Below are 52989 nucleotides of genomic sequence, written 5' to 3'. Positions count from 1 at the left end.
TACCCCCCCCCCTCCCCCCCCCCTCCCCCCCCCCCCCCCCCCCCCCCCCCCCCCCCCCCCCTCCGCCGGTGCTCCCCCCCCCCGGTGCACGGGGCCCTGCTCTACCCTGCCGCCATGGTGACGTTCGACGAGTTCCGCGCGATGGCCCTGGCCCTGCCGGAGGCCGCCCAGGAACCGACCTGGGGCATCCAGACCCTGCGGGTCCGCGGCAAGGTCTTCGCGATGGGCGACCCCGACGGCGACAGCGTCACCGTCAAGGCCACCCGCGAGGACCAGGCCGAACTGATCGCCGCCGAGCCCGAGGTGTTCTCCTTCGCACGCTACGTCGGACGGCACGGCTGGGTGAGCGTCCGGCTGGACCTGGTCGACCCGGAGGAACTGCGCGACGTGGTCACCGAGGCCTGGCGGCGGACGGCCCCCAAGCGGGTGGTCACCGAATACGACGCCCAGCAGCCTTAGCACCGCCGGAACAACCACACAAGGACGTCGGGAGGACACTCCCGGTTCATGTGATCCATCCCACAGTTTGGGCGTGTCCGTCACCCTCCTGTGACCTCTACGCTTTCCCAGGGAAGTCAGCAAGTCCATTTCGCACCCTCCGGGCACCGCCCGAGAAACGGTGACGGGCCCCAAGGGAGTTGGTGCGGTGCGCAACCGTCGACGCTGGAAGCGGGTACTGATCGGGGCGTTCGCGGGTTGTGCCGTGCTCGCCGACGCGGGTGCCTCGGCAGCCGCGGCCGCGGTCTCCTCGGAGCAGCTGGCGATCTCCACGCCTCCGGCCGGCAGCGCCGCCTGGATCCAGGACCACTCCTTCGGCCGCATCCTGCCCGACCCGGCCACCACCAGCCCGGCCGACGCAGCCGCCTTCTTCGCCTCGCTCGCCCCCACCGAGCTGGACCGGCTGATCAAGGACTACCCGCTGGTCGTCGGCAACTACGACGGCGCCCCGCTGGACCTGCGCTACCGCGCCAACCGGATCGCCCTGGCGAACGAGCGCGACGCCGCCCGGGCCCGCGCCGCCGACAGGAAGCTGGACTCCGACACCCGCGCGCTGGCCGTCTCCCGCGCCAACGACGTCGAGCACCTGCTCGCCCCCGGCCGCCAGGTCCTCGCCTTCGACCCGCGCGGCCGCGGCCTGGTCACCGAGGTCTGGGGCGACCTCGCCGACGCCGAGCACGTCTCCGTCATCGTCCCCGGCTCCGACGCCGACCTCGGCCACTTCGACCAGGCGGCCGAGCCGCTGCGCTCCCCGGCCGGCATGGCCCGCGCCCTGTACGCCGAGGAGCAGCGCCAGGCCCCGGGCACCCGCACCGCCGTGATCGCCTGGACGGGGTACGTCACCCCCTCGGGCCTCGGCCCGGACGCGGCCACCTCCCGGCTCGCCGACGTCGCCGCGCCCCGGCTGGAGCGACTGCTGGCCGGCCTCCGGGAGACCACCCGCCCGGACGCGCCCCCCGCGCTGCTCTGCCACTCGTACGGCTCGGTGGTCTGCGGCACCGCCGCCCCGAGGATCCCGCGGGCGGCCGCCTCGCCGTCCGACACCTCCGGCATCACCGACATGATGGTGTTCGGCAGCCCGGGCATGGGCGTGCAGTCGGCCGACGCGCTGGGCGCCGGCGTCCACGTGTGGGCCACCCGCAACCCCAACGACTGGATCGGCAACGTCCCGTTCCTGGAGGTCGGCAAGCTCGGCCACGGCGCCGACCCGACCGGCAGCGGCTTCGGCGCCGAGCAGATCTCCTCCGCCCGCGCGTCCGGCCACAACGGCTACTTCACCGACGGCACCGACAGCCTGCACAACTTCGCGGCGATCTCGCTCGGCGACTACCGCGACGTCGTCCGGCCCACCAACTCCTAGCCCCTGCAGGGGCGTTACTGCTCCTGGTACAGCCGCAGGGCCTCCGCCGCCGCCCGCGCCAGCTCGCGCCGGGCGGCCGGCGGGCCCAGCACCTCGACCTCGGCGCCGAAGGCCAGCAGCGCGCGGACGGCCGCCGCGGCCGGGAAGGCCATCGCCAGCTCGACCCACTCCTCGGTCGCCCCGCCGCCCGTCTCCGGCGGCACGGCCGTGACCCGGCCGCCGTGGATGCGCAGGAACATGTCCAGCCGCCCGCGCCGGACCCGCACCCGGACCGGCACGTCCTTCGGCAGCCGCTCCACCTGCTCGCGCAGCGCCGCCCACACCTCGCCGAGCGTCACCCCGGCCCGGCGGCGCACCGCCTCCTCGGCGGTCTCGGCGGCGAGCACCCGGTCGGCCCGGAACAGCCGCGGCTCGCCGTGCAGATCGGCCACCAGGTACCAGACCGCGGCCTTGTTCACCAGGCCGTACGGGTCGACGGTGTACTCCACCGGCGCGGGCGTGCCGCTGTGCCGGTAGCGCAGCCGCAGCCGCCGGTCGGCGAACACCGCGTACTGGAGCTCGCCCAGGTCCGGCGGACTGCCGGTGCCCGCCTGCGGGTTCTGCATCCAGCGCGCCGGGTCGACCAGGATGCGCTCGCTGACCCGCTCGGCGGCCGGGCGGTGCGGGGCGGGCAGCGCGGCCATCACCTTGCGCAGCGCCGAGCCGAGCGCGCCGTCCAGCCCGAGGTCGCTGTGGGCGCCCTGGGCGGAGAGCACGAACAGGGCCCGCGCCTCGTCGGCGGTCAGCCCGGTGACGTCGGTGCGGTAGCCGGGCAGCAGGTTGATGCCGCCGTGCCGGCCGCGTTCGGTGAACACCGGCACCCCGGCGGCGGAGAGCGACTCGACGTCCCGGTAGATGGTGCGGACGGACACCTCCAGCCGTTCGGCCAGTTCGGTGGCGGGCACCCGGCCCCGGGTCTGGAGCAGCAGCAGGATCGAGAGCAGGCGGTCGGCCTTCATGGCTCCAGAATCCCAAGAATCCTGACGGCACTTGTCAGGTTTTACTGGGAGATTGCGTTCCGAGCCCGAGCGACCACCAGAGCAAGGGCCGTACCGTGCAGAGGAGCCGACCGCAGATGAACGCCGTCCAGGACGCCCGCCCGCAGTACCTCGCCGCCCTCGACCAGCTGGCGCGGCTGGTCGGCGCCGTCGCCCCCGCCGACCTCGACCGGCCCACCCCCTGCGAGGAGTACACGCTGCGTCAGCTGCTGAACCACGTGGTCGGCGGCGTCCACCGGTTCGCGTACATGGGTGAGGGCGGTCACGCCCAGGACGTCGTGGCCGCCGTCGAGGACCCGTCGGACGACGGCTGGGCGGCCGCGCTGGACCGGGCCCGCACCCGGGTGACCGCCGCCTGGTCCGACGACGCCAAGCTGGGCCGCCCGACCTTCGCGCCCTGGGGCGAGGTGCCCGGGGCGATCGCGGTCGGCGGCTACGTGATGGAGCTGGTCACCCACTCCTGGGACATCGCCACCGCCCTCGACAACGGCTTCGCGCTGGACGACGACCTGGCCCGCACCGCGCTGGCCGTCGCCGAGCTCGTCCTGCCGCCGGAGAGCCGGGTCGCGGGCACCCCGTTCGGCCCCGTGCAGCCGGTCGCCGACGACGCCGACGTGCACGCCCGGCTGGCCGCCTGGATGGGCCGCAAGGCCTGAGGCCCCCGTTCCGTGACCCCGTGGCGTGAACCCCGGGGGCGTGACTCCGGGGCCCGCGCCCCGGAACGGCCGTACGGGCCCGGAGGTCACCGACCCCCGGGCCCGTACGGCCGCTCTCCCGGTCCCGGCTACTCGCGCCCGACCGAGGTGTTGCTCATGTCCGCGTAGCGCTCGCCCGCCACCCGCCCGGCCAGCGGCTCCAGCAGCGCCAGCTCCTCCGCGCTCAGCCGCAGGGCGACCGCGCCGGTGTTCTCGACGAGCCGGCTGCGCTTGCGGGTGCCGGGGATCGGCACCACGGTCAGCCCGTGCACCTGGGCCCGCTGCTGGACCCAGGCCAGCGCGACCTGGGCGAGCGTCGCGTCGTGGGCCGCGGCGATCTCCCGCAGCGGGGTGAGCAGTTCGCCGTTGGCGAAGGCGTTCTCACCGGTGTAGCGCGGGCTGCTGCGGCGGAAGTCGTCCGCCGTGAGGGCCGCGGCGTCCTGGAAGGCGCCGGTCAGGAAGCCGCGCCCGAGCGGCGAGTACGGCACGAAGGCGACACCCAGCTCGGCCGCGGCCGGCACCGCGGAACGCTCGACGTCCCGGGCGAACACCGACCACTCGGACTGCACCGCGGCGATCGGGTGGACGGCGTACGCCTCGCGCAGCTCGGCCCCGGTCACCTCGGACAGCCCCAGCTGCCGCACCTTGCCGGCCTTCACCAGCTCGGCCATCGCGCCGACCGATTCGGACAGCGGCACGGCCGGGTCACGGCGGTGCATGTAGTACAGGTCGATGGTCTCCACGCCGAGGCGGCGCAGCGAGCCCTCCACCGCGGTGCGGATGTACTCCGGGTCGTTGCGGACGGCCCGGCGGCTCGGGTCCTCCTCGCTGCGGTCGATGGCGAACTTGGTGGCGATGACCACCCGGTCGCGGTTGGCGCGGACGAAGGGGGCGAGGAACTCCTCGTTGCGGCCGTGGCCGTACATGTCCGCGGTGTCGAACAGGGTGACGCCGACCTCCAGCGCGGCGTCCAGGGTGGCGCGCGCCTCGTCGGTGTCGGTCGGGCCGTAGAACTCGCTCATGCCCATGCAGCCGAGGCCCTGGACGCCCACCAGCGGGCCGTCGGTGCCGAGGGGGGCGGTGGGGAGGACGGGGTGAGTCATGCGCTCTGCTCTTCCTCTACTGCTCGGTGGTACTGGCATCGGACGGGGGCGCCGGCACTGTCGGCGATCCTCCCGGCATAGAGATCGATCTTGTGGTCGAGGACGGCCAGGGTGGCCTGGAGGTCGACGATCCGCTGCCGGACCTCCTCGCGCTGGGTCTCCAGCAGCTCCCGGCGCTCGACGTAGGTCTCGTCGCCGCGGCGGGTCATGTCGACGTACTTGAGCATGTCCGCCACCGACATCCCGGTCAGCCGCAGCCGGCCCAGGAAGGCCAGCCGGTGCAGGTCGCCGTCGCAGTAGCGGCGCTGGCCGCCGGCCGCGCGGTCGACCGGGTCGAGCAGGCCGATCCGCTCGTACCAGCGGAGCGTGTGGGCGGTCAGGCCGCTGACCGCGGCGACCTCGCTGATGGTGTGCCGCGGGGTCCGGTCCGGCTCGCCGGCCGGGCCGTTGAAGACCTCGGCGCAGCTGCGCAGACCGGCCCGGGCCCGTACGGGTGTGGCCATGATCGATTCCCCCTGTCCTGTGACGACGACGCTACCGAGTTGGAGTGCACTCCAAGCAAGCCACCCACCCGGGTGCCCCCGCCACCCGGCTGGACCGCACATTAGAGTCGACCGCATGGAGAGCTTGCGGATGATCGACAACTGGCCCGTGCCCCACGCCGCCGCCGCGGTGGTCCGGGGGTCGGACGGCGCGGTGCTGGGCGCCCACGGCCCGCAGCAGCACCTCTTCCCGCTGGCCTCGGTGACCAAGCTGCTGACCTCCTACGCGGCCCTGGTCGCCCTGGAGGAGGGCGTGTTCGAGCTGGACGACCCGGCCGGCCCGCCCGGCTCCACCGTCCGCCACCTGCTCGCCCACACCTCGGGCCTCGGCTTCGACGAGGACCGGCTGTTCGCCGAGCCCGGCAAGCGCCGGCTCTACTCCAACGCCGGTTTCGACGCGCTGGCCGCCACCCTGGCCGAGGCCGCCGGGATCGCCTTCCACCGGTACGTCGCCGAGGCGGTGTTCGAGCCGCTGGGCATGCACGACACCCTGATCAACACCGCGAGCAAGTCCCCGGCCGGCGCCGGCGGCCTGTCCACGGTGGCCGACCTGGCCCGGTTCGCCGCCGAGCTGCAGTCCCCGAAGCTGCTGGACCCGTCCACCGTCCACCGGGCCACCCGCGAGGTCGCCTTCCCCGGCACCAGCGGCGTGCTGCCCGGCTACGGCCACCGCCGCCCGAACGACTGGGGCCTCGGCTTCGAGATCCGCGACGGCAAGAGCCCGCACTGGACCGGCACCGCCAACTCCCCGGAGACCTTCGGCCACTTCGGCCAGTCCGGCACCTTCCTCTGGGTCGACCCGCAGGCCGGCGCGGCCTGCATCGCGCTCACCGACCGGGACTTCGGCCCCTGGGCCGTGGAGGCCTGGCCGCCGCTGTCCGACGCCGTCCTCGGCGAACTGAGGGGCTGACCCTCAGCCGTACGAGACCGGCGAGTGCATCTCCCAGAGCAGGAGTTCGGCGCCGGTCTCCCCGGCCGACGGGTCGGCGAAGGCCTCGCCGGTGATCCGCACGCTGTCGCCGGGCACCATCGACCGCCCGGCGCCCTTGGGCCCGGGCACGGTCCGGTAGCCCAGCGAGCCGGCCGTCAGGTGGGCGTACCGCCAGGGCGCGGCGGGCAGTTCGGGCAGCGGCCGCCAGGGGCCGGCGGTGGCCAGCCAGAGCGCGGCGTCACGGCGGCGCAGCCGCAGGGCGTCCGTCCCGGCGTCGCGCTCCAGGCCGGAGGCCAGCAGCGTCAACCCGCCGTCCGCCGGCTCCACCTTGCGCAGCCCGTACGCCGGGGCGGCGTCGAACTCGTCCGGCTGCAGCCACATCTGGACGAAGCGCACCGGCCCGGTGGCGCCGCCGACGTTGCGCTCGGTGTGGGTGACCCCGGAGCCGGCGCTGAGGTGCTGAACCATGCCCGGGCGCACCACCCCGTGGTGGCCGTGCGAGTCCCGGTGGGCGAGAGCGCCTTCCAGCACCCAGGTGAGGATCTCGGTGTCCCGGTGCTTGTGCTCCTCGAACCCGGCGCCGGGCGCCAGGAGTTCCTCGTTGCACGCGAGCAACGCGCCGAAGTGGGTGTTCTTCGGGTCGTAGTGGCCGGAGAAGGAGAACGCGTGTCGGGTCTCGATGCCCTCGGCGGGGGTGGAGCGGTAGCGCTCGGCGGTGCGGCGCTGGTCGGCACGGGGGCGGGCGGCGGCATCGGTCACGCCCCTCACCGTACTGCTCCGGACGGCGCGCGCCCGGGCGCGGACGCGCCCCGAGCCCCGGGGGTGTGAGCGGCACCACCGTGCCGCTGCGCCGGGGGGTGTGCACGAGCAGTCACTCGCGTGAGGCAGTCTTGTCCTTGTGCCAGCCGCTTCCGCGAACTCCAAGAGCGAACCCAGTCCCGCCGCCGAACCCACCGGCAAGAGCCCGGCTCCCCGGACCTCCCGCGACCGCCCCGGCCGCCCCGCCCCCCGTCTGACCGCCCAGGAGCGCCGGAACGCCGCCGAGCGGGCCGAGCGCCGGGCCGCGACGCTCAAGCGGCTGGAGAAGTCCTCGGGGAAGCTGGCCACCGCCGCGATCTCGCGGATGGACGACCAGCTCGGCTGGTACCGGCGGATGCCACCGGAGCACCGCTCCTGGATCGGCCTGGTCGCCCAGGCCGGCATCGCCGCCTTCACCGAGTGGTACCGCCACCCGGAGGCCGCCCGGGCGATCTCCACCGACGTCTTCGGCACCGCCCCGCGCGAGCTGACCAGGGCGATCACGCTGCGCCAGACCGTGGAGCTGATCCGCACCACGATCGAGGTGATGGAGGAGGCCATCGAGGAGGTGGCCGCCCCCGGCGACGAGGCGGACATGCGCGAGTCCGTGCTGGTCTACGCCCGGGAGATCGCCTTCGCCACCGCCCAGGTGTACGCCCAGGCGGCCGAGGCGCGCGGCGCCTGGGACGCCCGGCTGGAGGCGCTGGTGGTGAACTCCCTGCTGTCCGGCGACGCCGACGAGGGCGTGCTCTCCCGGGCGGCCGCCCTGGGCTGGGGCCAGCCCAGCCAGGTCCGGGTGGTGATGGGCAGCGCCCCGGACGGCGACAGCGAGCTGGTGGTCGAGGCGATCCGCCGGGCCGCCCGGTACGCCAAGCTGAACGTGCTGACCGGGGTGCTGGGCAAGCGCCTGGTGGTGGTGGTCGGCGGCGACAAGGAGCCGGTGCACGCCGCCCGGGCGCTGATCGGCCAGTTCGCGCCGGGCCCGGTGGTGATCGGCCCGACCGTACCGGACCTGCTCTCGGCGACCCGCTCGGCGCACGCCGCCGCGGCCGGCCTGCGCGCCTGCGCCGCCTGGCCGGACGCCCCGCGCCCGGTGCTCGCCGACGACCTGCTGCCCGAACGGGCACTCGCCGGGGACCAGGCCGCCCGCCGCCAGTTGGTGGAGGAGATCTACACACCGCTGGACGAGGCCGGCTCCGCCCTGCTGGAGACGCTGAGCGTCTACCTGGAGCAGGCGTCCTCCCTGGAGGGCGCGGCCCGAATGCTCTTCGTGCACCCCAACACGGTGCGCTACCGGCTACGACGTGTGACCGACGTCACGGGGTACGCCCCCTCCGACGTACGTTCGGCGTTCACCCTGCGGATCGCACTGGCCCTCGGCCGGCTCACCGCCGCCGGGGAGCCCGGCTGAGCCGGGGTGTAGGGACCATACAATCCCGGATGGTTTTCTTCGTTACCGTCGCCTACCCGCCCCCGGGCGCCTGGCGAGAGAGGGTTGAACCGTGCTCGTAATCGTCGCCCCTGGACAGGGTGCCCAGTCCCCCGGTTTCCTCAGCCCCTGGCTCGAGCTGGACGGTGTCGCCGACCGCCTGCGCCGTTGGTCGGAGCCCGCCGGGCTCGACCTGGTGCACGCCGGGACCGAGGCCTCCGCCGAGGAGATCAAGGACACGGCCGTCGCCCAGCCGCTGCTGGTCGCGGCCGGTCTGGTGACCGCCCGCGCGCTGTTCCCGGACGAGGAAGCCGCCCGCAAGCTGACCGGCGCCGTCGCCGGCCACAGCGTCGGTGAGATCACCGCCGCCGCCCTCGCCGGGGTGTTCGGCGCCGCCGAGGCGCTGACCTTCGTCCGCGAGCGCGGCCTGGCCATGGCCGAGGCCGCCACCGTCACCGAGACCGGCATGACCGCCGTGCTCGGCGGCGACCCGGAGGTCGTGGCGGCGAAGCTGGCCGAGCACGGCCTGACCGCGGCCAACAACAACGGCGGCGGCCAGATCGTCGCGGCCGGCACGCTGGTCCAGTTGGAGGCCCTCAAGGCGGACCCGCCGGCCGGCGCCAAGCTGATCGCGCTCAAGGTGGCCGGTGCCTTCCACACCGAGCACATGAACCCCGGCGTCGAGCGGCTCGCCGCGCTGGCCCCGAGCCTGGCCGTGGCCGACCCGCAGGTCACCTACGTGTCCAACAAGGACGGCGGGGTCGTCGACTCCGGCGCCGAGGTGCTGGCCCGCCTGGTGTCGCAGGTCTCCAACCCGGTCCGCTGGGACCTCTGCACGGAGACCCTCGGCCGACTGGGCGCGACCGCCGTGATCGAGCTGTCCCCCGCGGGCACGCTCACCGGGCTGCTCAAGCGCAACCTCAAGGGCGTGGCCACGCTCGCCCTGAAGACCCCCGCCGACCTGGACAAGGCGCGTGCGCTCATCGCGGAGCACAGCGGCCAGGGGCAGCCGGACCAGCAGCACCAGGAGGACCTGGCATGACCAAGCCGCAGATCCGCCCCGCCACCGGCGCGCAGTACTCCCGGATCCACGGGGTCGGCGGCTACCGCCCGGTCCGGGTCATCCCCAACTCCGAGGTCCTGGAGTGGATCGACTCCTCGGACGAGTGGATCCGCACCCGCAGCGGGATCGCCGAGCGCCGCTGGGCGGGCCCGGAGGAGAGCGTCGCCGAGATGTCGCTGCAGGCCGCCGGCAAGGCCGTCGCGCAGGCCGGCATCTCCCCCGAGCAGATCGGCGGCGTGATCGTCGCGACCGTCTCGCACCTCAAGCAGACCCCCGCGATCGCCACCGAGATCGCCGAGCGGCTCGGCTGCGGCACCGCCCCGGCCTTCGACATCTCGGCCGCCTGCGCCGGCTTCGGCTACGGCCTGGGCCTGGCCGACGGCATGATCCGCGGCGGCAACGCCGAGTACGTGCTGGTGATCGGTGTCGAGCGGCTCAGCGACCTGACCGACAAGTCGGACCGCTCGACCGCCTTCATCTTCGGCGACGGCGCCGGTGCCGCGATCGTCGGCCCGTCCGACACGCCGGGCATCGGCAAGCTGATCTGGGGCTCGGACGGCTCGCAGTCCGACGTCATCAGCCAGACGCAGGCCTGGGACACCGCCTTCGCCAAGCCCGACGCCATCAACGGCCCGGGCGAGGAGCAGGACCACAAGTGGCCGGCCCTGCGGATGGACGGCCAGCCGGTGTTCCGCTGGGCGGTCTGGGAGATGGCCAAGGTGGCCCAGCAGGCGCTGGACGCCGCCGGGATCACCGCCGACCAGCTCGGTGCCTTCATCCCGCACCAGGCCAACATGCGGATCACCGACGCCATGATCAAGGCGCTCAAGCTGCCCGCGTCGGTGCCGGTCGCCCGCGACATCGCGGAGACCGGCAACACCTCCGCGGCCTCCATCCCGCTGGCGATGGAGCGCATGCTGGAGTGCGGCGAGGCCCACAGCGGCGACCTCGCGCTGATCATCGGGTTCGGGGCGGGTCTCGTCTACGCCGCGGCAGTCGTTACGCTCCCCTAGGCGCGTTTCGCCCCACCCATCCACAAGCCCGTGTTCGGCCGACGGTCGGACGCGTTCAACACCGAAGAGGAGCAGCCAGTATGGCTACGCAGAACGAGGTCCTGGAGGGTCTCGCCGAGATCGTCAACGAGATCGCCGGCATCCCGGCCGAGGACGTTGCGCTCGACAAGTCCTTCACCGACGACCTGGACGTCGACTCGCTGTCCATGGTCGAGGTCGTGGTGGCCGCCGAGGAGCGCTTCGACGTCAAGATCCCGGACGACGAGGTCAAGAACCTGAAGACCGTCGGCGACGCGGTGAACTACATCCTCACCAACGCCGCCTGAGCGATCGACTCGTACGAGTCGCCCAGTCCGTCCCGCGTGACGCACGCCCAGGACGGCTGACCCCGTCGGCCCGGCTCCGAGAGCCAGGCCGACCCGCCGGCCGGGACGCCCCACCGGGCGCCCGGCCGGGCCCTTCCTCGGCTCGCCGCCGACCCCGCACGAAACGTGAAAGAAGAGAGACCAGTGACCGCTGAGAACCGAACCGTGGTCGTCACGGGTATCGGCGCCTTCACGCCGCTGGGCGGCGACGCCGCCACCACCTGGGAGAACCTGATCGCCGGGCGCTCCGGAGTGGCGGCGCTGACCGAGGAGTGGGCCCAGGACCTGCCGGTCAAGATCGCCGCGCGCACCGCGGTCGAGCCGGGCGAGATCCTGCCCCGACCGCTGGCCCGGAAGCTGGACCGCTCCGCCCAGTTCGCGCTGATCGCCGCCCGCGAGGCCTGGGCCGACGCCGGCTTCGAGACCCCGGCCACCGACGAGTCCTCCAAGCTCGCCCCCGAGCGCCTGGGCGCCGTGATCGCCTCCGGCATCGGCGGCGTGACCACCCTGCTCGACCAGTACGACGTGCTGCGGGAGAAGGGCGCCCGCAAGGTCTCCCCGCACACCGTCCCGATGCTGATGCCCAACTCCCCGGCGGCCAACGTCGGCCTGGAGGTCGGCGCCCGCGCGGGTGTGCACACCCCCGTCTCCGCCTGCGCCTCCGGCGCCGAGGCGATCGGCTACGCGATCGAGATGATCCGCAGCGGCCGCGCCGACGTCGTGGTGGCCGGCGGCACCGAGGCGGCGATCCACCCGCTGCCGATCGCCGCGTTCGCCAACATGATGGCGATGTCCAAGAACAACGACGAGCCCGAGCGCGCCTCGCGCCCGTACGACAAGGCCCGGGACGGCTTCGTGCTGGGCGAGGGCGCCGGCGTGGTCGTGCTGGAGTCGCTGGAGCACGCCGAGGCCCGCAACGCCCGGATCTACTGCGAGGCCGTCGGCCAGGGCCTGTCCTCGGACGCCCACCACATCGCCCAGCCCGAGCCGACCGGCGCCGGGGTGGCCCGCGCGCTGGCCGACCTGTTCGACCGCAACGACCTGGACAAGGCCGAGATCGTGCACGTCAACGCGCACGCCACCTCGACCCCGCAGGGCGACACCGCCGAGCTCAAGGCGCTCCGCAAGGAGCTGGGCGACGACCTCGACCACATCCTGGTCTCCGCCACCAAGTCGATGACCGGCCACCTGCTGGGCGGCGCCGGCGGCATCGAGACCGTCGCCACCGTGCAGGCGCTGTACCACCGGATCGCCCCGCCGACCATCAACGTCGAGGAGCTGGACGACGAGGTGGACGCGAAGGTCGTGACCGAGGCGACCCCGCTGCCCGAGGGCCGGATCGCCGCGCTGAACAACTCGTTCGGCTTCGGCGGCCACAACGTGGTGCTGGCCTTCCGCACCCGCTGACACCCATGACGGAGGGGCCGGCGCCGTTACGGCACCGGCCCCTCCGTCGTGTCGTCCCGCGGGCTCAGACCACCTGGTGCAACCAGCGCACCGGCGCGCCCTCGCCCGCGTAGCGGAACGGCTCCAGCTCGTCGTCCCAGGGCTTGCCCAGCAGCCGGGAGATCTCGGCCTCCAGGTCGGCCCCCTCGCTGCGGGCCCGCAGCAGGACGGCCCGCAGCCGGTCCTCGGGGATCAGGATGTCGCCGTGGATGCCCGTGACGGCGTGGAAGATGCCGAGCGCGGGCGTGCTGCTGTACCGCTCCCCCTCCGCCGTGGCGCAGGGCTCGCTGGTCACCTCGTACCGCATCAGCTGCCAGCCGCGCAGCGCGGAGGCGAGCTTCGAGGCGGTGCCGGGCTCCCCCTGCCAGGAGAGCTCGGCGCGCCAGTGTCCGGGTGCGGCCGGCTGGCGGATCCAGTCCAGGCTCACCCGCACACCGAGCACCCCCGCGACGGCCCACTCGACGTGCGGGCACAGCGCGCGGGGCGCGGAGTGGATGTAGAGAACTCCACGTGTCGTCACCGGGACCTCCAGGCTGTGGACGAGGGTCGCCTTCCCCAGCTGCCTCGTGCCTGCAGTTGATCCACAGTTACCCACGTTAGCCGACATTAAGCTACTAAATTGAGCAAAACGGACAGGCTTTCGCTCAATGCTAGTCGAATCCTCAACGAGGTCTACCCCTCGGCCGGATCTCTCCCCCGAACGGCCCCATCGCCAGGCGGGACCACCGTACCGCGCGGCGCGGGGCGATGGATGACGCACTTTCGGATCCGGCCGGAATGCGGTAGTGCGGCCGGATCCCCTGCGCCGTGCACGCGAACCGCCCCGCACGCCCGGTCGGGGCGGCGGGGCGGGTTCGACTCCGGATCGAGGACCTGACGGAGGGTCAGCCGTCCAGGCGCACGACCATCTTGCCGGTGTTGACGCCGCGGAGCAGGTCGAGGAAGGCCTCGACGGCGTTCTCGAAGCCGTCCGCCACGGTCTCCTCCGAGCGCAGCTCGCCGGAGCGCAGCCAGCCGCTCATCTCGGCCACGAACTGCGGCTGCAGGGCGGCGTGGTCGGCGACCAGCATGCCCTCCAGGCGCAGCCGCTTGCCGATCGCCAGCGCCAGGTTGCGCGGGGCGGCGGGCGGGGTGGTGTCGTTGTACTGGGCGATCGCGCCGCAGAGCACCGCGCGGCCGTGCACGCCGAGGGCGCCGATCGCGGCCTCCAGGTGCTCCCCGCCGACGTTGTCGAAGTAGAGGTCGATACCCTCCGGGGCGGCCTTCGCGAGCTGCTCGGCGACCGGCCCGTCCTTGTAGTTGAAGGCCGCGTCGAAGCCGTACTCGTCCACCAGCTTGGCGACCTTCTCCGCCGAGCCGGCCGAGCCGACCACCAGCGAGGCGCCCTTGAGCCGGGCGATCTGGCCGACCAGCGAGCCGACGGCGCCGGCCGCGCCGGAGACGAAGACCTTGTCGCCCTCCTTGAGGCCGCCGACCGCGAGCAGTCCGGCGTAGGCGGTCAGGCCGGGCATGCCGAGCACGCCGAGGTAGGCGGAGAGCGGGGCGGCGGCCGGGTCGACCTTGACCGCGCGCTTCGCGTCCACGGTGGCGTACTCGCGCCAGCCGAGCCCGTGCAGCACGGCGTCGCCGGGGGCGAAGCCCTCGGCCTCGGAGGCGACCACGTAGCCGACCGCGCCGCCGTCCATCGCCTGGCCGAGCTGGAACGGGGGCACGTAGGACTTGACGTCGTTCATCCGGCCGCGCATGTACGGGTCGACCGAGAGGTGGGTGTTGCGGACCAGGATCTCGCCCGGGCCCGGGGTCCGGACCGGGGCCTCGACCAGGGCGAAGTCGGCGGGCACGGGCCAGCCCTGGGGGCGGGCGGCGAGGTGCCATTCACGGGCGGTGGCGGGGGTGGCCTGCTCTGCCATGGAGGTGCTCCTTGGGGGGGTTTGGCAGGTAAAAGGTTGAGCAACTGAAGTAACGATGGACGTGAAAGGTTCACGTTGTCAACTTTTCAGGTAGACTCTGAGGCATGGACACCCAGCAGACCGAGGTCGCCACGCCGCAGTCCGACGAGATCACCCGCGAGGTCGTCGACCTGATGGCCAACCTGGTCGCCCTGTTCCACCGCGAGTACGAGGAGGCCGCCGCCGCCCGCTCGCTCACCGGCGCCCAGGCCAAGGTGCTCGCGCTGCTGCGGCGCGGCCCGCTGCCGATGCGCCACATCGCCCAGACGCTCAGTTGCGAGCCCTCCAACATCACCGGCATCGTCGACCGGCTGGAGGCCCGCGGCTTCGTCACCCGGCAGGCCGACCAGCAGGACCGCCGGGTCAAGCTGGTCGCCGCCACCGAGACCGGCTCGGCCGCCTCCGAGGAGCTGCGCGAGTCGCTCAACTTCGCCCGCGAGCCGCTCGCCGCGCTCGGCCCGCAGGAGCGCACCGTCCTGCGGGACCTGCTCCGGCGGATGCTCACCGGCGCCTCCGGCCCCGGCGCGTGACCAGCATCACAGCCCCGCCGCCCGATTCGCCCGCCCCCAGGGGGTAACCGAACAGCCTTCCGGAACGTCTAACGTTCGAACATCGAACGCGAGAGACCTGAGGACGGGGGGCACGGGGATGAGCAGCAGCACGCGCCGGCGCCGCTACCTGCGGACCGCCATCGGCCTGGCCGCCGTTCTGGTGCTGTCGGTCGTGGGGGCGGGGGCCTGGTTCTACCACCGGCTGGACAACAACATCACCACCTTCGACGCGGGCGGCGTCGCCACCGAGCGCCCGCCGGCCCCCGTGCCGGCCAGCCCCGGCGCCCAGGTGCCGGTCAACATCCTGCTGCTCGGCTCGGACACCCGCGACGACGGGAACAACTCGCTGGGCGGCGGCGACGAGGGCGTCGGCAACTCGGACACCGCGATCCTGGTGCACGTCTACGCCGACCACAAGCACGCCGTCGGGGTCTCGATCCCCCGCGACACCCTGGTCACCATCCCGTCCTGCAAGCTGGCGGACGGCACCTGGACCAAGCCCCGCAACGACCAGATGTTCAACTCGGCGTTCAGCCTCGGCGAACTCGCCAAGGGCAACCCCGCCTGCACCCAGAACACCGTGGAGAAGCTCACCGGGCTGCGGGTCGACCACACCATCGTGGTCGACTTCAAGGGCGCCGCCGCGATGACCGACGCCATCGGCGGCGTGGACGCCTGCGTGCCCAACGACGTCAACGAGTACGGCATCCAGCTCAAGAAGGGGATGCAGAAGCTCTCCGGGAAGTCCGCGGTCGACTACCTGCGGGCCCGGCACGGCATCGGCGACAACTCCGACATAGGCCGGATGAAGCGCCAGCAGGCCTTCCTCTCCTCGATGATCAAGAAGGTCCAGTCCCAGGGCTTCTCGCTGCCCACGCTGCTGCCGCTGGCCGACGCCGCCACCAGGTCGCTCACCGTGGACGAGGGCCTCGGCACCGCGATGAAGCTGGTGGACTTCGCCCGCTCGATGGAGGACATCAAGCTCTCCGACGTCACCTTCGTCACCGCCCCCTGGCGCTTCGCCGGGGACCGGGTGCGGCTGGTCCAGCCGGACGCCGACGCGCTGTGGAAGCTGCTGCGCGAGGACCGCACCCTGGACGGGCAGAGCACCGGCGGCACCGGTGCGGCCACCGCCGCGGCCTCCGCTTCCGCCGCCGCCTCCGCCTCGCCGAGTGCGGGCTCCGGGACGAACGCGCCGCTCACCGCCGAACAGGCCGCCGCCCCGGTCACCGTGGTCAACGGCGTCGGCACCCCCGGCCTGGCCGGCTCCGGCGCCGAGACCCTCAAGGGACGCGGCTTCCAGAACGTCACCCTCGGCGCCAACAACCCCGGCAAGCAGCACACCGAGGTCTCCTACGACCCGACGCTCAAGGCCGCCGCCGACCAGGTCGTCGCGCTCTTCCCCGGCGCCGGCGCCGTCGAGGAGCCCGGCTCGGGCGCGATCACCGTCACCCTCGGCGCGGACTACCGGGCGGCCGGCACCCAGCTGAACTCGGTGACCGCACCCTCGCCCACGGCCACCGCGCCCAGCGGGATCCCGACCGGCATAGCGGAGAACACCCGCGGCGCCGACACCGACCCCTGCGCCGACCTGACCTTCGGGTCGTAGGACCCGCCTTACTCCGGGCCCTGGGCCCCAGCTACTCCGGGTCCGGCAGGCCGGTGACCACGGCCGTCAGGCGGGTGCCGGGGACGAAGGCACCCGCCGCGGCCAGGTCGGCCAGCGCGGCGAGCAGCTTGGCGACGTACCGGCGTTCCACCGGGACGCCGTGGCGGCGTTCGAACTCCGCGGCGAAGGCGGCGAGTTCGGCCGGGACCTTGCCGTAGCCGCCGCCGTGGTGGGCATGGTCGATCCGCCAGTTGGCGAACTCCCGCCCGAACCCGGCCCGGTGCAGCCGGGCGACCTCCGCCTCCAGGTAGCCCTCGCCGCCGCGCAGCACGGCCACCCCGAGCGCCCTTGCGCCCGGCGGCAGGCCCGCCGCGATCCCGGCCAGGGTGCCGCCGGTGCCCACCGGGCAGCAGACCACGTCACGCCCGTCCAGGTCCGGCAGTTCGGCCGGGATCGTGGCCGCGCCGATCGCGGCCAGGGCGTTGGAGCCGCCCTCCGGGAGCACCAGGCAGCGGCCCCAGCGGCGCTGGAACTCCGTACCGTCACCGGTGCCGGCCCGGCCGGTGACCTCGCGGTAGGCGGCCCGGGTGAGGAACTCCAGCCGCATCCCGGAGCGTTCGGCGGCCCGCAGCGACCAGTTGCGCGGCCGGTCGGCCAGCTCCTCGCCGCGCACCAGCCCGACGCTCTCCAGGCCGAGCGCGTCGGCGGCGGCCGCGACCGCCCGCAGGTGGGTCGAGTAGGCGCCGCCGAAGGTCAGCAGCCGGGTGTGCCCGTGCTCGACGGCGGCGGCCAGGTTCGGGGCCAGCTTGCGCCACTTGTTGCCGGGGACGGTCGGGTGCAGCAGGTCGTCCCGCTTGAGCCGCAGCTCCACCCCGGCCCGGGCGAACACCCCGTCGGTGCAGTCCACCAGCGGGGTCGGCAGCAGGGCGGGTTCGAGCATCCGGCCAGCTTACGGGCCCCCGTCCAGGCCGGCCGGCGGCGCCCAGGAGGGTCAGCCCGCCCCGCCGTCCGCGTACTTCGCGTTGACGGCCCGGCGCAGGGCGCGCGGGACCGGGCCGGCCGCGGGGGCCAGCTTGTCGATCCGGGCCCGGAACTCGCGCCGCCGGCGCCAGGTCAGGGCCGGGCTCAGCCGGGCCGCGTCGACCAGGGCGACCAGCGCCGCGTCCGCCGGGTCGACCCGGCTGAACGGGCCGCTCAGCGCCGACGTGACGCTCGCCGCCAGCGCCTTGCGCACCCGGGGCTCCGTCAGGGTCACCCGGGCGACCGGGAAGATCCCGAGCACCCGGTGCTCCTCGACCCGGATCCGCCCGGCGGCCGCGAGCCCGTCGCGGACCACCCGCGCCGACCTCCCCGGGCGCCCGATCCAGCTCCACCAGGTGCGCCGCCGCCCCTGGCGGATCTGCTCCAGCAGCGCGGCGGAGAGCGGATCGAGCCCGTCGGTCGGGCCGTCGACGGGGGCCGGGTGCCGGCCGTCGTCACGGAGCAGCCCGCGGCGGAGGAGCTCGGTGAGCGCCGCCGCCCGCAGGGCCAGGTCCAGGTCGGTGGTGCGGGTGAGCCGCCCGCGCTCGGGGTCGTAGGCGAGCAGGTAGAGCTTCTCGGGCAGATTGACGGGAAGGTCCATCTCGGTCTCCGAAGGATCTGGGACGATCTGCGGAGCACCCGGCCGCCGCGGTCAGTCCTCGGGCCTGTCTGACAATTCGCGCCCGGCGGGAATCGCCAGACACGCCCTAGGCGGGACCGCCGTCCTCCGGGCTCTCCTTGGGCGGTCGGCCGCGCCGGGGAAGCCGGGCCGCGCCGCTGGGCATCCGGCCGGCCTCACCGAGGGCGCGGCGGAGCACGAACTCGATCTGGGCGTTGGTGCTACGCAGTTCGTCCGCGGCCCACCGCGCCAGTGCGTCGTGAACCGAAGGATCCAGTCGCAGCAGGAGCTTCTTCCGTTCCGTCGCCAACGCCGCGCCCTTACTGGTAGAGGGAGCCCGTGTTCACGACGGGCTGGGTGCCCCGGTCGCCGCAGAGCACCACCAGGAGGTTGCTCACCATGGCGGCCTTGCGCTCCTCGTCCAACTCCACCACGTCCCGCTCGGCGAGCCGGTCCAAGGCCTCCTCGACCATACCGACGGCGCCCTCGACGATCAGCCGCCGGGCGGCCACCACGGCCCCGGCCTGCTGCCGCTGGAGCATCACCTGGGCGACCTCGGGCGCGTAGGCGAGCCGGGTGATCCGGGACTCGACGACCCGCACACCGGCCGAGGCGACCCGGGCGGCGATCTCCGCGGACAGCTTGCGGGCAATCTCGTCCGCGCCGTCGCGCAGCGACAACTGCCCCTCGTGGTGGGCGTCGTACGGGTAGCTGGTGGCGATGTGCCGGACGGCCGTCTCGGTCTGGATCGCGACGAAGTCGGTGTAGTCATCCACCTCGAACACCGCCATCGCGGAGTCCTCGACCTGCCAGACCACCACGGCGGCGATCTCGATCGGGTTGCCGTCCGCGTCGTTGACCTTGGCGGTCTCGGTCTCGTGGTTGCGGATCCGCAGCGAGATGTGCCGGCGGCTGGTGAACGGGTTCAGCCAGCTGATCCCCTCGGCGCGGACCGTCCCCCGGTAGGTGCCGAGCAGCTGGACCACCCGGGCCGAGCCGGGCGAGACCACCGTCAGCCCGCAGAGCAGGATCAGCGAGCCGAGCAGCAGCAGCGGCCCCAGGACCACCAGCGGAACGCCCAACCCCTTGTCACCACCGGCGAGTTGGACCCCGCCGGTGATCAGGCCGGCAAGCCCGGCGAGCCCGCCCAGCAGGGCGCCGCCGAGCACCGGCAGCCCCGGCGCGCCGGTGATCACCCGCTCGGTGACCTTCGGGGCCGGGAGGTCGAGGACGGGGCCGTCCTCGACGGAGACGTGCGGTGCGGTCATGGGACCGACTCCCCCCTTGTGCGCTGTGCGCCGCGCGGACGTCCGCTGCAGCTGTCAAAGTGATATCACTTTTTTCGCACAGCACGCCAGGGCCGGGACGGAAGCGGTGCGGAGGAAGGCAGGCGCGGGGTTCGGCGCGAACGTGTCAGGGAGCGCCGGGGCGATGCCCACGGCCGGGTGAATTCCGGCGCGCCACCGACCGGAAGAGGGGGGCCGCGCTCTAGACTCTCCGTCGTCACGGGCGGTGAAGGCGCCAGTTCAGGCGCCCCGCCGACGGACGGTAAATACGACACTCGTCACGCGTCGCAGAGGTGGGGCGGGTGGGACTCGAACCCACGACCAAGGGATTATGAGTCCCCTGCTCTAACCGGCTGAGCTACCGCCCCGGTTCGCCGCGCGCGCCGGTCGTCGGCCACGGCAGCAGCAGACGGCCCCGCGAGGCCGTCCCGGGCAGCATAGCCGGTCGATCACCCGTGGTGCGCGCCGGGGGCGCAGCTGGGTGCGGGAGGGCGCGGGCCGGTCCCGGCGGCGGGCTCCGGGTGGCGGTGGAGGGCCCGGACAGGGCAGCCTGGGCTGATGACGATGCGTGGGACGGGAGCGGCGGCCGGGGTGCTGGTGCTGGCCTTCGCGCTGGCGGGGTGCACCACCGCGGCGCGGCCCGGCACCGTCGCCCCGACGGTCACCTCGGCACCGCCGAGCGCCGCCGCGAACGCCCACGGCTGGAACAAGCAGCGCTTCAAGGGGGCGACCGGCAAGCACACCGGGGTCACCCGTACCGCCAAGCCCACGGTGCTCAACGGCCTGGTCGGCGCGGTGTTCACGCGCAACGCGGACGGCGACCACTTCTGCACCGCCAGCGTGGTCGACAGCGCCGGGCTCAACCTGATCGTCACCGCCGCCCACTGCGTCTGGGACCCGAAGATCGGCCAGCGCAGCGACCTGGTCTTCGTCCCCGGCTACCGCAACGGCGACACCCCGAGCGGGGTCTGGCCGCTGCTGGCGGTCAGCGTGGACGACGGCTGGAAGGACCACGCCGACCCGGACATGGACGTCGCCTTCGCCGTCGTCCAGGCGCAGAACGGGCAGCAGGTGCAGCAGGTGCTCGGCGCCAACAAACTGGGCGTCAACCGCGGGTACCAGCTCCCGGTGCGGGTGACCGGCTACCCGGGCAGCAGCGACGTCCCGATCACCTGTTCCAACACCACCGCCGAACAGAGCGCCACCCAGCTGCGGATCGACTGCCCCGACTACACCGGCGGCACCAGCGGCAGCCCCTGGGTCACCGACTTCGACCCGTCCACCAGGACCGGCACCGTGGTCGGCGTGATCGGCGGCTACCAGGAGGGCGGGAACAGCCCGGACACCTCGTACAGCAGCTACTTCGGCGACCGGGTCCAGGCGCTCTACGACCGGGCCACCGGCTGACCGGGCCGAACCCGCGCCGGACCCGGGCCGGACCCGGGCCGATTCGAACACCCGGCAGTGGCGCCGCCGGGCACGGACTGGTAGATCTTCCTCTCGAACGGCGGAACGCACGGCCCGGATGCCCGCCCCGAGGAACGAGACGGAGCCCCGATGGCCCCCCGCCCGGTGCCGCCCGCGCGCGCGGCCGGAGCGACCGCGCTGGCCGCCCTGCTGCTGACCGCCGGCACCGCGTGCGGCAGCGGGCCGGACAAGGCGCCGAACGCCGAGGTCGCCCAGCAGAGCGCGGCCCGCGACCGGATCGGCACGCTGTCTGTCCACAGCGCCCAGGGGCCCCGGTCCTGCACGGCGAGCGTGGTGCGCAGCCCCGCGCGCAACCTGCTGGTCACCGCCGCGCACTGCGTGCAGAACCAGCGGGTCGGCCTGCTGGACGGCCTGGTGTTCACCCCCGGCTACCGCAACGGGTACTCCCCGTACGGGAGTTGGCAGGTGCAGTCGATCACGGTCGATCCCCGCTGGGCCTCCGACGACGATCCGGACTACGACGTGGCCTTCGTCACCGTCCGCCCGGCCGACGGCCGGCAGGTCGAGGACGCGGTCGGCGGCAACCCGCTCGGCACCGGCCGGGGCGTCGGACTGGCGGTCTCGGTGACCGGCTACCCGAACGAGAGCGACGAACCGATCACCTGCGCGGTCCGGACCAGCTCGCAGAGCGCCACCCAGGAGCGCTTCGACTGCGGCGGCTACACCGACGGCACCAGCGGCAGCCCGTGGGTGACCGGCGACGGCGCGGTGGTCGGCGTGATCGGCGGCCTCGAGGAGGGCGGGGACACCCCGGGCACCTCGTACAGCGTGGCCTTCGACCAGCGGGTCGCCGACCTCTACCGGAGGGCGACCACCTGACCCCCGCCGTGCCCACCCCGCCCGCGCCCTCGGCGCCGGGGCAGGCCAGGGCGGGCCGGGGACCGGGGCGGCCGGGTGACGCACGCGACACCGGGCCGGACAACACGAAGGCCCCCCGGTCGTCCGAGGGGCCTTCGCTCTGAGCAGTCACCGGGCAAACCCGGCGCAGCTCCCCCAATTGGACTCGAACCAATAACCTGCCGATTAACAGTCGGCTGCTCTGCCAATTGAGCTATGGGGGATCGCTGTGCTGAACTTCCTTACCTGCCACGGGAGTCGGGCTCCTAGGAGCACTCGTCCCGAGCTCCCCCAATTGGACTCGAACCAATAACCTGCCGATTAACAGTCGGCTGCTCTGCCAATTGAGCTATGGGGGATCGGCTTCCGCTTCGGCTCCCGTGACCCGGGCTCCTCGGCGCTCGCTGCGGGACATACATTAGCGCACTCGGGGGGGTGGTCCGCCAATCGTTTCCCCGGCCGCCCCGGACCACCGGCCCGGCGTGCCCCGCGCGCGCCGCCGACGGCTCCCGGGGATGCTGGGGGCGCGGACGGTTCGCCGTCCCGGGCAACGGGTAGGGCAATGCGGCAGAAGGCCGCCAGGAGAGGGTGGGTCCGATCATGTGGAAGCTGTCGTTGGCCGCGGGTTTCGCGGCCGGCTACGTCCTCGGCTCGCGGGCCGGGCGCCGGCGCTACGAACAGATCACCGAGGTCACCCGGCGGATCGCGCGGAACCCCACCGTGCAGGGGGCCGCCGACCGGGCGCGCCAGCAGGCCGGCGCGGTGGCCGGGAAGGCGGCCGGGGCCGTCGCGGACCGGGTCGGGGACAAGCTGCCGAACGCCGTCACCGACCGGGTGCCGTACTTCACCCGCTCCCGGGCGGAGGACGACGGCTGGGGCACCGTCCGCCCGTGACCGGGCGGTAGCCCGCGCTCCCGACGGGGCGGTGATCCCACGGCAAAGGCGATCCCAACGCCCGGTCCCGAACCGGCAACGGCTCACCCGGCCCGGACGCGTACCGGGCCGGGCTGAGGCATGATCTCGACATGGCCATCGTCGCGGGGATAGACAGCTCGACCAGCCGCACCCGGATCGTCGCGTGCGACGCCGACACCGGCACCGTCCTGCGCTCCGGCAAGGCGCCCCACCCCGTCCCCGAGGACCAGGACCTGCGCCCCGGCGAGGCCGACCCGCAGGTCTGGCTGCACTCCCTCGGCGACGCCGCGGCCGGCGGCCTGCTGGAGGGCGTCCGGGCGATCGGCGTCAGCGCCCAGCAGCACGGCATGATCGGCCTGGACGCGGGCGGGGTGCAGGTGCGGCCCGCGATCCTGTGGAACGACCCGCGCTCCAGCGGCGCCGCCGCCAAGCTGCTGGACGCCCTCGGCGGCCCGGCCGCGTGGACCGCCGCGATCGGCGCCGTCCCCGGCCCCACGTACACCATCGCCAAGCTGCGCTGGCTGGCCGAGTTCGAACCGGCCAACGCCCGCCGGGTCGCCGAGGTGCTGCTGCCGCACGACTGGCTGGTCTGGCAGCTGCTCGGCCACCCCAAGCGCCGCACCACCGACCGCGGCGACGCCTCCGGCACCGGCTACTGGTCGCCGATCACCGGCGAGTACCGGCAGGACCTGGTCGAGCTGGCGCTCGGCCACGAACTCCGGCTGCCCGAGGTGCTCGGCCCCGCCGAACCCGCCGGGCACACCCCCGAGGGCCTGCTGATCTCGGCCGGCACCGGCGACAACATGGCCGCCGCCCTGGGCCTCGGCCTCGGCCCGGGCGACGCGGTGGTCTCGCTCGGCAGCGCCGGAACGATCTTCGCGGTGCACGAGGAGGCCGTGGTGGACGCCACCGGCCTGGTCTCCTCCTTCGCCGACGCGAGCGGCCGCCACCTGCCGATGGTCGCCACCCTCAACGCCGCCCAGGTGCTGCGCTCCACCGCCGCCATGCTCGGCCGGGACCTGGAGGGGCTGAGCGACCTCGCCCTGCACTCCTCCCCCGGCGCCTACGGGCTGGTGCTGCTGCCCTACCTGGACGGCGAGCGCACCCCCGCGCTGCCGCACGCCGCCGGCACCCTGACCGGCCTGCGGGCCGAGGCGATGACCCCCCAGCACCTGGCCCGGGCCGCCGTCGAGGGCATGCTGTGCAACACCGCCGACGCCCTGGACGTGCTGCGCGCCCAGGGGGTCGGGATCAAGCGGGTGTTCCTGCTCGGCGCGGCCGGCCGGCTGCCCGCGGTCCGGCACATCGCCCCGATGCTGTTCGGCGTCCCGGTCGTGGTGCCCCCGCCGGGCGCGCACGCCGCCCGCGGCGCCGCCCGGCAGGCCGCCTGGGCGCTGGCCGGCACCCCCGAGCCGCCGGAGTGGGCGCTGCCGGACGCCGAGACGGTCGAGCCCGAGGGCGAACAGGACCTGGCGATCGGGTCGGCGGTGCGCCGGCAGTACCGCGCCGCCCGGGACCAGATCCACCCGGAGGCCGCCGCCGGCCCGTCCGCCTGAACGCTGCCGCCGGGGGTGATCCCGATCGGCCGGAGTCCGCAGTGCCGGAGTCCGCAGTGAAGATGCGTCACCCGCCACCCGGTGGGAGCGTGGGTCGGGACACGGCCACCGAGGCGAAGGGCGACAGGCACCCATGGCCCTGCACAAGGGGACCGGCGACGACCGCCGGCTGAGCGTCAGTCCGTTCCTCGGCATCACCGACCCGCTGGGCGCGATGGAAGTCGCCCCGCCGGTGCACCGGCTCGGCGAGGGGGCGGTCGCGGCCGACACCGCGTACCAGCTGGTCCACGACGAGCTGATGCTGGACGGCAGCGCCAAGCTCAACCTGGCGACCTTCGTCACCACCTCGATGGAGGTGCAGGCCACCCGGCTGATGACCGAGTGCCTGGACAAGAACATGATCGACAAGGACGAGTACCCGCAGACCGCCGAACTGGAGCGGCGCTGCGTGGCCATCCTCGCCGACCTCTGGCACGCCCCCGACCCGGACGCCGCGGTCGGCTGCTCCACCACCGGCTCCAGCGAGGCCTGCATGCTGGCCGGCATGGCGCTCAAGCGCCGCTGGATGCGCCGCAACCCCGAGCGCTACGCGGCCGGGGCCCGGCCCAACCTCGTGATGGGCGTCAACGTCCAGGTGTGCTGGGAGAAGTTCTGCAACTTCTGGGAGATCGAGGCCCGCACCGCGCCGATGGAGGGCGAGCGCTTCCACCTCGGCCCCGAGCAGGCCGTCGCGCTGTGCGACGAGAACACCATCGGCGTGGTCGGTGTCCTCGGCTCGACCTTCGACGGCTCGTACGAGCCGATCGCGGAGATCTGCGCGGCGCTGGACGAGCTCCAGGAGCGCACCGGCCTGGACGTCCCGGTGCACGTGGACGGCGCCTCCGGCGGCATGGTGGCGCCCTTCCTCGACCCGGAGCTGGTCTGGGACTTCCGGCTCCCCCGGGTGCAGTCGATCAACACCTCCGGCCACAAGTACGGCCTGGTCTACCCCGGCGTCGGCTGGGCGCTGTGGCGGGACCAGGAGGCCCTGCCCGAGGAGCTGGTCTTCCGGGTCAACTACCTGGGCGGCGAGATGCCGACCTTCGCGCTCAACTTCTCCCGGCCCGGCGCGCAGGTCGTGGCGCAGTACTACGTCTTCCTGCGGCTCGGCCGGGCCGGTTTCCGGGCGGTCCAGGGCGCCTGCCGGGAGGTCGCCGGCTACCTGGCCGGGGAGATCGGGAAGCTCGACTGCTTCCGGCTGCTGACCCGCGGCGACCAGGTCCCGGTGTTCGCCTTCACCACCACCGAGGACGTCTCCTTCGACGTCTTCGACGTCTCACGGCGGCTGCGCGAGCGCGGCTGGCAGGTCCCCGCGTACACCTTCCCGGCGAACCGGCAGGACCTGTCGGTGCTCCGGGTGGTCTGTCGCAACGGCCTCTCCCGGGACCTCGCCGACCTGCTGCTGGCCGACCTCAACCGGCTGCTGCCGGAGCTGCGCCGCCAGCCCGTCCCGCTGCAGGAACTGGGCGTGCCGGTCCGCGAGGGCTTCCACCACTGAAGGCCGGGCTCGGCGCCCCGGGAAACGCCGCGGTGGGAGGGCACAGGGAAGCGCCCTCCCACCGGGTGGTCCCGGTCGGTCGGGGGAGCCTCCCCCCGTGAGGCTGCCACGACCGGTGGGGGATCCGGGACTCCGTATCGGGCCGACCACGACCGACCGGCCGGGGCCCGAACGAAACGGCCGGGCGGTCGAACGCACCGGCAGGGAGAACTCTGCACGACGAACACATGACTGTTCGAGGGTTCCCGGGGGTTGTGAGACACTTCCGTCCGTCTCAACGCCATGACCTGGAGTTTGGGACACCGGGCCGCTGAGGTTGGAGAACGAGGAGACGCCGAACGGCCGGACCGGGCGCGCACCTCCCGCCCCGTCCCACCGTCGTCACGTCCCGCGACTCATGGAGGACCGCGTTGGCTTCCGCCTGGAAGGACCTGCCCGAGGAGCTGTCCGAGCCCGCTCGCCTACTGGCCGAGGAGCTCCGGAAGCTCAAGGACACCGCCGGACTGTCACTGTCCGAGCTCGCCACCCGGACCCACTACAGCCGGGCCTCCTGGGAGCGCTGGCTGAACGGCAAGCGGGTGGTCACCGAGCAGGCGCTGGAGGCGCTGATCGGGGCGGTCGACTGCGACGCGGTGGTGCTGCGCCGGCTCCGGCAGCGGGCGGCCGAACCCGTGGCCCAGGAGACCGTGGCCCAGGAGCCCGCTGACCGGGCCTGGGAGCCTACGGACCGGAGTGCGGAGCCGACGCCGATCGCCGGACCCACCGACGACCCGGCCGACGACCCGGCCGCCGGACCGGCCGAGGAAGCCGCCGACGGGCCCGCTGCCGAACCCGCCGTCGCCTGGTGGCGCCGTCCGGCGGCCCTGGTCGCCGGTGCGGCCGTGCTGGCGCTGCTGCTGGTGCTGGCCGGGCTGCACCTCAGCCGGCGCGACGACCAGGCCTCGGCCGCCGACGGGCCGGCCCCGAGCAGCTCGGCCACCGGCAGGCCCGCCCCGACCACCGCGGGCGCCCCCGACTGCCGGGCCCTCGGCTGCGCCCACAAGGACCCCAAGACCACCGGCTGCGGCAAGGACGCCCGCACCCTGCAGACCACGGTCATCGGCAAGGTCGTCGTCTACCTCCGCTACAGCCAGACCTGCCAGGCCGCCTGGGCGGCGATCACCGAGGGCGAGCCCAAGGACTACGCGGTGATCACCGACAGCACCGGAGACAGCGAGACCGCGATGATCCACTGGGGCTACGACAACTACTCGCAGATGCTGAACGCGGCCAACCCCTCGGTCGGCTTCCAGGTCTGCGGTTTCCAGCCCGCCGGGCACGACTGCACCGGGACCGTCACCGACCTGGCCACGGTGGTGGCCTCCACCCCGATCCCGATCGGCCCCGCCTCGCCGCCTCCGGGCGCCAAATCCGCGGCGGCCACGCCGAGCGACCCGGCCTCCGCTTCGGCTTCGGCACCGGCTCCGGCGCCGGCATCGGCATCGGCATCGGCATCGGCCGAACCGGCGCAGGGCGCGACCCAGGCACCGCCGGCCGAGCAGGTCTCGCCGAGCCCGTCCGCCGCCCCGCCCGGTCAGTCGAGGTAGCCGCGCAGCTGCTCGGCGTAGGCGTGGTCGCGGAGCTTGACCAGCGTCTTGGACTCGATCTGCCGGATCCGCTCCCGCGTCACGCCGAACACCGCGCCGATCTCCTCCAGCGTGCGCGGGCGGCCGTCGTCCAGGCCGTAGCGGAGCTGGACGACCTGGCGCTCCCGTTCGCCCAGGGTCGCCAGCACGGCGTCCAGGTGCTGGCGCAGCAGCAGGAAGGTCGCCGACTCGGCGGGTGAGGCGGCGTCGGCGTCCTCGATCAGGTCGCCGAGCGCGACGTCGTCCTCCTCCCCTACCGGGGTGTGCAGCGAGATCGGCTCCTGGGCCAGCCGGAGCAGCTCGCGGACCCGCGCCTCGGTGAGCTCCAGGGCGGTACCGATGTCGGCCGGGCTCGGCTCCACTCCGCGCTCCTGCAGCAGCGCGCGCTGCACCCGGACCACCCGGTTGATCAGCTCCACCACGTGCACCGGCACCCTGATCGTCCGGGCCTGGTCGGCCAGCGCCCGGCTCATCGCCTGCCGGATCCACCAGGTCGCGTATGTCGAGAACTTGTAGCCGCGGGCGTAGTCGAACTTCTCCACCGCCCGGATCAGGCCCAGATTGCCCTCCTGGACCAGGTCCAGCAGGGTCAGCCCGCGGCCGACGTAGCGCTTGGCGACGGACACCACCAGGCGCAGGTTGGCCTCGATCAGGCGGCGCTTGGCGATCCGGCCGAGGACCACCAGGGAGTCCAGCTCGCCGGCCAGCGGGTCGGGCGGCGGCGGGTCCCCGTTGAGCCGCTCCTCGGCGAACAGTCCGGCCTCGATCCGACGGGCCAGTTCGACCTCCTCGGCGGCGGTGAGGAGCCGGATCCGGCCGATCTCGCGCAGGTACTGGCGCAGCAGGTCGCCGACCGGGCCGCCGCCCTCGGAGCGCTCGGCCGGGCCCTCGTCGTCGAGGTCCGGCTCGGCCTCGGCGTCGGTGTCAGCCTCGGCCTCGGCGTCGACCTCCGGCTCCGGCTCCGGGCTGTCGGGGTGGCCCTCCGGCAGCTCCTGGGCGGGGACCCGCTGGTCCGGGGGCGCGGCCCCGGCCCGGCCGTGGTCCGTCTCAAGCTCCCCGGTCGGCGGCCCGGTGGGCTCGGCCCGTCCGGTCGGCTCGGCCCGTCCGGTCGGCTCGGCCCGTCCGGTCGGCTCGGCCCGTCCGATGGGATCGGCCCGGCCGGTCGGCTCGGCTCGTCTGGTGGCGGTGGTCGCTGCGGCATGGCCTGGGTCCACGGGCATCCCTCGGGGCGGGCGCGACTCTGGCGGACCCGCGCTGTACGGAGGTGGGACGCCCTCCAGTGTGGGGTACGCCACGCTCCGTGGCCGAGACTCGTGCGCCGACTTTCTGCACGGGACTTCCCGCGCGCCTCCGCAGCAGGAACCGCTACAGCGCCGCGGCGCCCCGGCTCTTGAGCTGGTCCCCGTACTGCTGGAGCTGCCACAGCTCGGTCTGCACCGCGTGCAGCTGCTCGGCATCCGCCCGGTGGCCCAGCCGCTGGAGGTAGCCGCGGACCTCGGCGATCCGCCGCTCGACGGCCAGCAGGCGCAGCTTGACCAGGAACTCCCCCGCGTAGATCGCGTCCGCCTTGCGCAGCGAGCGCACCGGTTCGACGGTCAGCTCGGTCACCAGCGAGCGCACCTGGTCGTCCGGGGAGGCCTCGCGCACCGCGCCGGTGAAGTCGGGCGCGGCCGCCCCGTACGCGGTGCCGCCGGCCTTGGCGATGGCCTGCCGGACGGCGGTGTACGGCGGGGTCGGGAACTCGTCGTCGCCGTACTGGTCGAAGGCCGGGCTGACCAGGTCCGGGTGCTGGAGCGCCAGCTTGAGCAGCTCCCGCTCGACGAACTGGGCCGGGTCCCGCGGGTTGAGCCGGAACGCGGGCGGTCGCGGCGCCGCGACCGGCTGCTCGGTGCGCCGCTGCTGGCCGCTGGCGCGCGGGTTCTGCTGCTTCTCCCGCTCCCAGCGGGCCAGTTGGGAGATCCGGCGGACCACGAACTGCTCGTCGCCCGGGTTCACCCCGAGCATGCCGGCCAGCCGGATCGCGTAGCCGTGCCGGATCGACGGGTCCTTGATCTTCGCGACGATCAGGGCCGCCTCCTCCATCGCCGCGGCCTGCCCCTCGGGGGTCTCGACCCGGTGCTTGGCGACCGCCGTGTTCAGCGCGAACTCGAACAGCGGGACGGGGTGGTCGATCAGCTGCCGGACCGCCTCGTCGCCCTGGGCCAGTCGCAGCTCGCAGGGGTCCATGCCGCCCGGGGTGACCGCGATGGAGGTCTTGGCGGCGAACTTCTGGTCGTCCTCGAAGGCGCGCAGCGCGGCCTTCTGGCCGGCCGCGTCGCCGTCGAAGGTGAAGACCGTCTCGCCGCGGTACTGGGAGGTGTCCATCAGCAGCCGGCGGATGATCTTGATGTGGTCCTCGGCGAACGCCGTGCCGCAGGTCGCCACCGCCGAGGTGACCCCGGCCAGGTGGCAGGCCATCACGTCGGTGTAGCCCTCGACCACCACCGCGCGGCCCGACTTGGCGATCTCCTTCTTCGCCAGGTCGATGCCGTACAGCACGTGGGACTTCTTGTAGATCGGCGTCTCGGGGGTGTTCAGGTACTTGGGACCGTTGTCGTCCTCGCGCAGCCGACGGGCGCCGAACCCGACCACCTCGCCCGCGATGTCCCGGATCGGCCACACCAGCCGGCCCCGGAAGCGGTCGATCAGACCGCCGCGCTGCCCCTGCGAGGCCAGGCCGCCCTGGAGGATCTCCTTGTCGCTGAACCCCTTGCCGCGCAGATAGCGGACCAGGTGCTCCCACCCGGCCGGGGCGTAGCCCACCCCGAAGGTCTTCGCGGCCTCCTCGTCGAAGCCGCGCTCGGCCAGGAAGCGGCGGCCGATCTCCGCCTCCGCCGAGGCCAGCTGCTCCTGGTACCAGGCGGCGGCCACCTTGTGCGCCTCGACCAGCCGGGTGCGCTCGCCCTGCTGGTGGCGGGGGCTGTAGCCGCCCTCCTCGTAGCGCAGCGTGATGCCGGCCTGGGCGGCCATCCGCTCGACGGCCTCGGCGAAGGTGAAGTGCTCGATCTTCATCAGGAAGGCGATGGTGTCGCCGTTCTCCTGGCAGCCGAAGCAGTGGAAGACGCCCTTGGCGGGGTTCACGTAGAAGGAGGCGGACTTCTCGTCGTGGAAGGGGCAGACGCCCTTGTACTCGCCACCGCCACCGTTGGTCAGCTGTACGTAGTCGCCCACCACGGCGTCGATCGGCAGTGCGCTGCGCACCGCCTGTACGTCTTCGTCCCTGATCCGCCCGGCCACCCCGGAAGTCTACTGGGGCGGCCGGGGTTTCGAACCGGGGTTGCGGCCCGGGTTCCGGCCGGGCCGCGCCGGGTGCGCGTGCGGTGGGCGTCAGGTCCAGGAGGCGCCGACCAGCCTGCCGTGCAGGGCCAGGGCCGAGGCGTCCGTGAGGGTGGCGATCTGGTCGATCACGGTGCGCAGGGCGGCGCCGTCGTCCTCCGCCTCGTGGTACATCGCGGTGAAGACCGGGTCCAGCCCCTCGGGGGCGCGCTGGTTCAGTACGTACGCCAGCTCGGCGATCACGATCCGCTGGCGGGCCCGCAGCTGGGCCTGCTCGTCGCGCATCATCACGTAGAGGACGGCGACGGCCTTGAGCACCGCGACCTCCAGCCGGACCTCCCGCGGCACCACCAGCTCGGCGGCGTAGCGGGTCAGCCGGCCGGGGCCGTAGCGGGCGCGGGTGGCCTGCTCGGCGGCCAGGCAGAAGCGGCCGATCAGCTGGCTGGTGAGGTCCTTGAGCCCGGCCCGGGCGCGGGCGGTGCCGTCGTAGCCCTGCGGCCAGAAGTCCTGGGCCAGCAGCCGGTCCAGGGCGGCGGAGAGTTCCTCCGGCTCGGCGTCCGGGGCGTAGCGCTCGGCGACCTTGAACAGGTCGGCGCGCTCGCCGGGGGCGCGCAGCGCGGCCGGGTCGATGTGGCCGGCCTGGAGGCCGTCCTCGACGTCGTGGGTGGAGTAGGCGACGTCGTCGGACCAGTCCATGACGGTGGCCTCGAAGCACTTGCGCCCGGCCGGGGAGCCGGCCCGCAGCCAGCGGAAGACCGGCAGGTCGTCGGCGTAGACGCCGTACTTGGGCGAGGCCGGGTCGGTCGGGTGGCCGCCCTTGGTCCACGGGTACTTGGTGGCGGCGTCCAGGGCGGCCCGGCTCAGGTTGAGGCCCACGCTGCGGCCGGGCCAGGGGGCGAGCCGGGAGGCCGGCTGGTCCTCCGGCGGCGCGAAGCGCTTGGGTTCGAGCCGGGTCAGGATGCGCAGCGACTGGGCGTTGCCCTCGAAGCCGCCGCAGGCCTCGGCGGCCTGGTCGAGGGCCTCCTCGCCGGTGTGGCCGAAGGGCGGGTGGCCGATGTCGTGGGCCAGGCAGCCGGTCTCCACCAGGTCCGGGTCGCAGCCGAGGGCCGCGCCCAGTTCCCGGCCGACCTGGGCGCATTCGAGCGAGTGGGTGAGCCGGGTGCGCGGGAAGTCTCGGCGCATCGGGGCGACCACCTGGGTGGTACCGGCCAGCCGGCGCAGTGCGGCCGAGTGCAGCACCCGGGCGCGGTCGCGCTGGAAGGCGGTGCGGCCGGGTCGCTTGTCCGGTTCGGGGACCCAGCGGGCCTCGGCGGCGTGGTCGTACGGGAGCGGGGCGGCGAGGCGGTGCGTGGTGTCATCCATATGCCACTCACGGTACGCCGCGCCCCCGACACGCGGGGTGTGCCGCGCGCGAAGGGGTGCGGACCGGCGCGTGAACCGGGGGAGGCGCGCCGGTGTCCGCCCCGGCGGATCGGCCGGGCCCGAACGGTCCGGTCACGGGGCCCGACCGCGGCGACCGGCGCGGGCGGACTCAGCCCCGGCTGCCCTCAGCCCCGGACGGCCCTGAGCAGCGCGGCGGCCACCCCCTCCTCCCCCTTGGCGTTGGGGTGGACCGGGGTGAGGCCGTGGGCCGGGAACGGCGGCTCGATCCAGCGGGCGTCCTCCCCCGCGCACATGTCGTGCCCGGCCGAGGGCCCGGCGGTGTCCACGAACACCGCCCCGGCGGCCTCCGCACGCTGCTTGAGCATGCCGTTGAGCTGCTGCTCCTTCTCGGTGAGGAAGCCGAGGTCGGCCGCCGCGACGGTGGTGCCCAGGGTCGCCCGGCAGCCCGCCGGGTCGGCCGGGAGCAGGGTCGGGTAGCCGACCACGTACACCCGGGCCCGCGGGGAGCGGCGCCCGATCTCCCGGAGGATCTCGCCGAGCTTCTCGCCCGCCGCGTCGACCCGGGCCCGCACCTCGTCGGTGCCGCCGGAGGCGTAGTGCTCCCGGCAGGGCGCGGCCGCGCGGTCCTCGCCGACCAGGTCCTTGACCGCGTCCGCCAGGGTGGCCTTGGCGCACTCGGTGACGACCTCCATGAAACCGGCGTCGTTGCCGCCGATGCCCACGGTGACCAGCCGGGTGTCCGGGGTCAGCGCGTCCAGCTGGGCCGGGTTGGGGCCGTCGGCGGTCCGCTGCGGGCTCCTGAGGTCCCCGGTGCGGGCGCCGCTGCAGCTGACGTCCCGGAACTGCCCGGGCGTCACCCCGAGCGCCTTCGCCAGCAGGGAGGGGTAGTTGGCCCCGGAGCGGGCGCAGCCGGCCGGGTCGCCGGTCTGCGGGGCGATCCGGGGCCCGGCGGTGTACGAGTCGCCGAGCGCCACGTACGGGGCGGTGGGCGGCGGGGTGGGGGTCGGGGTCGGCGTCGGGGTCTGGGTCGCCCCGGCCGGGGCGCGGCCGGGCAGGGCGCCCGCGAAGCCCCGGTCGGAGCCGTCCGCGCCGTCCGACCCGCCGCTGCACCCGGCCAGGGCGGCCAGCAGCAGGGCGGCCGAGAGGGCCGTCGCGACGGTCGTCGGGCGGGTGGTCCTGGGCATGGCGTCCCCCCTGGGGGTGCGGGTCACGGGCGGTTCCGTATGCGGCGGCCGGTCCCCCCGGGCACCGCACCGCTCAACGTACGGGCGGCGCCGATGACTCCCGCCACGGCGGGTCCGCCGCGCCGGACCCGCCGCGCCGGACCCGCTGCGCCGGACCCGCAGCGCCGTGGGCGTTACGCCGGTCCCGCTACTCCGCGCCGCGCTCGTGCTCGGCGAGGAACTGCTCGAAGCGCCGCCCCAGCTCGTCCGCGGACGGCAGGTCGACCGGCTCGGCCAGCAGGCTCTCCCGGCCCTCGGCGCCCGCGACCGCGTCGTACTGACCCTCCATGCCCCGGATGGCGGAGCGCAACTCGCCGTCGCCCTGGGCCAGCTGCTCCTCGATGTCGGCGTAGACCTCGCCCGTCCGCTCGCGCAGCCGGGTGCCGGGCAGCACCAGACCGGTGGCGGACTGCACCGCCTCCAGGATCAGCACGGCGGCCGCCGGGTAGGCCGAACGGGCCACGTAGTGCGGGACGTGCACGGCGAAGCCCAGCACGTCGTGCCCGGCCTCGGCCAGGCGGTACTCCAGCAGGGCCTGGGCGCTGCCCGGGACCTGCGCCTGCTCGAACCACTGCGGGTACCCCGGCGCGAGGTCGAGCCGGTTGCCGTGCGGCGTCAGGCCGACCGGGCGGGTGTGCGGCACGCCCATCGGGATGCCGTGGAAGTCCAGGCTGAGCCGGACCTCGAAGCGCTCGACCAGCTCCCGGACGGCGCGCGCGAAGCGCTCCCACTCGACGTCCGGCTCGGGGCCGGTGAGCAGCAGGAACGGGGCGCCGGCGGCGTCGCGGACCAGCTGGAGCAGGATCTCCGGCGGGTCGTAGGAGGACCAGTGGTCGTGGTCGAAGACCATCGCGGGGCGGCGGGCCCGGTAGTCGACCAGGCGGTCGTGGTCGAAGCGGGCGACCACCTGGGGGGAGCCCGTCTCCAGCAGGTGGGCCACCACCTGGGCGCCCGCCTCGCCGGCGTCCATGAACCCCTCGAAGTGCTGGAGCAGCACCAGGCCGGCGCCGGTGTCGCGCAGCTCCGCGTTGGCCTCGGCCACGGCGGCCACGCCCCGCTCATCCAGCTCGTACAGCGCCTGGAAGTCTCGCACCGCGCACCCTTCCCCGTTCTCTGCTCGTCCTGCTCCGACCGGCTCTCGTCCTTTCCAGCGTGCCGGGGCGCGCGGGAATTCCCGTTCCGACCGACCGCTCTCGCGGACGGCCCGCCCCGCGACCCGCCCGGCAACACGCTCGGGGCCGTCGCCGAGCGCTCCGGACCATGATCGCATCCGGGGGGAAAGCCCCTGTTCACGGGTGTTCAACAGCCCCGTCCGGGGCGCGCGGTGGCGGCCCGCGCCGACATTCGGGTGCCGCGAAGTGACGCACCGCGTTCTGGCGGGTATCGTCCTCTCGCTGCCTCGCATCGTCGCGTCGTCGTCACGTCGTCCGTAACGCCGTCGATCACGACCCGGATCGCTGCTCGGGCAGACACCCACGACGCATCTTGCCTTCACCTGGCCGCCTGCTTCCCTTCGCGCACTCGTTCCCTCTTCGGCCATTTCGCGGACGCACACTGTCCCCTCGCTCTTCCCGCCGGACCGGTCCGAGGATCCGTGTCCGTTCCGGCACCCTCGCCGCCCGTTCCGGGCCGCCGCTCCGCCCCATCCCACCGGAATCCTCCGGCGCACACGGGTACCCGGAGCCGGAAACCGGGCCGGGGCGACCCCCCGTCCACCGCAGTCAGTGCCGCACCCCGGCGCCGGTTGCGCCCTACGACCGATGAAGGACCAAGGTTCCGTGCCAGCACCTGTCTTCCTCACCGGCCGCACCGTTCGGTTGGAGCCCCTCGCCGCCCACCACGCCGAGGCCATCGCCGCGGCCGGCGCCGAGGACCGTACGACCTACGCCTTCACCCCCGTCCCGCACGGCCTGGAAGCGGCCCGCGACTACATCGCGCGCGCCCTCGCCGACCAGGCCGCGGGCCGCTCGCTGCCGTTCGCGACGGTGAACGTCGCCGACGGCCGGGTGGTCGGCTCCACCCGGTTCCTCGAACTCGACTACTGGCAGGGGCCCATGGTGTGGCCGCCGGTGCCCGGCGTGCCGTTCGGCGATCCGGCCACGGCCGTCCCGGACGCCGCCGAGATCGGCAACACCTGGCTCTCCCCGCGCGCCCAGGGCACCGGCATCAACACCGAGGCCAAGCTGCTCATGCTCCGGTACGCCTTCGAGACCTGGGGCGTGCAGCGGATCTCGCTGCGCGCGGACGCCCGCAACCTGCGCTCCCGGGCCGCCATCGAGCGGCTCGGCGCGACCTCCGAGGGCGTCCGCCGGGCGCACTCGCGCGGGCTGGACGGGGTGGTGCGCTCGACCGCGTTCTACTCGATCCTGGACACCGAGTGGCCGGCCGTGCGGGACATCATCGAGCTGCGGATCGCCGCCGCCACCTCGCCGAGCGCCCCGGATCCGGCGATCAACCAGGAGTGTCTTAGACAGGGCGGCAGCGGCGCCGGGCAGCTGATGATCACGGCCTGAAGGGGAGCCGTTCGCCGGTAGCGGCGGTCTTCAGGATCCAGCTGAGGACTGCCGCACCGTGGGGCTCCTCGGGCCGCACCGGCCATCGGTCGTGGCTCGTCTCGGCGACCGCCGAGACCGGCCGCCAGCCGTTGCGGACCGGCGTGACCACCACCTCCCAGACCGGGTGGCCGTCGTTCGGGCGACAGATCCTGACCGAGCCCTCGTGGGTGTGGACCGCCCAGCGGCCGTCCAGGGCGTCCGTGTGCCTCCCGGTCCGGATGCGCTGCCACTGCTCGTCGGTCCATTCCACCTCGGGGACCGGGTGCGGGCGCGGGACCAGGATCTCCGCGCGGCCCCGGCCGCCGGTGACCGCCCCGGGTTCCGGGAACGCCCAGCCGGGCAGCGGTTCCCGGGCGGCCATCCAGGCGGCCGGGATGCCGCGAGTGCCGGTGTGGGCGGCCACCACTCCCCCGGTGATCGCGGCGACGGTGTCCATGTCGCCGCCGGCCGCGATCGCCGCCCGGACCGCGGCCGGGTAGTCGGTCAGATGGTGGGCGGCGCACCAGAGGGCGTACGGAACGGTGTCGGCGGCCGAGGTCCGGCTGCCGTTGCCGAGCACACTCGCCGCGAGCAGGCGGTCCGGCTCGGCGAGCAGGCCGACCGCCTCGTTCAGGCCGTCGCGAACGACGCCCAGCGGGGTGCGGAAGGCCACCTCGCGCAGGAAGGTCTCCGGCGTCGTGCCCCCGGTCCGGGCTCGGACCGCCAGGGCCGCCGCCACCGCCACGGCGATCGCGCCGTCCACGGCCTGCGGGTGGGTGTGGGTGATCACGGCGGTGCGCGCGGCCAGCTGGATGACGGCCGCGAGGTCGCCCGCGTGAGCCGCCCCCAGCGGGGCGACCCGCATCGCGGCGCCGTTGCCGTACGAGCCCTGGCCGTCGAAGAGTTCGGCGGCCAGGGCCCTGGCGTCGCCGCCCTCGCGGATCAGCCGGAGCAGCCGGTTGGCGGCCGGGCCGTAGCCGCGGTCGAAGTCGTGGTGGCGGGCGAAGGCGTGGGTGAGGTCGAAGGTGTCGATCGCACCGCGTTCGCGCTGGGCGGCGTACACCGAGCAGGCCATCTCGGTGTCGTCGGTCCACGGCCAGGGGCCGGGCGGTTCGGTACGGGAGGCGAAGTGGGCCCGGGCGGTTTCCGGGACGAAGTACTGGGCGCCGAGGGCGTCACCGACGGAGAGGCCGTTGAGCGCGTCGAGCGCGGGGCCGTTGGGTTCGGTCATCATGTGCCCCCAGCACACCGGATCGGCCTCCGATTCGTCAACATCGTTACGGGAAAGCCCCTGACGAGGGATGTTTCGCATACCTCCGATCCGGGTGGGCACCACCGGGGTATGACCCGCGCGCATCCGCTCGACGCCGTCGCCCTGCTCGGCGCCGACCAGCAGCACATCGCCACCCGGGCGCAGCTGCGCCGGCTCGGCGTGCCCTCCGGCACGATCGCCCACCGGCTGCGGCCGGGCGGGCCCTGGCAGCAGGTGCTGCCACGCGTGATCTGCCTGCAGAACGGGAGGTTGACGGCCCATCAGCGACTGCGGGCGGCCCTGGCGTACGCGAGCCCGAAGGGGCGGCAGCCGCAGCCCGGCGAGGTGCTGCTGACCGGGTTCGCGGTGCTGGCGGACGCCGGGCTGCCGAGCGCCGGGCACCCGGCCGACCTGACCGAGGTCGATGTCCTGATCCCCGGCCAACGCCGGGTCAGGGAAAAGGAGTTCGTCCGGATCCACCGGTCGTCCGGGGTGCTGCCGGGCGGCTTCGAGCGGGACGACGGACTGTGGAGCGCCCCGGTCGCACGGGCACTGGCGGACCTGGCGCCGAGGGAGACCGGGCAGCGCCGGTTCCGGGCGCTGTGCGCCGAGGCGGTGCAGCGGCGGCACTGCGAACTCGGCGAGCTGCTGGACCAGTTGCTCACCAGGCCGGGGGCACTGGCACTGCCGCAGGTGGCCCGGGTGGTGGAGGACCTCACCGCCGGGGTGCGGTCCGTGGTGGAGGGCGAGGCCCGCGAACTGCTCGCCCACGCGGGCCTGCCGGAGCCGCTGTGGAATCCGGTGCTGTTCCTGGACGGCCGTTTCCTGGCCGTGCCGGACGCCTACTGGCCGCACGCCTGCGTGGCGCTGGAGATCGACTCCCGGGCCTACCACCTGCGCCCGGCCGACCACGAACGCGGACTGGCCCGCGCCAACCGGCTGGCCGGCGCCGGACTGCCGGTGGTGCGCACCACCCCGGTCCAGCTCCGCCGTGACCCGGCGCCGGTGCTGCACGAGCTGACCGCCCTGGTCACCACCGGCCCGCACGGCCCGCACGGCCGGATCAGCTGGCGGCGGGCCCGGTGAACTCGGCCTCGTATCAGGCGTGTTGGGCGCCGGCCGCCTCGGCGGCGGCGACCAGCCGCTGGAGTTCGGCGAGGTGGGCGGCGAGGGCGGTGCGGCCGGCGGAGGTGGCGGCGAGCCAGGTGCGCGGCCGCTTGCCGACGTAGCCCTTCTTCACCGTGAGGTAGCCGACCTCCTCCAGAGCGGTGGCGGCCTTGCTGAGGACGGAGTCGGAGACCTCGCAGTGGTCCCGGACGGCGCCGAACTCGGCCTCGCGGCAGGCGCCGAGGAAGGCGAGCACGGTCAGCCGGGTGGCGTGCTGGAGCAGCGGGTCGAGGGCGGCGGGCATCAGCCGGTCTCCTGTGAGCGCCTGACCCGGCGGTTGAGCCGGTCGGTGCCCACCCAGAAGGTCAGGCCCGCCGCGAGCCCGGCGGCCCCGCCGATCCAGCGCGGGCCGCCGCCGGCCTGCCAGGCGAGCAGCATCCCGGCCGCCGATGCGGCGCAGACCGCGAGGACCGCGAGGGCGACCGGGCCGCCGATGCCGTCCGGCACGCCCCGGCGGACGATGCCGTCGCTGCGCACGGCGACCCGGGCGAGGCCACCGGTCAGGGCGGCGAAGCCGCCCACGAACGCGCCGATCAGGGCGAACTGCCGGGTTTCGACGGCCTGGCCGATCCCCAGGCCGTAGGCGGCGAACGCGAAGGCGAAGGCCGGCCCGTACCAGCGGGGCACCACGCCCGGCCGCCGGGCGGCCGCGTCGGCACGGTCGGCCAGGCGCAGCGCTTCGGCGGCGGACAGCGGCGGGGTGGGAACGGAGTCACTCATGCTTCCCCCTCGGAAAGTGACGGTGGTTCCACTGTGCCACCATCTTTCCGAGTTGGAAAGTACTTTCCACGAACTCGTCACTCAGCAGCGCGGGTCGATCTCCTGGAAGGTCGCGTAGTGGTCGGCGGACCAGTACTGCTCGCCGGCGCCGCCGGTGACGACCCGCCGGGTGCCGCGGTCGTTGGAGCCCGGGGTGACCACGGTGAACTCGTGGTAGTAGCCGTTGCCCTTCTTCGGCAGCCGGCTCTCGCGGTTCTCGAAGACGATGCCGTCCCGGTTGTACGGGTAGGGGCCGCCCTTGGCGATCAGGCCCAGGGTGTCCTGGGCCTGGCTGGGGAGCTTGGTGCGGCAGACGTCCGCCAGCGCCGGATCGGCGGGCACCCAGGTGCCGGCCGCGGAGGGGGTGCCGCCGGCCGGCGGGGACGGCTTGGGCGCCGAGGGCTTGGGCGCCGAGGCACCCGCGGTGGTGGTGGCGCTCGCGGCGGCCCGGGGGTGGCTGCTGCCGCCCTTGCCGGCGAGCAGGTAGCCGACTCCGGCGAGCACGGCCAGGATCAGGACGGCCACGACGACGAGCGGGCTCTTGCTTCTGGTCATGCGGTCCAGCTTGGCAGGCGGCGGCGTCCGGGCGGCCGTGTCACGTACGCCGGTTCTCCTGCGCCGAGCTCCGGTGTACGCCCTCCCGACGGGAGGGTGAGCGGTCAGTCGTACCCGCGCGTGAGTAGGGGATGCCTACCCTCTCAGCGCGAGTCGCTGCCCGCCGACTCGATGGCGGCGCGGCCTGCCTCCAGGCGCGCCACCGGGATCCGGAAGGGGGAGCAGGAGACGTAGTCCAGCCCCACCTCGTGGAAGAAGTGCACCGACTCCGGGTCGCCGCCGTGCTCGCCGCAGACGCCGAGCTTGAGGTCGGGGCGGGTGGCCCGGCCGGCCTCGACGGCGTGCTTGACCAGCGAGCCGACGCCGTCCCGGTCGATGGTCTCGAACGGGGAGACCCCGAAGATGCCCTTCTCCAGGTAGGCGGTGAAGAAGGAGGCCTCCACGTCGTCCCGGGAGAAGCCCCAGACCGTCTGGGTCAGGTCGTTGGTGCCGAAGGAGAAGAACTCGGCGGCCTCGGCGATCTGACCGGCGGTCACCGCGGCGCGCGGCAGCTCGATCATGGTGCCGAGCTTGATGTCCAGCTGGACGCCGGTGGACTGGACGACCTCGGCGAGCACCCGCTCGCACTCGTCGCGGACCAGCTCCAGCTCCTGGACGGTGCCGACCAGCGGGATCATCACCTCGGGGCGCGGGTCCCCGCCGGCCAGCTTGCGCTCGGCGGCGGCCTCGGCGATGGCCCGGACCTGCATGCCGAACAGGCCGGGGATGACCAGGCCGAGGCGGACGCCGCGCAGGCCGAGCATCGGGTTCTGCTCGTGCAGCTTGTGCACCGCCTGGAGCAGGCGCAGGTCGTTCTCGTTCGGGTCCTTGCGGGCCTCGGCGAGGGCGACGCGCACCGACAGCTCGGTGATGTCCGGCAGGAACTCGTGCAGCGGCGGGTCGAGCAGGCGCACGGTGACGGGCAGCCCGTCCATCGCCTGGAAGAGCTCCAGGAAGTCGCCCTTCTGCAGCGGCAGCAGGGTGGAGAGGGCGAGCTCGCGGTCCTTGTCGTTGTCCGCGAGGATCAGGTGCTCGACCTCCTTGCGGCGCTCCTCACCGAGGAACATGTGCTCGGTGCGGCACAGGCCGATGCCCTGGGCGCCGTAGCGGCGGGCGCGCCCGCCGTCCTCGGCGTTGTCGGCGTTGGCCCGCACGGCGAGCCGGCGGCGGCCGTCGGCGTGCGACATCAGCCGGTGGACGGCCTGGACCAGTCCGCCCTGGACGTCGGCGCCGGCGTGCAGGGTGCCCTCGAAGTACTCGACCACGGGGGACGGCAGGACGGGCACCTCGCCGAGGTAGACCTTGCCGCTGGCGCCGTCGATCGAGACCACGTCGCCCTCGTGCACCACCAGGCCGTCGGCCGTGGTGAACTTGCGCGACTTGGTGTCGACCTCCAGCTCCTCGGCGCCGCAGACACAGGTCTTGCCCATGCCGCGGGCGACGACGGCGGCGTGCGAGGTCTTGCCGCCGCGCGAGGTGAGGATGCCCTCGGCGGCGATCATGCCGTCCAGGTCGTCCGGGTTGGTCTCCCGGCGGACCAGGATGACCTTCTCGCCGGAGCGGGACCACTTGACGGCGGTGTAGGAGTCGAAGACGACCTTGCCGATCGCGGCGCCGGGCGAGGCGGCCAGGCCCCAGCCGATCTGCTTGGACTCGGCGGTCGGGGCGAAGCGCGGGAACATCAGCTGGGCCAGCTGGCCGCCGGTGACCCGCATCAGGGCCTCGTCCAGGTCGATCAGGCCCTGGTCGACCAGCTGGACGGCGATCCGGAAGGCGGCCGCGGCGGTGCGCTTGCCGACCCGGGTCTGGAGCATCCAGAGCTTGCCGCGCTCGATGGTGAACTCGATGTCGCAGAGGTCGCGGTAGTGGTTCTCGAGCTTCTGCATGATCGCCATCAGCTCGTCGTACGACTTCTTGTCGAGCTTCTCCAGCTCGGACAGCTGCAGCGTGTTGCGGATGCCGGCGACGACGTCCTCGCCCTGGGCGTTGGACAGGTAGTCGCCGTAGACGCCCTGGGCGCCGGTGGAGGGGTCGCGGGTGAAGGCGACGCCGGTGCCGGAGTCCTCGCCGAGGTTGCCGAAGACCATGGTGCAGACGTTGACCGCGGTGCCCAGGTCGTTCGGGATGCGCTCCTGGCGGCGGTACAGCCGGGCGCGGTCGCCGTTCCAGGAGTGGAAGACGGCGTGGACGGCGAGGTCCATCTGCTCGCGCGGGTCCTGCGGGAAGGGCCGGCCGGTCTCGCGCTCGACGATGCCCTTGAACACCTCGACCAGTTCCCGGAGGTCGGAAGCGTCCAGGTCCAGGTCGTTGACGGTGCCCTTGGCGTGCTTGGCCTCGTCCAGGGCCTCCTCGAACAGCTCGCCCTCGACGCCCAGCACGGTCTTGCCGAACATCTGGACCAGGCGGCGGTAGGAGTCCCAGGCGAAGCGCTCGTTGCCGGACTGGGCGGCCAGGCCGACCACCGAGGCGTCGGAGAGGCCGATGTTCAGGACGGTGTCCATCATGCCGGGCATGGAGAACTTGGCACCGGAGCGGACGGAGACCAGCAGCGGGTTGTCGGCCTGGCCGAGCTTCTTGCCCATCTCCTGCTCGAGGGCGTCCAGGTGGGCGCTGATCTCCTCGTGCAGCGAGGACGGCTCGCTACCGGTCTCCAGGAAGACCTTGCAGGCCTCGGTGGTGATGGTGAACCCCGGAGGGACGGGGAGCCCCAGGTTGGTCATCTCGGCCAGGTTCGCGCCCTTGCCGCCAAGAAGATCCTTGAGGTCCTTGTTTCCTTCGGTGAAGGAGTAAACAAACTTCTGCTGGGACGGCACGGGTCGGTCTCCTCGTACGCGGTTGCCCTGACGCCGGAGAACATACCCATTTCGAAGGCACTTCTCTGCCCTCAATAGGCCACACGAGGCCGGTACCGAGCGGTAACCCGCTAGATCGAATGCACATAAAGGCGTTCACCTCTGTTGGTGAAATCGTCCCCCTGACGCGAGCCAGTGTTCAAGTCTTGAAGGCAGGGAAACAGGAAGATCGCCCGATTCGGACGCTGGGTAGCGACCGCGGGTCGGTCGCGTTGCCCCGGCTTGATTTCCTGCACCCGGATCGGCCGATCGGCGTCGAACCGGCTTCGGGAAGCGATTCACGCTCGACCTGTCCATTCCGTCCACTGACCGACCGTCAGTCGCTCCGGCGTGTGGCAAGCGTCACCAGCCCGTCTCGCGGCTCGAGCGTAGGACGCCTGCGCCAATCGTCGCACTGCGTCCAGGAATGTGCTCGTTCCGTGACCTCAGGACGCCGAAAAGGAGCCCTCCTGTCCAGGATGGACAAGAGGGCTGGGACCGGGTGGCCAGCGGTCCCGGAGGGCCTGATTCGCCGGATCGGCTAGATCATCCGCCGGAGGTGTCCGATTCGGCGTCCTCGCCCGGTCGGGCGCAGTCGTACGGATCGTCCAACCAGCCCTCCGGCAGGACCACCCGGCCGTTGCCGCTGGTGCGCCCGCGCGGGCCGTCCGCGCCGATCGGCCAGGTCTGGGTCTGCTCCACCTCGGCGAGGGTCCCCTCCAGTTCGGCCAGCGAGGAGGAGTTCGCCAGCCTCACCCGCAGCTCGGAACCGACCGAGAAGCCCTTGGTGTACCAGGCGACGTGCTTGCGGAAGTCGATCACACCGCGCGCCTCGTCCCCCAGCCACTCGCCGAGCAGCTGCGCGTGGCGCACCATCGCCCGGGCCACGTAGCCGAAGTCGGGGCGGGCGTGGTCGACGTCGCCCTCGAAGATCGAGACCAGGTCCTTGAACAGCCACGGACGGCCCAGGCAGCCGCGGCCCACCACCACGCCGTCGCAGCCCGTCTCCCGCATCATCCGCAGCGCGTCGTCGGCCGACCAGATGTCCCCGTTGCCCAGCACCGGCACGTGCGCCGGGACGGACTCGCGCAGCCGGGCGATCGCCGACCAGTCGGCCGTACCGCCGTAGTGCTGGGCGGCGGTGCGCCCGTGCAGGGCGATCGCGGCCACGCCCTCCTCGGCACCGATCCGGCCGGCGTCCAGGAAGGTCAGGTGGTCGTCGTCGATGCCCTTGCGCATCTTCATGGTCACCGGCAGGTCCCCGGCGTTGGCGACGGCCTCGCGCAGGATCTCGCGCAGCAGGTTGCGCTTGTACGGCAGCGCCGAGCCGCCGCCCTTGCGGGTCACCTTGGGGACGGGGCAGCCGAAGTTGAGGTCGATGTGGTCGGCCAGGCCCTCGTCCGAGATCATCCGGGCCGCCTTGCCGACGGTCACCGGGTCCACCCCGTACAGCTGGATCGAGCGCGGCTTCTCGCTCGGGTCGAACTTGATCAGCTGCATGGTCTTGGCGTTGCGCTCGACCAGCGCCCGGGTGGTGATCATCTCCGACACGTACAGGCCCTTGCCGCCGCTCTGCTCGCGGCACAGGGTGCGGAACGGGGCGTTGGTGATGCCGGCCATCGGGGCCAGCACGACGGGCGGCCACACCCGGATCGGGCCGATGTCCAGCGGCGCGAACTCGGTCTCGGTCGCGGTGGGTGCGGGCGTGGCTGTCATGCGCGGCTGACCTCGGGTAGCGGGGGACGGGACTCTCCATTGTCCCCCACCCGGGTGAGCCGGCCCCACCTACTCCGGATCGGGGCGGTAGCCGATGTCCAGGGAGCCCGAGCCGACGTCGGCCTCCAGGCTCCTGCTGCTGGCGGCGTCGCCCAGGGCCGGGTCGATGTTGATGCTGCCCGACCCCGTCCCGCCGTTGATCCGGTAGCGGTTGCCCCGCGGCACCCGCACGGTCACCGAGCCGGAGGTGGCGCTCACCTTCACGTCCTGCGGCGCCGACCGGAACGTCAGGTCCACCGACCCGGAGGTGCTGGACACCTCCGCCTGCGCCGAGGAGAGGTCCGTGCCCTGGGTCATCCCGGAGGTGGTGCGGGCGCGGACCGGGCCGGACAGCCCGTGCAGGAGGATCGCGCCGGAGGTCCCGTCCAGCCGGACCGCGCCGCTGAGGTCCGACACCTCGACCGACCCCGAGGTCACCGTGCCGGCGACCTCCGTCCCCGCGGGCACCTCCAGCTCGATCGAGGCGCCGCAGTTGTAGAAGGGCAGGGAACGCCGGCACTCCACACCGACGGTCATCGTGTCGCCGACCACGTCGGCGCGCACCCGGGGCTCAGAGACCGTCCAGTCGAGGTTCTTGCGCAGCACGACCCGGCCCTCCACGCCCGGCCTGATCCGTACGGAGGCGCTGTTCGTGGCCAGCCGCAGCTTGTGGACCTCCTCGGCCACGAACACCTGCTGCTCGGTCCGCGACTGCCGGGCCACCAGGGCCATGGTCTGCGCCCCACCCATGACCAGCACGAACACCAGGGCGATCACCCCGGTGATCCGCCACGCCCTGGTGGACCGCGCACTCACGTGATCTCCAGGAAGCGCAGCACCGCCATCACCCGGCGGTGGCTGTCGTCGGCCGGCGGGAGGTCCAGCTTGGTGAAGATCGAGTTGATGTGCTTGGCCACCGCGCTGTCGCTGACCACCAGGGCGGCCGCGATCGCCGCGTTGGAACGGCCCTCCGCCATCAGCGAGAGCACGTCCCGCTCGCGCGGGGTCAGCTTCTCCAGCGGATCCCGGTGCCGGCGCACCAGCAGCTGGGCCACCACCTCCGGGTCCAGCGCGGTGCCGCCCTCGGCCACCCGCTGCAGCGCCTCCACGAAGTCGTCCACATTGGCCACCCGCTGCTTCAACAGGTAACCGACACCGCTGGTGTTGGTCGCCAGCAGGTCCGCGGCGTAGCGCTCCTCCACGAACTGGGAGAGCAGCAGGACGGCGGTGTCCGGCCACTGCTGCCGGATCACCATCGCTGCCTTCACCCCCTCGTCGTGGAAGCCCGGGGGCATTCGGACGTCGGCGACCACCACCCCCGGGCGGTGCTCCTCGACGGCGGCCAGCAGCTCGACGGCGTCCCCGACGGCCGCCGCGACCTCGAAGCCCACCGCCTCCAGGACCTTGACCAGGCCGACCCTCAGCAGGACCGAGTCCTCGGCGATCACAGCACGCACGGCAACTCCACGGTGATGGTGGTGGGGCCCCCGAGGGGGCTGAGAACGGACAGCGTCCCGTCGACCGAGGCGGCGCGCTGGCGCAGACCGGTGAGCCCGGTGCCGCGCGAGGCGTCCGCGCCGCCCACGCCGTCGTCGCTGACGACCAGGCGCAGCACGCCCCCGGCCGTCCGCACCGAGACGTCGACCTGCTCGGCCCGGGCGTGCTTGGCCACGTTGGTGAGCGCCTCGGAGACGGTGAAGTAGGCGACCGCCTCGACGGTGGGGGCGATCCGCTCGGACAGCTCGACGTCCAGCCGCACGGGCAGCGGGGCCCGGGCGGCGATGCCGGACAGCGCGGCGTCCAGCCCGCGGTCCTCCAGGACGGCCGGGTGCAGCCCGCGGACCAGGTCGCGCAGCTCGTCGATGGCCGCCTGCGCCTCCTCGTGCGCCGCGACGATCACCTGCATGGCGTCGGGCGGGCAGTCCCTGAGGGTGCGCCGGGCCAGGCCCAGGTTCATCGCGAGGGAGGTGAGGCGCTGCTGGGCGCCGTCGTGCAGGTCCCGCTCGATCCGGCGGCGCTCGGCGTCCACCGCGTCCACCAGGCCGGCCCGGGACTCGGCGATCTCCTCGACCCGGCGCTCCAGCTTCTCCGCCCGGTTGGGCCCGAGCAGGAGCTGCGCCGCGCGGACCTCCAGCCGGGCGGTCAGCGTCGTCAGCCAGGGCGCCGCCACCAGCAGCAGCACGCCGAACACGGTGAGCGCCACGTCCAGACCGGCCAGCTCGCCGCGCAGCCCCGCCTCGGGCGGCAGCAGCCAGACCCAGGCGTACAGGGTGGTCAGCACCAGGGCGATGCCCCAGACGTACCCGGCGGCCAGCGCACAGAGCGCCAGCACCGGGCCGATCAGCAGGTGGTAGCCGAACTGACGCCAGGCCAGGGCGAGCCGCAGCCGGCCCAGCCGCAGGGCCGCGGGCGCGCCGGGCGGCGGCACCTCCACGCCGCGGAGGGCGCGCAGCCGACCGCGCTGGAGGGCGGTGAGCCAGCGGGAGCAGACCAGCACGACCGCGAGGACCGGGAAGAGCAGGCTGGGCTCGGTCACCGCCAGCCAGACCGGCGCGGCCACGGGTATTCCGGCGGCGATGAAGCGGGCGTCCCGCCAGGCCCCGGCGGACCACGGTGGTCGCCCGAGGCTCCTGACGAGCGCTCGGCGCAACGTGGTGGAAGGCATACCGGACAGCGTAGGGCCCGGTGATCAACGACCACCATGAAGGGGGGTACCGGCCGGGGGTGTAGCTGGATACACCCCCGATTCGGGGTGGAGCACCACCGACAGGACCCCCCTCGCGGCGGAAGGCTTGGGGACATGACGAGCACCGCATCGCACTCCGCCACCCCGCCGCACGGGCGGCCCGTCCCCGGGAACCACGGGGGTGTTCCCGGGGGCGCGCTCCGCCCGGCGCCGGGGCCGGATGGGACGCTGCCCGCCGGGGCCGGGCCCTGGTCGGTCCGCAGCGTCCGGTCCGGCCGCGGCCGGGCCGCGTTGGAGCTGTACCAGCACGGCGAGTTGGCCGACGTCCTGGTCGCCGCCCGGCTCGCCCCGCAGCTGGTCCGCGGCGCGCGGCGCAGCCCGTCCGCCGGTCGGGGCTCGCACGTGCTCGCCTGGGGGCGGCTGCCCGCCGACGGCCTGGCGCCCTCGGTGGTGTTCACCGGCGGGCGGCGGCTGTTCGGCACCGCCCGGGCGGCGGCGGCCGAAGTGGTCACGGTGGCCGGGCAGTTCTGGCTCGCCCTGGCCGAGGGGCCGTTCGACGCGGTGCTCGTCGGGCACCCGGCCGGCGGGCCGGCCGAGCGGCTCGTGCTGGAGCGGGTCCGTCGCGCGGCCGGGGGTGCGGCATGAGCACCGCCGTCGTCCCGGGCGCTCCGGCGTACGTGCTGCCGGAGCGGTTCCAGCGGCTGCCGCGGCTGGCCGCGTTCGGGCTGCTGCCCTGGCTGATGGTCCTGGCCGTCAACCACGAGACCCCGTGGGTGGTGCTGGACCTCGCGGAGTTCGCCGCACTGCTCTCGCTGGACGCGCTGCTGCGCCGGCGCAGCCCGGCCGCGCTGTGGGCGGGCGCGGTGGTGGCGCTGCTGCTGGCCGGGGACGCCCTGGCCGACATCGCCTGCGCCGGGCCGGGGCACGCGGTGCTCGCCGCGCTGGTGATGGCCTGCTGCGTCGAACTGCCGTTGGCGGCGGTGTGCCTGCTGCTCGGGCGCGAGGCGATACCCGGGGCGGTGCGCGGTGTGGTGATACGCGGCTAGGGCCGCGTCGGCAGCCGGTCCATCAGGAGGCGGGTCTCCTCGTCCAGCGGGGTGTAGCTGATCAGCCGCGTCCCGAGCCGGGGGCCGAGCCAGAAGTTGGTGTACTCGCAGCGCAGCAGGCCCACGCCCGGCACCTGGAAGCGCTTGATCCCGTTGCCCGGCCGCATCACCTCGTGCCGCTGCCACTCCTCCTCGAAGTCCGGCGAGGCCTTGCGCAGCCGGGCCAGCAGCGCCTTCCAGGCGGGCTCGGCCGAGTGGTCGGCCATCGCGGCGCGGAACCGGGCCACCATGCCGAGGCGCTCCGTCCGGTAGTCGACCAGCACGTCGCGGAAACGGGAGGGGGTGAACGCCAGCCACATCAGGTTCCGCTCCTCCGGGGGCAGTTCCCCGAGGTCGCCGACGATGGCGGTGTACGGCGCGTTGTGCGCCAGGATGTCGTAGCGGGAGTTGACCGCGGCGGCCGGGTACGGCGCCAACTGGTCCAGTACCAGCCGCACGCTCGGCGTCACCGACGGGCACTCCCGCACCGGCGCCGGATCGTCCGCACCGGCCAGGGTGAACAGGTGCGCCCGCTCGCTCGGGTCCAGCAGCAGCGCCCGGGCCACCGCGTCCAGCACCTGGACGGACACCTGGATGTCCCGCCCCTGCTCCAACCACGTGTACCAGGTCACCCCCACCGCGGCCAGCTGCGCCACCTCCTCCCGGCGCAGCCCCGGGGTGCGGCGGCGGCCGGTCAACGGCAGGCCCACCTGCTCGGGCGCGATCCGCTCGCGGCGGCTGCGCAGGAACGCCGCCAGGTCGTGCCGGCGGGCTTCGTCGGGTGTGGCGCGGTGCGGCACGGCGGTGCCGGGACGGGCTTGCGCGGCCGGGGTCATCAGGCTCATGCTCCCCAGCATGCGGCACGCCGCAGCCTGTTGCCAGGTACTTCTTATACCTGGATAACCACACTCTGGTACCAGGCTGGGGAGCGGCGGATCGTATGACCCGTGACTCAACGACTCGCCGTCGCCCCGGCCTCGCCCCGTACCGCCGCCCCAAACCCCGCCGCCCCGAGCACCGCCGCCCTGCAGACCACCGCCCCGCACAGCCCCACCCTCGGCACCGCCGGGCTGGTCACCGTCCTGCTCGGGGCCTTCCTGCCGATGCTCGACTTCTTCATCGTGAACGTCGCCCTGCCCACCATCGACAAGGACCTGGCCGCCGGACCGGCGGTGCTGGAACTCGTCGCCGCCGGCTACGGCATCGCCTTCGCCGTCCTGCTCGTCCTCGGCGGGCGGCTCGGCGACACCTTCGGCCGCCGCCGGCTGTTCGTCGTCGGGGCCGCCGCCTTCGCCGTCACCTCGCTGGCCTGCGGCCTCGCCCCCGACGCGTGGTCCCTGGTCGCCGCCCGGGCCGCCCAGGGCGCCTCGGCCGCGCTGCTGATCCCGCAGGTGCTCGGCACCATCACCGCCGCCACCGACGGCGCCCGGCGCGGCCGCGCGCTCAGCGTCTACGGCGCGGTCGGCGGCATCTCCGTGGTGATCGGCCAGGTGCTCGGCGGGATGCTCGTCGCCGCCGACCTGTTCGGCACCGGCTGGCGCTCGGTCTTCCTGCTGAACGTCCCGTTCGCGCTGCTCGCCGTCCTCCTCGCCGTCCGGTATGTGCCGGAGAGCCGGGCCACCCGGGCCGCCGCCGTCGACGTGCCCGGCACCGTGCTGCTCACCGCCTCCCTGCTCTCCCTGCTCGTCCCGCTGATGGAGGGCCGCGCGGCCGGCTGGCCGCTCTGGTCCTGGGTGCTGCTCGCCCTGTTCCCGGTGTTCGCCACCGCCTTCGCCCTGGTCGAGCGCCGCGCCGAGCGCCGCGGCGACACCCCGCTGGTGCCGCCCAGCCTGCTGCGGATCCCCGAGATGCGGCGCGGCCTCGGCATCGCGCTGCCCTACTTCGCCGGCTTCGGCGGCTTCATGTTCGTCATCGCCGTCGCCCTCCAGCAGGGCCTGCGGCTCGGCGTGGTCGCCGCCGGCTGGGCGCTCGTCCCGATGGCCGTCGGCTACTTCACCGCCTCGCTCTCCGGCCCGCGGCTGATCGGCCGCTGGGGCAGCCGGGTGCTCAGCGCCGGCGCCGTCGTCCAGGCCCTCGGCCTCACCACCATCGCGCTGACCGTCCTGGCCGACGCGGACCACTTCTCCCCGCTGCGGATGGCCCCCGGCGTCGCCCTCGCGGGCATCGGCCAGGGCCTGATCGGCACCCCGCTGTTCCGGGTCGTCCTCGCCAAGGTGCCCGCCGCCCGGGCCGGCGTCGGCAGCGGCGTCCTCGCCACCGGCCAGCAGTCCAGCCTCGCCCTCGGCGTGGCCACCCTCGGCACCCTCTACCTGTCCCTCTCCCCCAGCCTCGGCATGGGCCGCGCGCTCGGCCTGTGCCTCGGCGTCCAGTTGCTGGGCTCGTTCACCGTGCTGTACCTGACCACCCGCCTGCCCCGCTCCGTCGGCTGAGCCCCGCGGGCCCACGGGCCCGGGCGACGACGAACGGCCCCGCGACCGGTTCCCGCCGGTCGCGGGGCCGTCGCGCTGCCCGCGACCGCCCGTACGGTCAGGCGAGTTCCCTGACCACGGACAGGTACTCCAGGATGGCGTCGCGGTTGCGGGTCAGGCAGTGGATGCGGCGGGTCATCCGCTCGGTCTCGGACTCCAGGGTGTCGAGGATCTCCGGGGTGGCGTCCGCGAAGTGGATCCTCCGCGGGGCGTCCAGGCAGGGCAGGACCTGCTTGATGATCCGGGTCGGCAGCCCCGCGTCCAGCAGCTCGCGGATCTGGAGCACCCGGTCCACCTGGGAGTCGTCGTAGTCCCGGTACCCGTTCGCCTCGCGGCTCGGGAGGATCAGGCCCTGCTTCTCGTAGTAGCGCAGCAGGCGGGGCGAGGTCTCCGTCAACCGGGCCAGTTCGCCGATCCGCATGTGACCACCCTCACGTCGGGGCCGGACCGCTCCGGCTGGACCTTGACATCCATGTCAACGATAGACGATCGGTCACATGCCGACGCACGAACTCCCTTCCCCCGCTTCCCCGATGACGACCCCGGCCACGGCCGGCGGCCCCACCCCGACCCACTCGCCCGACCCGGCGAGGCAGGCACCACCGGCCCGACTGCCCTGGCCGGCGCTGCTCGCCCTGAGCACCGGCGGGTTCATCACCCTGATGACCGAGGCGCTGCCCGCCGGCGTCCTGCCCGCGATGAGCCGGGACCTCGGCGTCAGCCAGTCCGGTGCCGGACAGTCCGTCACCCTCTACGCGGTCGGCTCCATCGCGGCCGCCATCCCGCTGACCGCCGCCACCGCCGGCTGGCCGCGCAAGCGGCTGCTCCTGCTCGCCGTCGGCGGCTTCACCGTCGCCAACGCCGTCACCGCGGTCTCCGGCAACTACCCGCTCACCATGGCCGCCCGCTTCGCGGCGGGACTGGTCGCCGGAATGCTCTGGGCCCTGCTGGCCGGGTACGCCCGCAGCATCGTCGCGCCCGAACAGCGCGGACGGGCCATGGCCGTCGCGATGGGCGGCGCCACGGTCGCCCTGTCCGTCGGGGTCCCGGCCGGCACCCTGCTCGCCGGGGCCGCCGGGTGGCGGACCGCCTTCGGGCTGATGAGCGTGCTCGCGCTCGCCCTCGTCGGCTGGATCGCCGCAGCCGTACCCCCGGTCCCCGGCCGGGCCGAACACGACCGGCTGCCGCTCCGGCAGGTGCTGCGGATCCCCGGCGTGGCGGCCGTCCTGGCCGTCACCGCGACCTTCGTACTCGCCCACAACATCCTCTACACCTACGTCGCGGCACTGCTCGAACCGCTGCACCTCGGCGAGCGGACCGACACCGTGCTGCTCGTCCTCGGCCTGGCCTCGCTGGTGAGCATCGCCGTCACCGGAGCGCTGATCGACCGGCACCTGCGCACCCTGACCCTCACCGCCTGCCTCCTCGTCGGCGCCGCGACCCTGACCCTCGCCGGCGCCCTGCTCGGCTCGTCGCCCTGGCCCGTCTACGCCGCCGCCGCGGTCTGGGGCCTCGGCTTCGGCGGCGTCGGCACCCTGCTGCAGACCGCCGTCGCCGACGCCGCCGACACGGCCGCCGACCTCGCCCAGTCCCTGCTGGTCACCTGCTGGAACCTCGGCATCGCCGCCGCCGCGTCCGCCGGCGGCCTCCTCCTCGACCACGCCGGGCCGCAGTCCCTCCCCTGGTCGGCCCTCGCCCTGCTGGCCCTCGCCCTGGCCGTGACCACGGCGGCCCGCCGCCACGGCTTCCCGGGCCGGGGGCTCCCGGGCCGGGGGTGACGCTCGTCCGGGTGAACCCGACGCACGCTGCGCGCAATCGCCGCACGATCCGCCCTACCGTGAGTCGTATGACGGCCAGAGTCCCCATCCGGCAGCTCCAGCAACACGCCAGCGAACTGATCGACCGGGTCGCGGCCGGGGAGCGCATCGAGATCACCCGCAACGGGCGGCTGATCGCCGTACTCGCACCGCCTGACCCGGAGCAGCGGGTCCTGGAGGATCTCGTACGGGACGGCACCATCGACCCGGAGAACGCCGCCACCGCCCGTGGACTGGCCGACTGGGTCCCACCCACGATCGACATCCGGCTCCCGTCCGCGACCGAGGCCCTCCACAGGATGCGCGAGGAAGAAGACCGTTGATCTACCTCGACTCCTGCGCGATCCTCAAGCTCCTCCTCCCGGAGACGGAGTCCTCCGCACTGCGAACGTTCCTCTCGTCACACGGCTCCGAGGGCCATGCGACCAGTGCGCTGGCCCAGGTCGAGGTCCCGCGCGCGCTCATCAGGATCGGTGCGCCGCAGCAGTTGCACGATGCTGCGGCGGACCTGCTCGACCGAATGCTCCGCATCCGGCTCTCCGATCCGATCCTCCGAGCCGCCGGTAGCTTCCCCACCCGGCACCTGGGGACGCTCGACGCCATTCACCTCGCCAGCGCCGAACACCTGGAGCATGCGCTCACGGCTTTTGTGACGTACGACAAACGCCTCGCCGAAGCGGTCGAGGGACGTGACCTGCCGATCACCGCGCCGGGGGGGGGGGGGGGGGGGGGGGGAGGGGGGGGGGGTGGTGGGGGGGGGGGGGGGGGTGGGGGGGGGGGGGGGGGGGGTGGCCGCCGGTGGAATGGTCGCCGCCGGGCAGATCCTCGCCCGCCCACTGCTCGCCGAG

51 protein-coding genes and 3 tRNA genes are annotated in these 52989 nt (G+C 73.9%); 25 read left to right on the top strand and 29 right to left on the bottom strand.

Annotation, left to right across the window (positions count from 1 at the left end; genetic code table 11):
- Nucleotides 1–114 precede the first annotated feature (114 nt).
- Nucleotides 115–459 carry an MmcQ/YjbR family DNA-binding protein gene (locus ACZ4W5_RS24090; protein ID WP_465656787.1) on the top strand — a complete coding sequence of 115 codons (345 nt, stop codon included), beginning with the start codon at nt 115–117 and terminating at the stop codon, nt 457–459.
- A 187-nt stretch (nt 460–646) separates the two neighbouring features.
- Nucleotides 647–1858, top strand: coding sequence for an alpha/beta hydrolase (locus ACZ4W5_RS24085; RefSeq protein ID WP_402483686.1), 1212 nt, complete (start codon nt 647–649; stop codon nt 1856–1858).
- A 14-nt stretch (nt 1859–1872) separates the two neighbouring features.
- Here ACZ4W5_RS24085 and ACZ4W5_RS24080 read toward each other — a convergent pair whose 3' ends face one another.
- Nucleotides 1873–2856, bottom strand: coding sequence for a helix-turn-helix transcriptional regulator (locus ACZ4W5_RS24080; protein WP_360228517.1), 984 nt, complete (start codon nt 2854–2856; stop codon nt 1873–1875).
- Nucleotides 2857–2972: 116 nt separating this feature from the next.
- On the opposite strand from ACZ4W5_RS24080, the gene ACZ4W5_RS24075 reads away from it, so the two are divergent.
- Complete coding sequence (locus ACZ4W5_RS24075) at nt 2973–3551, top strand: TIGR03086 family metal-binding protein (protein ID WP_465656785.1); 579 nt, start codon at nt 2973–2975, stop codon at nt 3549–3551.
- A 128-nt stretch (nt 3552–3679) separates the two neighbouring features.
- Here the strand turns inward: ACZ4W5_RS24075 and ACZ4W5_RS24070 are convergent, their stop codons facing one another.
- Complete coding sequence (locus ACZ4W5_RS24070) at nt 3680–4693, bottom strand: aldo/keto reductase (protein WP_465656784.1); 1014 nt, start codon at nt 4691–4693, stop codon at nt 3680–3682.
- The gene (locus ACZ4W5_RS24065; protein WP_360228526.1) at nt 4690–5196 is read right to left on the bottom strand and encodes a MerR family transcriptional regulator; all 507 of its coding nucleotides are present in this window, start codon (nt 5194–5196) and stop codon (nt 4690–4692) included. Before ACZ4W5_RS24065 ends, ACZ4W5_RS24070 begins: the two co-directional genes overlap by 4 nt.
- A 115-nt stretch (nt 5197–5311) precedes the next feature.
- On the opposite strand from ACZ4W5_RS24065, the gene ACZ4W5_RS24060 reads away from it, so the two are divergent.
- Nucleotides 5312–6145 (top strand): serine hydrolase domain-containing protein, encoded by an 834-nt coding sequence (locus tag ACZ4W5_RS24060; protein ID WP_465656782.1) that lies wholly within the window; start codon nt 5312–5314, stop codon nt 6143–6145.
- Nucleotides 6146–6148: 3 nt separating this feature from the next.
- Here ACZ4W5_RS24060 and ACZ4W5_RS24055 read toward each other — a convergent pair whose 3' ends face one another.
- Nucleotides 6149–6925, bottom strand: coding sequence for a pirin family protein (locus ACZ4W5_RS24055; protein ID WP_402483679.1), 777 nt, complete (start codon nt 6923–6925; stop codon nt 6149–6151).
- 253 nt (nt 6926–7178) lie between these two features.
- Between ACZ4W5_RS24055 and ACZ4W5_RS24050 the strand changes: the two genes are divergently transcribed.
- The 5 genes from ACZ4W5_RS24050 to fabF all read left to right on the top strand — a co-directional run bounded on the left by ACZ4W5_RS24050 (nt 7179) and on the right by fabF (nt 12241).
- Nucleotides 7179–8375: a PucR family transcriptional regulator gene (locus tag ACZ4W5_RS24050; RefSeq protein WP_360228970.1), complete on the top strand. Its 1197-nt coding sequence runs from the start codon at nt 7179–7181 to the stop codon at nt 8373–8375.
- Between the two features lie 91 nt (nt 8376–8466).
- Nucleotides 8467–9435 (top strand): ACP S-malonyltransferase, encoded by a 969-nt coding sequence (locus ACZ4W5_RS24045; protein ID WP_360228535.1) that lies wholly within the window; start codon nt 8467–8469, stop codon nt 9433–9435.
- Nucleotides 9432–10469, top strand: a complete 1038-nt coding sequence (locus ACZ4W5_RS24040; protein WP_465656780.1) for a beta-ketoacyl-ACP synthase III — start codon at nt 9432–9434, stop codon at nt 10467–10469. Before ACZ4W5_RS24045 ends, ACZ4W5_RS24040 begins: the two co-directional genes overlap by 4 nt.
- A gap of 80 nt (nt 10470–10549) precedes the next feature.
- The gene (locus ACZ4W5_RS24035) at nt 10550–10795 is read left to right on the top strand and encodes an acyl carrier protein (protein WP_360228541.1); all 246 of its coding nucleotides are present in this window, start codon (nt 10550–10552) and stop codon (nt 10793–10795) included.
- Between the two features lie 183 nt (nt 10796–10978).
- Nucleotides 10979–12241 (top strand): beta-ketoacyl-ACP synthase II, encoded by a 1263-nt coding sequence (gene fabF / locus ACZ4W5_RS24030; RefSeq protein ID WP_402483674.1) that lies wholly within the window; start codon nt 10979–10981, stop codon nt 12239–12241.
- 64 nt (nt 12242–12305) lie between these two features.
- Here the strand turns inward: fabF and ACZ4W5_RS24025 are convergent, their stop codons facing one another.
- Both ACZ4W5_RS24025 and ACZ4W5_RS24020 read right to left on the bottom strand, forming a co-directional pair.
- On the bottom strand, nt 12306–12800 hold the full coding sequence (locus tag ACZ4W5_RS24025) for a DUF3145 domain-containing protein (RefSeq protein ID WP_360228547.1): 495 nt from the start codon (nt 12798–12800) through the stop codon (nt 12306–12308).
- 364 nt (nt 12801–13164) lie between these two features.
- Nucleotides 13165–14190, bottom strand: coding sequence for an NADP-dependent oxidoreductase (locus ACZ4W5_RS24020; protein WP_360228550.1), 1026 nt, complete (start codon nt 14188–14190; stop codon nt 13165–13167).
- Nucleotides 14191–14294: 104 nt separating this feature from the next.
- Here ACZ4W5_RS24020 and ACZ4W5_RS24015 point away from each other — a divergent pair, with 104 nt between their 5' ends.
- Together ACZ4W5_RS24015 and ACZ4W5_RS24010 are read left to right on the top strand one after the other, a co-directional pair.
- Entirely contained in the window at nt 14295–14759 is a 465-nt protein-coding gene (locus ACZ4W5_RS24015) for a MarR family winged helix-turn-helix transcriptional regulator (protein WP_360228553.1), read from the top strand.
- Between the two features lie 118 nt (nt 14760–14877).
- Complete coding sequence (locus ACZ4W5_RS24010; RefSeq protein ID WP_465656777.1) at nt 14878–16389, top strand: LCP family protein; 1512 nt, start codon at nt 14878–14880, stop codon at nt 16387–16389.
- A gap of 31 nt (nt 16390–16420) precedes the next feature.
- Here the strand turns inward: ACZ4W5_RS24010 and ACZ4W5_RS24005 are convergent, their stop codons facing one another.
- The 5 genes from ACZ4W5_RS24005 to ACZ4W5_RS23985 form a co-directional block, all read right to left on the bottom strand.
- Nucleotides 16421–17329, bottom strand: a complete 909-nt coding sequence (locus ACZ4W5_RS24005; RefSeq protein WP_360228559.1) for a 1-aminocyclopropane-1-carboxylate deaminase/D-cysteine desulfhydrase — start codon at nt 17327–17329, stop codon at nt 16421–16423.
- Between the two features lie 51 nt (nt 17330–17380).
- Entirely contained in the window at nt 17381–18010 is a 630-nt protein-coding gene (locus ACZ4W5_RS24000) for a GOLPH3/VPS74 family protein (protein WP_465656775.1), read from the bottom strand.
- Nucleotides 18011–18116: 106 nt separating this feature from the next.
- Nucleotides 18117–18338, bottom strand: coding sequence for a type II toxin-antitoxin system antitoxin (locus ACZ4W5_RS23995; RefSeq protein ID WP_360228565.1), 222 nt, complete (start codon nt 18336–18338; stop codon nt 18117–18119).
- Between the two features lie 10 nt (nt 18339–18348).
- Nucleotides 18349–19296, bottom strand: coding sequence for an SPFH domain-containing protein (locus tag ACZ4W5_RS23990; protein WP_465656773.1), 948 nt, complete (start codon nt 19294–19296; stop codon nt 18349–18351).
- Nucleotides 19297–19608: 312 nt separating this feature from the next.
- Nucleotides 19609–19682 (bottom strand) — tRNA-Ile (locus ACZ4W5_RS23985).
- A 190-nt stretch (nt 19683–19872) separates the two neighbouring features.
- Between ACZ4W5_RS23985 and ACZ4W5_RS23980 the strand changes: the two genes are divergently transcribed.
- Entirely contained in the window at nt 19873–20721 is an 849-nt protein-coding gene (locus ACZ4W5_RS23980; RefSeq protein ID WP_360228606.1) for a trypsin-like serine peptidase, read from the top strand.
- Between the two features lie 150 nt (nt 20722–20871).
- Nucleotides 20872–21621, top strand: coding sequence for a trypsin-like serine peptidase (locus ACZ4W5_RS23975; RefSeq protein ID WP_465656771.1), 750 nt, complete (start codon nt 20872–20874; stop codon nt 21619–21621).
- A 169-nt stretch (nt 21622–21790) separates the two neighbouring features.
- Here the strand turns inward: ACZ4W5_RS23975 and ACZ4W5_RS23970 are convergent.
- A tRNA-Asn gene (locus ACZ4W5_RS23970) sits at nt 21791–21863 on the bottom strand.
- A gap of 62 nt (nt 21864–21925) precedes the next feature.
- A tRNA-Asn gene (locus ACZ4W5_RS23965) sits at nt 21926–21998 on the bottom strand.
- Between the two features lie 241 nt (nt 21999–22239).
- Here ACZ4W5_RS23965 and ACZ4W5_RS23960 point away from each other — a divergent pair.
- The 4 genes from ACZ4W5_RS23960 (at nt 22240) to ACZ4W5_RS23945 (ending at nt 27233) form a co-directional block, all read left to right on the top strand.
- The gene (locus ACZ4W5_RS23960) at nt 22240–22533 is read left to right on the top strand and encodes a hypothetical protein (protein ID WP_465656769.1); all 294 of its coding nucleotides are present in this window, start codon (nt 22240–22242) and stop codon (nt 22531–22533) included.
- A 131-nt stretch (nt 22534–22664) separates the two neighbouring features.
- Entirely contained in the window at nt 22665–24110 is a 1446-nt protein-coding gene (locus ACZ4W5_RS23955; protein ID WP_465656767.1) for an FGGY family carbohydrate kinase, read from the top strand.
- 133 nt (nt 24111–24243) lie between these two features.
- Nucleotides 24244–25647, top strand: coding sequence for a glutamate decarboxylase (locus tag ACZ4W5_RS23950; protein ID WP_465656765.1), 1404 nt, complete (start codon nt 24244–24246; stop codon nt 25645–25647).
- A 410-nt stretch (nt 25648–26057) separates the two neighbouring features.
- Nucleotides 26058–27233 (top strand): helix-turn-helix domain-containing protein, encoded by a 1176-nt coding sequence (locus ACZ4W5_RS23945; RefSeq protein WP_465656763.1) that lies wholly within the window; start codon nt 26058–26060, stop codon nt 27231–27233.
- Here the strand turns inward: ACZ4W5_RS23945 and ACZ4W5_RS23940 are convergent.
- The 5 genes from ACZ4W5_RS23940 to ACZ4W5_RS23920 all read right to left on the bottom strand — a co-directional run bounded on the left by ACZ4W5_RS23940 (nt 27221) and on the right by ACZ4W5_RS23920 (nt 34286).
- Entirely contained in the window at nt 27221–28492 is a 1272-nt protein-coding gene (locus tag ACZ4W5_RS23940) for an RNA polymerase sigma factor (RefSeq protein ID WP_465656762.1), read from the bottom strand. The two genes, ACZ4W5_RS23945 and ACZ4W5_RS23940, sit on opposite strands and share 13 nt — an antisense overlap.
- A 145-nt stretch (nt 28493–28637) precedes the next feature.
- The gene (dnaG, locus tag ACZ4W5_RS23935) at nt 28638–30548 is read right to left on the bottom strand and encodes a DNA primase (RefSeq protein ID WP_465656760.1); all 1911 of its coding nucleotides are present in this window, start codon (nt 30546–30548) and stop codon (nt 28638–28640) included.
- A 90-nt stretch (nt 30549–30638) separates the two neighbouring features.
- A complete protein-coding gene (locus ACZ4W5_RS23930) occupies nt 30639–31949 on the bottom strand; it encodes a deoxyguanosinetriphosphate triphosphohydrolase (protein ID WP_465656759.1) in 1311 nt (436 codons plus the stop codon).
- A 185-nt stretch (nt 31950–32134) separates the two neighbouring features.
- On the bottom strand, nt 32135–33154 hold the full coding sequence (locus tag ACZ4W5_RS23925; RefSeq protein WP_465656757.1) for an SGNH/GDSL hydrolase family protein: 1020 nt from the start codon (nt 33152–33154) through the stop codon (nt 32135–32137).
- Between the two features lie 187 nt (nt 33155–33341).
- Nucleotides 33342–34286 (bottom strand): PAC2 family protein, encoded by a 945-nt coding sequence (locus tag ACZ4W5_RS23920; protein ID WP_360228636.1) that lies wholly within the window; start codon nt 34284–34286, stop codon nt 33342–33344.
- Nucleotides 34287–34971: 685 nt separating this feature from the next.
- Between ACZ4W5_RS23920 and ACZ4W5_RS23915 the strand changes: the two genes are divergently transcribed.
- Entirely contained in the window at nt 34972–35706 is a 735-nt protein-coding gene (locus ACZ4W5_RS23915) for a GNAT family N-acetyltransferase (protein WP_360228639.1), read from the top strand.
- Here ACZ4W5_RS23915 and ACZ4W5_RS23910 read toward each other — a convergent pair.
- Complete coding sequence (locus ACZ4W5_RS23910; RefSeq protein ID WP_465656755.1) at nt 35696–36961, bottom strand: ADP-ribosylglycohydrolase family protein; 1266 nt, start codon at nt 36959–36961, stop codon at nt 35696–35698. The genes ACZ4W5_RS23915 and ACZ4W5_RS23910 overlap by 11 nt on opposite strands.
- A gap of 108 nt (nt 36962–37069) precedes the next feature.
- Between ACZ4W5_RS23910 and ACZ4W5_RS23905 the strand changes: the two genes are divergently transcribed.
- Nucleotides 37070–38065 (top strand): hypothetical protein, encoded by a 996-nt coding sequence (locus tag ACZ4W5_RS23905; RefSeq protein WP_360228645.1) that lies wholly within the window; start codon nt 37070–37072, stop codon nt 38063–38065.
- A gap of 13 nt (nt 38066–38078) precedes the next feature.
- Here ACZ4W5_RS23905 and ACZ4W5_RS23900 read toward each other — a convergent pair whose 3' ends face one another.
- The 8 genes from ACZ4W5_RS23900 to ACZ4W5_RS23865 form a co-directional block, all read right to left on the bottom strand.
- On the bottom strand, nt 38079–38390 hold the full coding sequence (locus ACZ4W5_RS23900; protein ID WP_465656754.1) for a transcriptional regulator: 312 nt from the start codon (nt 38388–38390) through the stop codon (nt 38079–38081).
- Nucleotides 38390–38866 carry a hypothetical protein gene (locus ACZ4W5_RS23895; RefSeq protein WP_465656752.1) on the bottom strand — a complete coding sequence of 159 codons (477 nt, stop codon included), beginning with the start codon at nt 38864–38866 and terminating at the stop codon, nt 38390–38392. The genes ACZ4W5_RS23900 and ACZ4W5_RS23895 overlap by 1 nt, the downstream gene beginning before the upstream one ends.
- A gap of 81 nt (nt 38867–38947) precedes the next feature.
- Nucleotides 38948–39460: a ribonuclease gene (locus tag ACZ4W5_RS23890; protein WP_465656751.1), complete on the bottom strand. Its 513-nt coding sequence runs from the start codon at nt 39458–39460 to the stop codon at nt 38948–38950.
- Between the two features lie 143 nt (nt 39461–39603).
- Nucleotides 39604–42312, bottom strand: coding sequence for a pyruvate, phosphate dikinase (gene ppdK / locus ACZ4W5_RS23885; protein ID WP_360228657.1), 2709 nt, complete (start codon nt 42310–42312; stop codon nt 39604–39606).
- Nucleotides 42313–42876: 564 nt separating this feature from the next.
- Complete coding sequence (gene dusB, locus ACZ4W5_RS23880) at nt 42877–44046, bottom strand: tRNA dihydrouridine synthase DusB (RefSeq protein WP_360228660.1); 1170 nt, start codon at nt 44044–44046, stop codon at nt 42877–42879.
- A gap of 69 nt (nt 44047–44115) precedes the next feature.
- Nucleotides 44116–44901 (bottom strand): DUF4097 family beta strand repeat-containing protein, encoded by a 786-nt coding sequence (locus ACZ4W5_RS23875; protein WP_465656749.1) that lies wholly within the window; start codon nt 44899–44901, stop codon nt 44116–44118.
- The gene (locus ACZ4W5_RS23870) at nt 44898–45542 is read right to left on the bottom strand and encodes a response regulator (protein ID WP_402483609.1); all 645 of its coding nucleotides are present in this window, start codon (nt 45540–45542) and stop codon (nt 44898–44900) included. The genes ACZ4W5_RS23875 and ACZ4W5_RS23870 overlap by 4 nt, the downstream gene beginning before the upstream one ends.
- Nucleotides 45530–46750 (bottom strand): sensor histidine kinase, encoded by a 1221-nt coding sequence (locus ACZ4W5_RS23865; RefSeq protein WP_465656748.1) that lies wholly within the window; start codon nt 46748–46750, stop codon nt 45530–45532. Before ACZ4W5_RS23865 ends, ACZ4W5_RS23870 begins: the two co-directional genes overlap by 13 nt.
- A gap of 135 nt (nt 46751–46885) precedes the next feature.
- Here ACZ4W5_RS23865 and ACZ4W5_RS23860 point away from each other — a divergent pair, with 135 nt between their 5' ends.
- Together ACZ4W5_RS23860 and ACZ4W5_RS23855 are read left to right on the top strand one after the other, a co-directional pair.
- Entirely contained in the window at nt 46886–47416 is a 531-nt protein-coding gene (locus ACZ4W5_RS23860) for a hypothetical protein (protein ID WP_402483603.1), read from the top strand.
- Entirely contained in the window at nt 47413–47817 is a 405-nt protein-coding gene (locus ACZ4W5_RS23855; RefSeq protein ID WP_465656746.1) for a hypothetical protein, read from the top strand. The genes ACZ4W5_RS23860 and ACZ4W5_RS23855 overlap by 4 nt, the downstream gene beginning before the upstream one ends.
- Here ACZ4W5_RS23855 and ACZ4W5_RS23850 read toward each other — a convergent pair.
- Complete coding sequence (locus tag ACZ4W5_RS23850) at nt 47814–48692, bottom strand: helix-turn-helix transcriptional regulator (protein WP_360228976.1); 879 nt, start codon at nt 48690–48692, stop codon at nt 47814–47816. The genes ACZ4W5_RS23855 and ACZ4W5_RS23850 overlap by 4 nt on opposite strands.
- Before the next feature lie 111 nt (nt 48693–48803).
- Here ACZ4W5_RS23850 and ACZ4W5_RS23845 point away from each other — a divergent pair, with 111 nt between their 5' ends.
- On the top strand, nt 48804–50285 hold the full coding sequence (locus ACZ4W5_RS23845) for an MFS transporter (RefSeq protein WP_465656745.1): 1482 nt from the start codon (nt 48804–48806) through the stop codon (nt 50283–50285).
- A gap of 97 nt (nt 50286–50382) precedes the next feature.
- Here the strand turns inward: ACZ4W5_RS23845 and ACZ4W5_RS23840 are convergent, their stop codons facing one another.
- The gene (locus ACZ4W5_RS23840; protein ID WP_465656744.1) at nt 50383–50745 is read right to left on the bottom strand and encodes a MerR family transcriptional regulator; all 363 of its coding nucleotides are present in this window, start codon (nt 50743–50745) and stop codon (nt 50383–50385) included.
- A gap of 112 nt (nt 50746–50857) precedes the next feature.
- On the opposite strand from ACZ4W5_RS23840, the gene ACZ4W5_RS23835 reads away from it, so the two are divergent.
- The 3 genes from ACZ4W5_RS23835 to ACZ4W5_RS23825 form a co-directional block, all read left to right on the top strand.
- Entirely contained in the window at nt 50858–52102 is a 1245-nt protein-coding gene (locus tag ACZ4W5_RS23835; protein ID WP_465656742.1) for an MFS transporter, read from the top strand.
- Nucleotides 52103–52170: 68 nt separating this feature from the next.
- Nucleotides 52171–52464, top strand: coding sequence for a type II toxin-antitoxin system Phd/YefM family antitoxin (locus ACZ4W5_RS23830; protein WP_360228687.1), 294 nt, complete (start codon nt 52171–52173; stop codon nt 52462–52464).
- Nucleotides 52461–52989, top strand: a 529-nt coding sequence (locus tag ACZ4W5_RS23825; protein WP_465656740.1) for a type II toxin-antitoxin system VapC family toxin, incomplete at its 3' end; no start/stop codon positions are given. The genes ACZ4W5_RS23830 and ACZ4W5_RS23825, both read left to right, overlap by 4 nt.

The organism is Kitasatospora sp. NPDC029367 (assembly GCF_055569135.1).
The sequence above is the reverse complement of the archived record's forward strand: the minus strand, read 5'-3'. Positions and strand labels throughout refer to the sequence as shown.

Bases quoted from the DNA above. Each gene is read 5' to 3' on its own strand.
- ACZ4W5_RS23865 (WP_465656748.1), bottom strand. From the start codon at position 46,750: ATGCCTTCCACCACGTTGCGCCGAGCGCTCGTCAGGAGCCTCGGGCGA.
- ACZ4W5_RS23855 (WP_465656746.1), top strand. From the start codon at position 47,413: ATGAGCACCGCCGTCGTCCCGGGCGCTCCGGCGTACGTGCTGCCGGAG.
- ACZ4W5_RS23905 (WP_360228645.1), top strand. From the start codon at position 37,070: ATGACCCGCGCGCATCCGCTCGACGCCGTCGCCCTGCTCGGCGCCGAC.
- ACZ4W5_RS23840 (WP_465656744.1), bottom strand. From the start codon at position 50,745: ATGCGGATCGGCGAACTGGCCCGGTTGACGGAGACCTCGCCCCGCCTG.
- ACZ4W5_RS23900 (WP_465656754.1), bottom strand. From the start codon at position 38,390: ATGCCCGCCGCCCTCGACCCGCTGCTCCAGCACGCCACCCGGCTGACC.
- ACZ4W5_RS23955 (WP_465656767.1), top strand. From the start codon at position 22,665: ATGGCCATCGTCGCGGGGATAGACAGCTCGACCAGCCGCACCCGGATC.
- ACZ4W5_RS23950 (WP_465656765.1), top strand. From the start codon at position 24,244: ATGGCCCTGCACAAGGGGACCGGCGACGACCGCCGGCTGAGCGTCAGT.
- ACZ4W5_RS23990 (WP_465656773.1), bottom strand. From the start codon at position 19,296: ATGACCGCACCGCACGTCTCCGTCGAGGACGGCCCCGTCCTCGACCTC.
- ACZ4W5_RS24015 (WP_360228553.1), top strand. From the start codon at position 14,295: ATGGACACCCAGCAGACCGAGGTCGCCACGCCGCAGTCCGACGAGATC.
- ACZ4W5_RS24040 (WP_465656780.1), top strand. From the start codon at position 9,432: ATGACCAAGCCGCAGATCCGCCCCGCCACCGGCGCGCAGTACTCCCGG.
- ACZ4W5_RS23960 (WP_465656769.1), top strand. From the start codon at position 22,240: ATGTGGAAGCTGTCGTTGGCCGCGGGTTTCGCGGCCGGCTACGTCCTC.
- ACZ4W5_RS24090 (WP_465656787.1), top strand. From the start codon at position 115: ATGGTGACGTTCGACGAGTTCCGCGCGATGGCCCTGGCCCTGCCGGAG.
- ACZ4W5_RS23830 (WP_360228687.1), top strand. From the start codon at position 52,171: ATGACGGCCAGAGTCCCCATCCGGCAGCTCCAGCAACACGCCAGCGAA.
- ACZ4W5_RS24005 (WP_360228559.1), bottom strand. From the start codon at position 17,329: ATGCTCGAACCCGCCCTGCTGCCGACCCCGCTGGTGGACTGCACCGAC.
- ACZ4W5_RS24000 (WP_465656775.1), bottom strand. From the start codon at position 18,010: ATGGACCTTCCCGTCAATCTGCCCGAGAAGCTCTACCTGCTCGCCTAC.
- ACZ4W5_RS24070 (WP_465656784.1), bottom strand. From the start codon at position 4,693: ATGACTCACCCCGTCCTCCCCACCGCCCCCCTCGGCACCGACGGCCCG.
- ACZ4W5_RS24035 (WP_360228541.1), top strand. From the start codon at position 10,550: ATGGCTACGCAGAACGAGGTCCTGGAGGGTCTCGCCGAGATCGTCAAC.
- ACZ4W5_RS23940 (WP_465656762.1), bottom strand. From the start codon at position 28,492: ATGCCCGTGGACCCAGGCCATGCCGCAGCGACCACCGCCACCAGACGA.
- ACZ4W5_RS24010 (WP_465656777.1), top strand. From the start codon at position 14,878: ATGAGCAGCAGCACGCGCCGGCGCCGCTACCTGCGGACCGCCATCGGC.
- ACZ4W5_RS23890 (WP_465656751.1), bottom strand. From the start codon at position 39,460: ATGACCAGAAGCAAGAGCCCGCTCGTCGTCGTGGCCGTCCTGATCCTG.
- ACZ4W5_RS24020 (WP_360228550.1), bottom strand. From the start codon at position 14,190: ATGGCAGAGCAGGCCACCCCCGCCACCGCCCGTGAATGGCACCTCGCC.
- ACZ4W5_RS24065 (WP_360228526.1), bottom strand. From the start codon at position 5,196: ATGGCCACACCCGTACGGGCCCGGGCCGGTCTGCGCAGCTGCGCCGAG.
- ACZ4W5_RS24075 (WP_465656785.1), top strand. From the start codon at position 2,973: ATGAACGCCGTCCAGGACGCCCGCCCGCAGTACCTCGCCGCCCTCGAC.
- ACZ4W5_RS23910 (WP_465656755.1), bottom strand. From the start codon at position 36,961: ATGATGACCGAACCCAACGGCCCCGCGCTCGACGCGCTCAACGGCCTC.
- ACZ4W5_RS23850 (WP_360228976.1), bottom strand. From the start codon at position 48,692: ATGACCCCGGCCGCGCAAGCCCGTCCCGGCACCGCCGTGCCGCACCGC.
- ACZ4W5_RS23975 (WP_465656771.1), top strand. From the start codon at position 20,872: ATGGCCCCCCGCCCGGTGCCGCCCGCGCGCGCGGCCGGAGCGACCGCG.
- ACZ4W5_RS23930 (WP_465656759.1), bottom strand. From the start codon at position 31,949: ATGGATGACACCACGCACCGCCTCGCCGCCCCGCTCCCGTACGACCAC.
- ACZ4W5_RS23835 (WP_465656742.1), top strand. From the start codon at position 50,858: ATGACGACCCCGGCCACGGCCGGCGGCCCCACCCCGACCCACTCGCCC.
- ACZ4W5_RS24060 (WP_465656782.1), top strand. From the start codon at position 5,312: ATGGAGAGCTTGCGGATGATCGACAACTGGCCCGTGCCCCACGCCGCC.
- ACZ4W5_RS23925 (WP_465656757.1), bottom strand. From the start codon at position 33,154: ATGCCCAGGACCACCCGCCCGACGACCGTCGCGACGGCCCTCTCGGCC.
- ACZ4W5_RS23895 (WP_465656752.1), bottom strand. From the start codon at position 38,866: ATGAGTGACTCCGTTCCCACCCCGCCGCTGTCCGCCGCCGAAGCGCTG.
- ACZ4W5_RS24080 (WP_360228517.1), bottom strand. From the start codon at position 2,856: ATGAAGGCCGACCGCCTGCTCTCGATCCTGCTGCTGCTCCAGACCCGG.
- dusB (WP_360228660.1), bottom strand. From the start codon at position 44,046: ATGACAGCCACGCCCGCACCCACCGCGACCGAGACCGAGTTCGCGCCG.
- ACZ4W5_RS23980 (WP_360228606.1), top strand. From the start codon at position 19,873: ATGACGATGCGTGGGACGGGAGCGGCGGCCGGGGTGCTGGTGCTGGCC.
- ACZ4W5_RS23860 (WP_402483603.1), top strand. From the start codon at position 46,886: ATGACGAGCACCGCATCGCACTCCGCCACCCCGCCGCACGGGCGGCCC.